This is a genomic window from Mycobacterium sp. 1165196.3, from assembly GCF_001673415.1.
In the GTDB taxonomy this organism is placed as follows: domain Bacteria; phylum Actinomycetota; class Actinomycetes; order Mycobacteriales; family Mycobacteriaceae; genus Mycobacterium; species Mycobacterium europaeum_A.
On record NZ_LZLU01000166.1, the window covers coordinates 1 to 53,231 of the forward strand.

At 65.5% G+C, this 53,231-nt stretch carries 26 protein-coding genes and 1 pseudogene; 10 read left to right on the forward strand and 17 right to left on the reverse strand.

The window, feature by feature from the left end; translation table 11 throughout:
* The 4 genes from A5659_RS17530 to A5659_RS17545 all read right to left on the reverse strand — a co-directional run.
* Positions 1-1,510: condensation domain-containing protein (locus tag A5659_RS17530; RefSeq protein ID WP_156749255.1), on the reverse strand; the 1,510-nt coding region annotated here is incomplete at its 3' end.
* Positions 1,511-2,132: 622 nt separating this feature from the next.
* Positions 2,133-9,782 carry a non-ribosomal peptide synthetase gene (locus A5659_RS17535; protein WP_067182891.1) on the reverse strand — a complete coding sequence of 2,550 codons (7,650 nt, stop codon included), beginning with the start codon at positions 9,780-9,782 and terminating at the stop codon, positions 2,133-2,135.
* Positions 9,779-20,029 (reverse strand): non-ribosomal peptide synthetase, encoded by a 10,251-nt coding sequence (locus A5659_RS17540; protein WP_067182944.1) that lies wholly within the window; start codon positions 20,027-20,029, stop codon positions 9,779-9,781. Before A5659_RS17540 ends, A5659_RS17535 begins: the two co-directional genes overlap by 4 nt.
* A gap of 44 nt (positions 20,030-20,073) precedes the next feature.
* A complete protein-coding gene (locus A5659_RS17545; protein WP_067182895.1) occupies positions 20,074-20,304 on the reverse strand; it encodes an MbtH family protein in 231 nt (76 codons plus the stop codon).
* A gap of 858 nt (positions 20,305-21,162) precedes the next feature.
* Between A5659_RS17545 and A5659_RS17550 the strand changes: the two genes are divergently transcribed.
* The 8 genes from A5659_RS17550 to A5659_RS17585 all read left to right on the forward strand — a co-directional run bounded on the left by A5659_RS17550 (position 21,163) and on the right by A5659_RS17585 (position 32,978).
* The gene (locus A5659_RS17550; RefSeq protein ID WP_067182947.1) at positions 21,163-21,582 is read left to right on the forward strand and encodes an MmpS family protein; all 420 of its coding nucleotides are present in this window, start codon (positions 21,163-21,165) and stop codon (positions 21,580-21,582) included.
* Positions 21,579-24,470: an RND family transporter gene (locus tag A5659_RS17555; RefSeq protein WP_067182898.1), complete on the forward strand. Its 2,892-nt coding sequence runs from the start codon at positions 21,579-21,581 to the stop codon at positions 24,468-24,470. The genes A5659_RS17550 and A5659_RS17555 overlap by 4 nt, the downstream gene beginning before the upstream one ends.
* 89 nt (positions 24,471-24,559) lie before the next feature.
* Entirely contained in the window at positions 24,560-27,463 is a 2,904-nt protein-coding gene (locus A5659_RS17560; protein WP_067182902.1) for an RND family transporter, read from the forward strand.
* A 105-nt stretch (positions 27,464-27,568) separates the two neighbouring features.
* Complete coding sequence (locus tag A5659_RS17565) at positions 27,569-28,519, forward strand: daunorubicin/doxorubicin resistance ABC transporter ATP-binding protein DrrA (protein WP_067182905.1); 951 nt, start codon at positions 27,569-27,571, stop codon at positions 28,517-28,519.
* The gene (locus A5659_RS17570) at positions 28,516-29,259 is read left to right on the forward strand and encodes an ABC transporter permease (protein ID WP_067182909.1); all 744 of its coding nucleotides are present in this window, start codon (positions 28,516-28,518) and stop codon (positions 29,257-29,259) included. The genes A5659_RS17565 and A5659_RS17570 overlap by 4 nt, the downstream gene beginning before the upstream one ends.
* Positions 29,256-30,047: an ABC transporter permease gene (locus tag A5659_RS17575; protein WP_082976096.1), complete on the forward strand. Its 792-nt coding sequence runs from the start codon at positions 29,256-29,258 to the stop codon at positions 30,045-30,047. Before A5659_RS17570 ends, A5659_RS17575 begins: the two co-directional genes overlap by 4 nt.
* Positions 30,048-30,161: 114 nt before the next feature.
* Positions 30,162-31,430 carry a glycosyltransferase gene (locus tag A5659_RS17580; protein WP_067182912.1) on the forward strand — a complete coding sequence of 423 codons (1,269 nt, stop codon included), beginning with the start codon at positions 30,162-30,164 and terminating at the stop codon, positions 31,428-31,430.
* A 324-nt stretch (positions 31,431-31,754) separates the two neighbouring features.
* A complete protein-coding gene (locus A5659_RS17585) occupies positions 31,755-32,978 on the forward strand; it encodes a class I SAM-dependent methyltransferase (protein WP_197498056.1) in 1,224 nt (407 codons plus the stop codon).
* 104 nt (positions 32,979-33,082) lie between these two features.
* Here A5659_RS17585 and A5659_RS17590 read toward each other — a convergent pair whose 3' ends face one another.
* From A5659_RS17590 to mutA, 13 genes and pseudogenes are all read right to left on the reverse strand, one after another.
* Positions 33,083-34,360: a glycosyltransferase gene (locus tag A5659_RS17590; RefSeq protein ID WP_082976097.1), complete on the reverse strand. Its 1,278-nt coding sequence runs from the start codon at positions 34,358-34,360 to the stop codon at positions 33,083-33,085.
* 58 nt (positions 34,361-34,418) lie between these two features.
* On the reverse strand, positions 34,419-34,550 hold the full coding sequence (locus A5659_RS28840; RefSeq protein WP_255364648.1) for a hypothetical protein: 132 nt from the start codon (positions 34,548-34,550) through the stop codon (positions 34,419-34,421).
* Positions 34,551-34,629: 79 nt separating this feature from the next.
* Positions 34,630-35,772, reverse strand: coding sequence for an acyltransferase (locus A5659_RS17595; RefSeq protein ID WP_231997860.1), 1,143 nt, complete (start codon positions 35,770-35,772; stop codon positions 34,630-34,632).
* Between the two features lie 436 nt (positions 35,773-36,208).
* A complete protein-coding gene (locus A5659_RS17600) occupies positions 36,209-37,477 on the reverse strand; it encodes a glycosyltransferase (RefSeq protein ID WP_067182919.1) in 1,269 nt (422 codons plus the stop codon).
* A 48-nt stretch (positions 37,478-37,525) separates the two neighbouring features.
* Complete coding sequence (locus tag A5659_RS17605) at positions 37,526-38,587, reverse strand: NAD(P)-dependent oxidoreductase (protein WP_067182923.1); 1,062 nt, start codon at positions 38,585-38,587, stop codon at positions 37,526-37,528.
* 233 nt (positions 38,588-38,820) lie between these two features.
* Entirely contained in the window at positions 38,821-39,951 is a 1,131-nt protein-coding gene (locus A5659_RS17610; protein ID WP_067182963.1) for an acyltransferase, read from the reverse strand.
* Between the two features lie 237 nt (positions 39,952-40,188).
* Positions 40,189-41,292, reverse strand: a complete 1,104-nt coding sequence (locus tag A5659_RS17615; RefSeq protein WP_369829382.1) for a class I SAM-dependent methyltransferase — start codon at positions 41,290-41,292, stop codon at positions 40,189-40,191.
* A gap of 372 nt (positions 41,293-41,664) precedes the next feature.
* The gene (locus A5659_RS17620; RefSeq protein ID WP_082976098.1) at positions 41,665-42,693 is read right to left on the reverse strand and encodes a sulfotransferase; all 1,029 of its coding nucleotides are present in this window, start codon (positions 42,691-42,693) and stop codon (positions 41,665-41,667) included.
* A 423-nt stretch (positions 42,694-43,116) separates the two neighbouring features.
* Positions 43,117-44,031: a sulfotransferase family protein gene (locus tag A5659_RS17625; protein WP_067182967.1), complete on the reverse strand. Its 915-nt coding sequence runs from the start codon at positions 44,029-44,031 to the stop codon at positions 43,117-43,119.
* 285 nt (positions 44,032-44,316) lie between these two features.
* Positions 44,317-45,603 (reverse strand): serine hydrolase domain-containing protein, encoded by a 1,287-nt coding sequence (locus tag A5659_RS17630; protein WP_067137660.1) that lies wholly within the window; start codon positions 45,601-45,603, stop codon positions 44,317-44,319.
* A gap of 52 nt (positions 45,604-45,655) precedes the next feature.
* Positions 45,656-46,635, reverse strand: a pseudogene (gene meaB / locus A5659_RS17635) (methylmalonyl Co-A mutase-associated GTPase MeaB).
* Positions 46,636-46,730: 95 nt separating this feature from the next.
* The gene (gene scpA, locus A5659_RS17640) at positions 46,731-48,995 is read right to left on the reverse strand and encodes a methylmalonyl-CoA mutase (protein WP_067182937.1); all 2,265 of its coding nucleotides are present in this window, start codon (positions 48,993-48,995) and stop codon (positions 46,731-46,733) included.
* Between the two features lie 5 nt (positions 48,996-49,000).
* Positions 49,001-50,878, reverse strand: a complete 1,878-nt coding sequence (gene mutA / locus A5659_RS17645) for a methylmalonyl-CoA mutase small subunit (RefSeq protein ID WP_067182940.1) — start codon at positions 50,876-50,878, stop codon at positions 49,001-49,003.
* A 180-nt stretch (positions 50,879-51,058) separates the two neighbouring features.
* Between mutA and A5659_RS17650 the strand changes: the two genes are divergently transcribed.
* Positions 51,059-51,826, forward strand: a complete 768-nt coding sequence (locus tag A5659_RS17650) for a TVP38/TMEM64 family protein (RefSeq protein ID WP_066865902.1) — start codon at positions 51,059-51,061, stop codon at positions 51,824-51,826.
* Between the two features lie 65 nt (positions 51,827-51,891).
* Positions 51,892-52,866: an endopeptidase gene (locus A5659_RS17655; protein WP_067182971.1), complete on the forward strand. Its 975-nt coding sequence runs from the start codon at positions 51,892-51,894 to the stop codon at positions 52,864-52,866.
* The last annotated feature ends 365 nt before the right edge of the window (positions 52,867-53,231 follow it).

The window sequence follows — 53,231 nt, forward strand, 5'->3', positions numbered from 1 at the left end:
GGCCCGCGCCGGACTCGACCAGCAGATGCGCTAACCGATTGGCCGCCTCGTCAAGCTCCCGATAGGACATGGACCGGTCCTCGAACGTCACCGCCACCGCGTCCGGAGTCCGCGCCACCTGCCCGCCGAACAACTCCACCACCGACGCCGGCACCACCGCACGACCCAACGCCGACGCATTGCCCCACGCGGCCAGCCGGGCGTGCGCGTTCTCGTCGATCACATCCAGCGCCAGCAGCGGCCGGGTCGGGTCAGCCGTCATCGCAACCAGTAGCCGCTGCAGTAGCGCGGCAAGGTCGGGGGCGTCGAGGCCAGACCAGGGCGCCCACCTGCCCGCGGTGCTGAGGAAGAGTTGGTCGCCGTCACTGGTGAAGATGAGGCCGAAGCCGTCCGCCTGACCGGAATTCGTGTAGGAGGCCGAGGCCGTGACACCGCCGAAGGGCAACGTGAATGCCGACGGGATGAAGTTGACGCTGACCCGCTCCGGCGACTTCGTCAGGCCGCGGACCTTGCGCTCGAGCGCGTGCACCGGGAATCGCTGGTGCGCTACCGCCTCGTCGATGCGCGCCTCGACGTGTTTGCAGAACTCGGCGACCGTCGATGCCGGCGCGGCGGTGATCACCAGCGGCACAACGCCGGCAACCATTCCGGGAAGCGTCTTCAGCTCCGGGCGCACGCGGCGGCTGACCGGGAAATCGAGCACCACCTCCGGACCGTCGGGGCACCAGCCGCGGACCAACAGGGCGCAGGCCGCGGTGATGACCGACGTCTGGGATACGCCCCACACGTCGGAGAACCGGTGCACCCGGCGCACCACCCCGGGGTCCAGCGCCACCGGAGCCGACGGCCACGGATTACGCTCCCCCGCGCCGTCGGAAACGCGGTGCTGCCCGTCGCGTTCGGGCGGCAGGTTCGCCAGCCAGTAGGCCTCGTCATCCCGGTACTCGGCGGATGCCTCGTAGCGAGATTCGCAGTCGACCAGCTCGCGCAGTGAGCCGAAGACGGCCGTCGGGATGGGTCCGGCGGACACGATCGCGGAGTAGATGGAGGCGATCCGATGGCCGACCAGCCCGACGCCGGTCCCGTCGATCACGATGTGGTGGCAGCAGGCGAACAAGAAGTACTCGTCGCGCCGGGTCTGAAAGAGAACGAACTTGAACAGCGGCCCGGTGAGCGGCATGGGCGTTCGCTGGATGGCCAGCGCTCTGCGCCGGGCTTCTTCGACGGGCTCGGGCAGGTCGCTCAGGTTGTCGAACGTCAGCTCGACGTTCGGGTTGTCGATCGGGCGCTGGACGACGTCGCCGTCGACCTCGACGAAGGCGACCCTGGTCGGTTCCGCTTCGTGCACGGCTTGCCGGATCGCCCACTGCAAGGCGTCGCGCTGGACCGTGCCGTTGATCCGCACGAACAGTCCCAGCTGCCACTCCGTGTCGGAGTGACCCGTCTGCTGCGCAAGCCATAGGTCTAGCTGTCCGCGAGTGAGCGGAAGCGTTCGGCCGTCAAGCTCCATCCATCTCCCCAACCACAGGGCGTTCCTTTCAACCCCCCGGTTGAGTGGGGCCGCTCGGGCGGGCGTTCGGGCCGTAGCCCGGTGCGCTGCTGCTCGAGGTAGCCCCGGCACTCGGCGCGGTCTACTTCGCGGCGCTTCACCCGGCGATCGGGCGTAGCGTCGGCAAAGACCGACCGCAACCTCGGTTGCCGCTCGTCGTTGGCCGGGACGACTGGGCCGGGAAGCGTCGCCGCCACAACACGGTTGACGCTCCCCACTCCGATGACGCCGTAGTCAACATGAGTGCAACAGTTTGGAAGGCTAATAGACGACCACCCCGTTGGTCCAGGGTTATCCAAACTTGATGTCCTGTGAATCCCCCAAAAGGATGGTTTTAACTCAGCCTTCAGGCCTTGATACATACCTCAAGTACTGGTTAAGATGCTCTCAGCACCATACGGTATGGCATGTTTTTGGGGGGGTTTCGGCGTTGGTCGCCACGCACTGCGGCATAGACCGTTATCGCCGCGTTATAGGCGATCAGGTCCCCGCCGCCGGTACCCGACCATCAAAACGAATCGCGCATGACGCAAAAGCGGCGTGGCCCGGAAGGACCACGCCGCTTTCGGACTCCCCGGAGGGATTACAGCAAACCGAGCAGCTGCAGATCGGTGACGTACTTGACGATCACCGGCGCGCTCACATGCGGGATGTCGTTGTCGGAGCCGACCTTCGCTTCCTGCACGGCGGCGCGGAAGCGATCCGTCGGCGCGAAGGCGCCCCGGGCCGGTTCGGCGGGTTGCAGGTTCTTCGGGTCGCGCAGCAGCAACATCAACATCTGCAGCACCGAGTTCTGCCGCTGCCGCTCCGGCAGACCCCGCAGGCCGGTCTCGAAGCGTTGCAGCCACTCGCCGAAGTCGTCGACGCGTTCGATCGGGTAGCCCGCTTCGATCAGCCAATCGACGTATTGGTCGAGGCCGATGCCGTCGTCGTGCGGGTTCATCACGTGGTACGTCTCGAACCCGTCCATCACCTGGGCGCCCAGCTTGGCGATCGCCTCGGCGACGAACTCGACGGGCAGGCCGTCGAAGTGCGCGCTCTGCCGGTTGCCATCGGCGTCGAGCTGATAGAACGACTTGGGCGCGACGCCGGTGGCCACGACGCTCAGGATCATCCGGGTGAAGATGTCCGCGACGTTGAGCTGGCCGGCGTAACTGGTGTCGGCCAGGATCATGTCGGAGCGGAACACCGAGACCGGCAGCCCGCACAGGTCGTGCGCCTCGCGCAACAGGACCTCGCCCGCCCACTTGCTGTTGCCGTACCCGTTGGCGTAGCCGCCGTCGATGACGCGGGTGGCGCTGATGACCCGGATGTCGGCGTCCTCGGTGAACGCCGCCGGGTCGATCTGGCGGCCCACGTCTGAAGTCGACACATATGCGTACGGCTTCTTCTTGGTGGTGAGCGCCAACCGGATCAGCTCCGCGGTGCCCCCGACGTTGGGGGTGAACAGCTCGTTGTAGGGCAGGACGCCGTTGACGACGGCCGCCGAGTCGACGATCAGGTCGACGGTGTCGGCCAGCCGCTGCCAGGTCGCCTCGTCCAGGCCGAGGTTGGCCTGGCCCTTGTCGCCGGCGACGACCTGCAGGTGCTCCTCGGCCAGTTCCTGGAAGTGCGCCAGCAGTTCCGGGTCGCCGCTGTTGAAGGTCTTCTCCAACCGGGCCCACGCGTCCTCGTCGGACTTGGCCCGCACCAGGCAGATCAGCTTGCCGCCCACGACTTCCAGCTGCTCGAGCCATTCGAGCACCAGGTAGCGGCCCAGGAACCCGGTGGCACCGGTCAGCAGGACCGTCCGGACCTCGGCGCTCGGCCCGGGCAGCGTCGGCGCGGTCGACAGCGTCGTCGCGTCGATGAACTTGTCCAGGGTGAGGTCGCGGGCGTGCACCTCCTTGGCGTCGGCGCCGTGCACCGCCGCAAAGCCGGGTCCGGCGGCGCCCTCGGTGTCGGCCCCACTGGTGATCCGCTGGCTCAGGCTGCGGACCGTTTGCGAGTCGAACAGGGTGCGCACCGACAGCGCGCCGTCGACGGCGGTGTTGATCTCGGCGATCACCCGCATCGCGGACAGCGAGTCCCCGCCCAGCTCGAAGAAGGAGTCCTCGACCGACACCCGGTCCATGCCGAGGACGCGGGCGAAGACGTCGGCGACGATCTCTTCGGTGGGGTCGCCCGGCGCGACGTACTCGCCGCCGCGCTTCTGGTACTCCGGTGCGGGCAGGGCGCGCCTGTCCAGCTTGCCGTTGACCGTCAGCGGCAGCGCGTCCAACACCACCACCGCGGCCGGCACCATGTAGGCGGGCAGCCGGTCGGCCAGCTGGACGCGGATGCCGACCGGGTCGGCGGTTCCGGTGATGTAGCCGACCAGGCGCTTGTCGCCGGGGCGGTCCTCGCGGGCGATCACCGCGGCCTGCTCGACGCCGTCGAGCGCGGCCAGGGCGGCCTGCACCTCACCGAGCTCGATGCGGTAGCCGCGCAGCTTGACCTGCTCGTCGGCGCGGCCCAGGTACTCGAGCTGACCGTCGCGGCCCCAGCGGACCAGGTCGCCGGTGCGATACATCCGCGAACCCGGGCTGCCGAACGGGCAGGCGACGAAGCGCCCCGCCGTCAGGCCGGGCCGGCGTGAATACCCGGTCGCCACACCGTGACCGGCGATGTACAGCTCGCCGACGACACCCTCGGGTGCCGGGCGCAGCCACCGGTCCAGCACGAACAGCGCGGCGCGCGGCACCGGCGAACCGATGGGCGCCGATCCCGTGCCGCTCCTCAGCGGCGCGCTCATGGCTGCGTAGACCGTGGCCTCCGTCGGGCCGTAGGCGTTGATCATCACCCGTCCCGGCGCCCACCGGTCGACGACCTCGACCGGGCAGGCCTCACCGGCAACCACCAGCGCCGTCGACTCCAGGCCCTCGGGCGAGAGCATGCCGACCGCCGACGGGGTCTGGCTCAGCACGGTGACCTGTTCGGCGACCAACAGCGCGTGCAGCTCGTCGGGCGCGGCCGCGACCGACTCGGGCACCACCACCAGGCGGCCGCCGTGCAGCAGCGCGCCCCAGATCTCGTGCACTGAGACGTCGAAGACCAGTGAGTGCCACTGCGCCCACACCCCCGCCTCCGGCAGGTCGGCGTGCAGCGTCTCCACCAACTGCGCGACGTTCGCGTGCGTGACGGCCACACCCTTGGGGACACCGGTGGTTCCCGAGGTGTAGATGACGTAGGCGATGTTGTCCGACGACGGCATCGGCAGCGCCGTGCCGGGCTGGTTGGCCAGCGCCGGGTCGTCGACGTCGATGACCGTCGGGCTGCAGCCGTCCAGCCGCTCCCGCAGCGCCGAGGTGGTGACCACGGCGACCGGCTCGGCGTCGGTGAGCAGGAATTCGATCCGGGCGGCCGGCAGCGCCGGGTCGATCGGCAGGTACGCCGCCCCGGTCTTGAGCACCGCAAGGATGGCGACGATCGCGTCGGCGGACCGCGAGAACAACAGCGCGACCCGCTCGCCCGGCCCGGCGCCCTCTTCGGTCAGCAGGTGCGCCATCCGGTTGGCGGCCTCGTCGAGCTCCCGGTACGTCATCGTGCTGCCGTCGAAGGTCAGCGCCGGCGCGTCCGGGGTGCTGGCCACCTGGGCGGCGAACATCGCGGGGATCGACTTGGCGGTCGGCGGCTGGCTCAGCACCCCGCGGTTGCCGCGCTCGTCGAGCCAGGCGTGCTCGTGCTCGTCCACGACGTCCAGCGACATCAGCCGTCGGGTCGGATCGGCCGTCATCTCGGACAGCACCCGCTGGAACCTCTCGGTCAGCTTCTCGATGCCGGCCGCGTCGAACACGTCGGTGTCGAACTCGACGCGCAGGCCGAGTTCCCGGCCCGGCAGCGCCATCACTGACAGCGGGTAGTGGTTGTACTCGCGGTTGGTGACATCCGTGATGGCCAGCTCGTGGAAGCCCAACGGCACGCTGGTGTCGATCGGATAGTTCTCGTACAGGAACAAGGTGTCGAACAGCGCGTCGTGACCGGTCACGTGGTGGATGTCGCTCAGCGCCAGGTGCTCGTGTTCGAGGGTGTCGTTGTGGTGTTGCTGCAACTGGTCCAGCACGTCGGCGACGGTGGTCTCCGCGGTGATGCTGGCCCGCACCGGCACGGTGTTGATCAGCAGACCCACCATGGACTCGGCGCCGATCAGGTCGGCCGGCCGGCCCGACACCGCGGTGCCGAACGCGACGTCATGCTGGCCGGTCAGCCGCATCAGCAGCTGCGCCCACGCGGCCTGCAGCACGGTGTTGACGGTGGTGTGGCAGGTGCGGGCCAGCTCGCCCAGGGCGCGCGTGGTCTCCGCGGACAGCCGGTAGGACTCGACGGCCCGCCGGCCCAGCCGCATCCGGCCGGCCGGTCCCACCAGGGTGGGGGTGTCGAATCCGTCGAGCACCTGCCGCCACGCGGCTTGCGCGGCCGTGCGATCCTGGCTGGCCAGCCAGGTCAGGTAGCTGCGGTAGGTGGCCGGCGCGGGCAGCTGGTCCCCGTAGTAGTTGGCGAGGATCTCGCGCAGCAGGATGGGCAGCGACCAGCCGTCCATGACGATGTGGTGGTTGGTCAGCACGAACCGGTACCGGTTGTCCGCGGTGCGGATCAGCGCGGCGCGGAATGCCGGCCGGTTGGCCAGATCGCTGACCGCGGCACGTTCGGCGGCGCACAGCTCCTCGACCCGCTGCTCGGGGTCCAGATCCTCGGCGCCCAGCTGGATGTACCGCCAGGCCATGACCGGGTCGGCCGGGATGACCTGGACGGGCTCGCCGAACTGCGGGCAGAACCGGGCCGCCAGGTTGGGGTGGCGGTTGACCACGGTGTGCACCGCGTCGTGCAGGCGGTGCGAGTCCAGCTCGCCGGTCACGGTGATGCCGAGCTGCACCGCGTAGACGTCGTCGCCCGGGTCCTGCGCGAAGCTGGCGTGGAACAGCAGGCCCTGTTGCAGCGGGGTCAGCGGCAGGATGTCGGCGACCTGGTGCTGCTTGCTCAGCTCGTCGATCTGGCGCTGGTTCAGGCGCGCGGGTGCGATGTCGGACGGGGTCAACCCGCCGCCGCCGCCCTGCACGTGGGCGCAGATCCCGGTGAGGGCCTCGAACCACAGCTGGCTGAGCCGGCTGATCTGCTCGCGGTCCATCGCCGAGGCCGCCCACGTCCAGTTGGCGTGCAGGTGCGGGCCTTCCTCGGTGTCCATGGTGCCGGCGTTGAGGTCGACGGTGTGCATCAGCGGCATCGCGACCGCCGCGGCCGCGCCGCTCAGCGACAGGCTGTCCGGGCTCAGCCGCCACAACTCGCCGGGCAGGTCGGCGGCCGCGCCGAGCCGTCCCAGGTAGTTGAAGCCGATCACCGGGTCGGTTCCACCCAGGTCGATGTCGGGGTTCAGGTAGCGCAGCAGGCCGTAGGTCAGCCCGTCGGGCAGGGCACGCAGCTGCTCCTTGGTGGCCTTGACCGCCGCGCCCAGCGCGTGGTCGCCGGCGACCACGTTCGACCAGTCCAGGCCGTCGACCGTCAACGACACCGGGTATTTGGTGGTGAACCAGCCGACGGTGCGGGACAGGTCGACGTGCGGGCCCAGCTCTTCCTGGCGGCCGTGGCCCTCGACGTCGATGCCGATCGGCGTGCTCTTACCCAGGAACTGCGTCCAGGCCATCCCGAACGCGATCAACAGGATGTCCTGCACGCCGGCGTGGAACGCCGCGGGCACCTCACCCAGCAGCAGCCGGGTGGTCTCGACGTCCAGCGACACCGAGAGCTGCTCGGCGGTCTGGTAGGTGTCCTCCTCGGGGCGCACCGCGGGCAGCACGGCCGGGGTGGCGACGACCTCGCGCCAGGCGTCGGCCTGCTCGACCACCTCGGGGCTCAACGCGTGCTCGGCAAGCAGCGAGGACCAGCGGGCGAACGAGGTGCCGCCGGCGGGCAGCGCCACCGGCTGGCCGCTGTGGTGCTGCGCCCAGGCGATGTTGAGGTCTTCGATCAGGGTCCGCCACGACACGCCGTCGACGGCCACGTGGTGGATGATCAACGCCAATTGGCTTGTCTCGCTTGCCCAGACGGCGCTCACCATGATTCCGGCGCCCGGGTTCAGTCGGGACCGGGCCGCCACCAGCGTGGTATCGGACAGCTCGTCGACGGTCTGCAGGCAGTCGCCGGCCTGCACGGTGCCCGGTTCGGGCGCGTGCAGCGACCAGCCGCCCTCGCCGTCGTCCTCGACGCGCAGCCGCAGCATGGGGTGCCGGTCCAGCAGGGCCTGCAGCACGACGACGACGACGTCGGAGGTGACGCCCGCGGGAGCGGCCAGCACCATGGTCTGGTTGAAGTCGTCGATCGGGCCTTGCACGGTTTGCAGCCAGTGCATGATCGGGGTGGCCAGCACCGGCCCGATCCCCTCGTCGACCACGTCGTCCTGGTCGGCGCCGTCGGTGGCCACGCGGGCCAGCCGGGCGACGGTCTGTTCGACGAACACGTCGCGCGGGCGGCACATCACGCCGGCCGCGCGGGCGCGGGCCACCACCTGCATCGACAGGATGCTGTCGCCGCCCAGATCGAAGAACGAGTCGTCCACACCGACCCGCTCCACACCCAGCACCTGGGCGTAGATGCCGGCCAGGATCTCCTCGGTGTGGTTGCTGGGGGCGCGGTACTGGCCGCCGCGCTTGTGGTACTCGGGCGCGGGCAGGGCGCGCTTGTCCAGCTTGCCATTGACCGTCAGCGGCAGGCTTTCCAGCACGACGACCGCGGCCGGGACCATGTAGGCCGGCAGCCGCTTGCCCAGCTGGGTGCGCAGTTCGGTCGGGTCGGCGGTCCCGGTGATGTAACCCACCAGGCGCTTGTCGCCGGGGCGGTCCTCGCGGGCGATCACCGCCGCCTGGTCCACGCCGTCCAGCGCGGCCAGCGCCGACTGGATCTCGCCGAGCTCGATGCGGTAGCCGCGGATCTTGACCTGCTCGTCGGCGCGACCAAGGTACTGCAACTGGCCGTCGGCGCCCCAGCGGACCAGGTCACCGGTGCGGTACATCCGCGCGCCCGGCCCGCCGAACGGGCAGGCCACAAAGCGCGAGGCCGTCAATCCGGACCGGCGGGCGTAGCCGGTGGCGACGCCGCGGCCGGCCACATACAGCTCACCGACCACGCCTTCCGGCGCCGGCCGCAGCCACTTGTCCAGCACGAACAACGCCGCGCCGGGAACCGGCGAGCCGATCGGCGGGGCCCCGGAGTCGCCCGCCAACGGCGTGCTCATCGCGGCGTACACGGTGGCCTCGGTCGGGCCGTAGGCGTTGATCATCACCCGTCCCGGCGCCCACCGGTCGACCACCTCGGCCGGGCAGGCCTCACCGGCCACCACCAGGGCGGTGTCGTCCAGGCCCTCCGGCGAGAGCATGCCCACCGCCGACGGGGTCTGGCTCAGGACGTTGACCTTCTCGGCGACCAGCAGGGCGTGCAGCTCATCGGGTGAGCCGGCGACGGACTCGGGCACCACCACGAGGCGGCCGCCGTGCAGCAGCGCACCCCAGATCTCCCAGACGGAGACGTCGAAGACCAGCGAGTGCCACTGCGACCAGACCTTCCCCGGCCCGGTCGGCAGATCGGCGTGCAACGTCCGCAGGAACTCGGTCACGTTGCGGTGGGTGACCGCGACGCCCTTGGGGGTTCCCGTGGTGCCCGAGGTGTAGATCATGTACGCGATGTCCTCGGGCGCCGGCCCGGGCAGCTCGCTGCTGGGCTGGCCGTCCGCCGCGGCTTCGTCGACGTCGATGACGGGCAGGTCGAATCCGTCCAGCCGGGTGCGCAGGCCGGCCGTGGTCACCACCGCGATCGGTGTGGCGTCGCCGAGCATGAATTCCATGCGCGCGGACGGCAGCGCCGGGTCGATGGGGAGGTAGGCGGCCCCGGTCTTGAGCACCGCGAGAATCGCGATGATTGCCTCGGCCGAACGCGAGAACAGCAACGCGACGCACTCACCTGGGCGCGCGCCCTGCTCGGCCAGCAGGTGCGCCAGGCGGTTGGCGGCCTCATCGAGCTCGCGATAGGTCAGCGAGCGATCGCCGAACGTCAGCGCCACGGCCTGAGGGTCACGCGCCACCTGCGTCGCGAACACCTCGGGGATCGATTTCGGAGATTTGACCGGCTTGGTCAGGACGGCGCGGTTACCCCACTCATCGAGTCGGTCGTGCTCGCCGCCATCCAGCAGATCGATCGACAACAATCGCCGTCCCGCACCGACGGTCATGACTGCTCCTCCAAGTCCACGGTCATGGCTTCCAGCACCCGCCGAAATCGCTCAACTAGCTTCTCGGTCCTCGCCTCGCCAAACACGTCCGTATCGAACTCGACGCGAAGACCTATTTCGTGGCCTGGCACAGCTTGCACCGAAAGCGGGTAGTGGTTGTATTCCCGATTCGTGAATCCACTAATAGTTAACTCGTCCACGGCCGATAGCGCGGCAGTATCGATGGGATAGTTCTCGTACACGAACATTGTGTCGAAAATTTGGTCGTGTCCCGTTACACGATGGATTTCATTCAGTGCTAAATGCTGGTGGTCCAGGGTGTTGGTGTAGGCGCGTTGCAGCTGGTCAAGCAGGTCGGCGATGGTGGTTTCGGCGCCGATCGTGGCCCGCACCGGAACGGTGTTGATCAAAAGGCCCACCATCGCGTCGGATCCGGCCAATTCCGTCGGTCGACCCGAAACCGCTGTGCCGAACACCACATCGTGCTGCCCGGTAAGCCACATCAGCAGCTGCGCCCACGCCGCCTGCAACACCGTGCTGACCGTCGTGCGGCACGAACGGGCCAATTCGCCCAGCAAACGACTGGTCTCCGCGGACACTGCGAACTCGGCGACGCCGCGCGGGCCGAGCCCGGTGCGGCCCGACGGCCCCACCAGCGTGGGGGTCTCGAAGCCCTCGAGCACCTCGCGCCACGCGGCCTGCGCGGCGGCCCGATCCTGCTCCGAGAGCCAGGTGATGAAGCTGCGATACGGCACCGGCGCCGGTAGCCGCACCCCGAAGTAGCTGGCGAAGATCTCCTGCAGCAGGAGCGGCTTGGACCAGCCGTCGAGCACGATGTGGTGGTTGGTGAGCACGAATCGGTAGGTGTTCTCCGCGGTGCGGATCAGGGTGCCCCGGAACGGGGGCTGCCCGGCCAGATCGCAGACGGCGACGCGTTCGGCGGTGGACAACCGGTCCACCTGTGCTTCGACGTCGTCGCCGGCGTCCAGCTCGACGTACTGCCAGGCCAGCTCCGGGTCGGCCGAGAGAACCTGCACCGGCTCCCCGAAGTCCTCCAGGAAGCTGGCCACCACGTTGGGATGGCGCGTGATGACGGCGTGCACCGCCTGGCGCAGCCGCTCGGGGTCGATGGCACCGGTGACCGAGATGTCGAGCTGCACGGCATAGAGGTCTTCCGATTCTTCGCCACCCTGGGCGGTGCCGGTGTGGAACAACAGCCCCTGCTGCAACGGCGTCAGTGGCAACACGTCGGCGATCTGGTACCGCTGCTGCAGTTCGTCGAGGTCGCGCTGGCTCAGGCGGGCGGGCGCGACGTCGGACGGGGTCAACCCGCCGCCGCCGTTGCGCACGTGCGCGCAGATGCCGGCGAGTGCGTCGAACCACAGCTCGCTGAGCCGGCTGATCTGCTTCTCGTCCAGCGCAGAGAGCGCCCAGGTCCAGTTGGCCTGCAGGTGCGGGCCGTCCGCGGTGTCCATGGTGCCGGCGTTGAGCTCCACCGTGTGCGGCAACGGCAGCGCCACCGCGCCCGCCGCGCCGGCCATCGCGAAGCTGTCCGGGGCCAACTGCCACAGCTCGGCGGACAATTCGGCGGCGCCACCGCCGAGCCGACCCAGATAGTTGAAGCTGATGACGGGATCCGGATCATCCAGTGCCGCTTCGGGATTCAGATAGCGCAGCAACCCGTAGGTCAAGCCGTCCGGCAGAGCGCGCAGTTGTTCCTTGGCGTCCTTGACCAGCCCACCCAGCGCCGCGTCCCCGCCGACGACCTGGCCCCAGGACAGCCCACCGACCCGCAGCGACACCGGGTACTTCGCGGTGAACCAGCCGACCGTGCGCGACAGGTCCACCTGCGGGCCCAGTTCCTCGTTGCGTCCGTGACCCTCCACGTCGATGGCGATCGGCGCGCCGGTGCCCACGAACTGGGTCCAGGCCAGTCCGAACGCGATCAACAGGATGTCTTGCACACCGGCGTGGAACGCCGCGGGCACCTCGCTGAGCAGCAGCCGCGTGGTCTCGACGTCCAGCGACGCCGAGAACTGCCCGGCCGTCAGGTAGGTGTCCTCGGGCTGGGCCTGCGGCAACACCGCCGGCACGGCGGCCACCTGCCGCCACTCCTCCAGCCGCTCGACCACCTCGGGGCGCCGCGCGTACTCGTCCAGCAGCGACGACCACCGGGCGAACGAGGTCCCGCCCACCGGCAGGGCCACCGGCTGCCCGCTGTGGTGCTGCGCCCAGGCGATGTTGAGGTCCTCGATCAGGGTCCGCCACGACACGCCGTCCACCGCCAGGTGGTGGATGATCAACGCCAATTGGTTTGTCGCACTTGCCCATACGGCACGCACCAACACGCCGTCGGCCAGGTTCAGCCGCGACCGGGCGTCGACCAGCGCCGCCTCGGACAGCACATCGACCGACTCCACGCAGTCGCCGGCCTGGATCGAGCCCGCCTCGGGCACCTCGAGCGACCAGCCGCCGACGCCGTCGTCCTCGACGCGCAGCCGCAGCATCGCGTGCCGATCCAGCAGCGCCTGCACCACCACCGGCACGTCGTCGAAGGTGACCTCCGCGGGCGCCGCGAGCACCATGGTCTGGTTGAACTGCTCGACGGGGCCGTCCATGTCCTGAAGCCACCGCATGATCGGCGTGGCCACCACCGGCCCGAGCCCCTCGTCGACGACGTCGTCGTCACCGCTGGCCACCGTGGCGACCCGCGCCAACCGGGCCACCGTCTGCTCGACGAAGACGTCGCGCGGGCGGCACACCACCCCGGCCGCCCGGGCGCGGGCCACCACCTGCATCGACAGGATGCTGTCGCCGCCGAGGTCGAAGAAGGAGTCGTCGACGCCGACGCGTTCCACGCCGAGCACCTGGGCGTAGATGCCGGCCAGGATCTCCTCGATCGCGCTCACCGGGGCGCGGTAGCGGTCGGCGTCGGAATATTCCGGCGCTGGCAGCGCGCGGGTGTCCAGCTTGCCGTTGACCGTCAGGGGCAGCGCCTCGAGCACCACCACCGCCGAGGGCACCATGTAGCTCGGCAACCGCTCGCCGAGCTGGGCGCGGACCTCGGCCGGGTCGGCCGTGCCGGTGATGTAGCCCACCAGCCGCTTGTCGCCGGGGCGGTCCTCGCGGGCGATCACCGCCGCGTGCTCGACCCCGGACAGCGAGGCGAGGGCGGCCTGGATTTCGCCGAGCTCGATGCGGTAGCCGCGGATCTTGACCTGCTCGTCGGCGCGGCCCATGTATTGCAGCTGACCGTCAGCGCCCCACCGGACCAGGTCACCGGTGCGATACATCCGCGCGCCGGGTGCCCCATACGGGCAGGCGACGAAGCGGGTGGCCGACAGCCCCGGCCGCCCGACGTAGCCGGTGGCCAGCCCGCCGCCGGCGACGTACAGCTCACCGACCACACCGACGGGCACCTGACGCAGCCAGCCGTCCAGCACGAAGAAGGCGAGGTTGGCCAGCGGCACCCCGATGGGGCTGACGTTGCTGTCGACGTCCCCGTCGACGATCTCCCGGAACGAGGCGTGCACCGTCGTCTCGGTGATGCCATACATATTGATCATCCGGGGCAGGCCGGGATGGCGGTGCAGCCACGTCGACAACCGCTGCGGCTCGAGCGCCTCGCCACCGAAGACCACCGTCTGCAACTTCAGCTGCTCACCCAGCTCGGGCGCCAACGCATCGGCGCTCTGCAGCGCATAGAACGCCGACGGCGTCTGACTGAGCACACTCACCTGCTCGCGAACCAACAACGCGTGCAAGTCCTCAGCCGAGCGCACCACGGCATCCGGCACGATCACCAGACGCCCGCCATACAGCAAGGACCCGAAGACTTCCCACACCGAGAAGTCAAACGCCAGCGAGTGACACTGCGTCCACACCTGGCCCAACCCGAGCTGAGCATCCAGTGTCTCCAGCAACAACGTCACGTTGTGGTGCGGGATGGCCACACCCTTGGGGGTTCCGGTGGTTCCCGAGGTGTAGATGATGTAGGCGATGTTCTCCGGGGCCGGCACCGGCAGGGCCGTCGTGGGCTGGCTGCCCACGACGGGGTCGTCGATGTCGATGACCAGGCCGTCGAAGCCGTCCAGCTGTGGCCGCACCTCGGCGGTGGTCAGCGCGGCGATCGGCGCAGCATCACCGAGCACGAACTCCAACCGCGCCGCCGGCACGCTCGGGTCGATCGGCACATACGCCGCCCCGGTCTTCAGGACGGCGAAGATCGCCATCACCGCTTCAGCCGAGCGTGGGATCACCACCGCGACCCGCTGACCCGGCCCGGCGCCCCGCTCGGAAAGCAAGTGCGCCAACCGGTTTGCCGACTCTTCGACCTCGCGGTAGGTCCACGACCGCTCGCCGCAGGTGATCGCCACGGCGTCGGCGGCGCGGCCCACCTGGGCGGCGAACAACGCCGGAATGGACGCGGGTGCCCGCCGCCGCTGGGTCAGCATGGCCCGGTTGCCCCAGGCATCGAGCCGCTCGTGCTCGGCGGCGTCGAGCAGGTCGATCGACGAAAGCCGTTGCGCGGGATCGGCGGCCATCGAGGCCATCACCTGACGCAACCGGTCGATCAGTGTTTCGACGGCGGACGCATCGAACACCTCGGTGTCGTACTCGACGCGCAGGCTCAGCTCGTGCCCGGGCGTGGCCACCACGGAAAGCGGGTAGTGGTTGAACTCGCGGCTGCTGAACTCGGTGACCGCCAGCTCGTTGACGCCCAGCAGCGCACCGGCGTCGATCGGGTAGTTCTCGTAGAGGAACAGCGTGTCGAACAGTTGGTCGTGTCCGGTGACGCGATGAATCTCGTTGAGCGCCAAGTGTTCATGCTCGAGCGTTTCGGCGTGGGCGCGCTGCAGCTGCTCCAGCAGATCGGCGACGGTGGTCGCGGCGGCGATGTCGGCGCGCACCGGCACGGTGTTGATCAGCAAGCCGACCATGGCGTCCGCGCCGGCCAGTTCGGTGGGCCGGCCCGAGACCGCGGTGCCGAAGGCCACGTCGTGCTGGCCGGTCAGCCACGTCAACAGTTGCGCCCACGCGCCCTGCAGCACGGTGCTGACGGTGGTGCGGCTGGAGCGGGCCAGTTCGCTCAGCGCGCGGGTGGTGTCCGCCGAAACCGTGTAGGTGGCAACGGCGCGCCGGCCGATCTTGCCCGGCGGCGCCACCAGCGTGGGGGCTTCGAAGCCGGCGAGGGCTTCGCCCCAAGCCGCTTGGGCGCCAAGACGATCCTGCGCGGCCAGCCACATCAGGTAACTGCGGTACGACGGCGGCGCGGGCAGCCGCTCGCCGTAGTAGCCGGCGAACACTTCGCGCATCAGGACCGGCAGCGACCAGCCGTCGATGACGATGTGGTGAATGGTCAGCACGAACCGGTGCCGGTCGGGCGCGGTGCGGATCAACGCCGCCCGGAACGGGGACTCCCCGCCCAGATCGCAGACCGCGGTGCGCTCGGCCGCGGCCAGCTGCTCGACCTGCGCGTCGACATCGCCGCCGTCCAGCTCGATGTAGTTCCACGCCATCACCGGCTTGGCCGGGATGATCTGCACCGGCTCACCGAATTCGTCAATGAAGCGGGCCGCCAGGTTGGGGTGGCGGTTGACGACGGTCTGCACCGCCTCGCGAAGCCGTTGCGCGTCAAGGGAACCGCTTACGGTGATGGCGAGCTGCACCGCGTAGAGGTCTTCGAGTTCCTGCGCGAAGCTGGTGTGAAACAGCAACCCCTGCTGGACGGGGCTGAGCGGCAACACGTCGGCGATCTGGTGCGCACGGCAGAGCTCGTCGATCTGCTGCTGGTCCAGTCGGGCGGGGGCGATGTCGGACGGGGTCAACCCGCCACCACCGCCGCGCACGTGCGCGCAGATGCCGGTCAGCGCGTCAAACCACAACTGGCTCAACCGGTTTACCTGCTCGTCGGTCAGCGCCGACGGCGCCCACCTCCAGTTGGCGTGCAGGTTCGGGCCGGCCTCGGTGTCCATGGTGCCGGCGTTGAGTTCCACGGTGTGCGCCAACGGCATTGCCACCGCGGTGGCCACGGCCGCCGACGACAGGCTGTCCTCGCTGACCCGCCACAGGTCCTCGGAAAGGTCGGCTCCCGCGGCCAGCCGGCCCAGGTAGTTGAACCCGATCACCGGGTCTGCGCCCTGCAGGTCGACGTCGTCGTTCAGGTAGCGCAACAGTCCGTAGGTCAGGCCGTCGGGCAGGGCGCGCAGCTGCTCCTTGGCGTCCTTGATCACCGCACCGAGTGCGGCCTCACCGGCGACCACCTGCGACCACTTCAGGGGGCCGTTGATCTTCAGCGCCGCAGGGTATTTGGTGGTGAACCAGCCCACCGTGCGCGACAGGTCAACGCGTGAGGCCACCTCTTCGTGGCGGCCGTGCCCTTCGATGTCGATACCGATCGGCGCGGCCTCACCCAGGAATTCGGTGAACGCCAAGCCGAACGCGATCAACAGAATGTCTTGCACCCCAGCGTGAAACGCCGCGGGCACCTCCCCCAACAGCAGCCGGGTCGTGTCGACATCCAACGATGCCGACAACTGACCGGCCGTCGCGTAGGTGTCCCCCGGCCCGGCCGCAGGCAATGCCGCCGGCGTGGCTGCCACCTGCCGCCACGCGTCGGCCTGCGCGGCCACCGCCGGCGTCTGCGCGTAGTCGGCCAGCAGCGAAGACCAACGGGCGAAAGACGTTCCTGGCACCGGCAGTTCCACCGGTTGGCCGTTGTGATGCTGGGCCCAGGCGATGTTGAGGTCTTCGATCAGGGTCCGCCACGACACGCCGTCGACGGCAAGGTGGTGAATGACCAACGCCAATTGGTTTGTCGCGCTTGCCCATACCGCGCTCACCAGTATCCCGTCGGCGATGTTGAGCCGGCCGCGAGCCTCGACCAAGGCCGCGTCGGACAACGCGTCGACCGCACGCACGCAGTCGCCGGCCTGCACCGACCCCGCCTCGGGCGCCTCGAGGGACCAGCCGCCGGCGCCGTCGTCCTGCACGCGTAGCCGCAACATGGAATGGCGGTCGAGCAGCGCCTGCAGCACCGCCGTCACCTCGGCTTCGGTCACGCCGGCCGGTGCCGACAGCACCATGGTCTGGTTGAACTCGTCGATCGGGCCGTCGATGGTCTGCAGCCAGCGCATGATCGGGGTGGCCACCACGGGCCCGATCCCCTCGTCGACCGCGCCGAGCTCACCGTCGGCGGCGACCTCGGACACCCGCGCCAGGCGGGCGACCGTCTGCTCCACGAAAATGTCGCGCGGGCGGCAGATCACGCCGGCCGCGCGGGCCCGCGACACCACCTGCATCGACAGGATGCTGTCGCCGCCGAGGTCGAAGAAGGAGTCGTCGACGCCGACGCGTTCCACGCCCAGCACCTGGGCGTAGATGTCGGCCAGGATCTCCTCGATGGCGTCGGCCGGGGCGCGATATTCACTCGCGGCGTACTCGGGCGAGGGCAGGGCGCGTTTGTCGAGCTTGCCGTTGCCGGTCAGCGGCAGGGTGTCCAACACCATCACCGCGGTCGGGACCATGTAGGGCGGAAGCTTGTCGGCCAACTGGGCGCGCAGCGCGGCCGGGTCGGCGGTGCCGGTGATGTAACCGACCAGCCGCTTGTCGCCGGGGCGGTCCTCGCGGGCGATCACCGCGGCCTGGTCCACTCCGTCGAGGCCAGCCAACACGGCCTGGATCTCGCCGAGTTCGATGCGGTAGCCGCGGATCTTGACCTGCTCGTCGGCGCGGCCCAGGTACTGCAGCTGCCCGTCCGGACCCCAGCACACCAGGTCGCCGGTGCGGTACATCCGCGCGCCGGGACCGCCAAAGGGGTTGGCCACGAACCGCGTTGAGGTCAGCCCGGCCCGGCGCACATAGCCGTGTCCGACGCCGCGGCCCGCCAGGTACAGCTCGCCGACCACGCCGGCGGGCACCGGCTGCAGCCATTTGTCGAGCACGAACATCGCCGCGCCGGCTATCGGGGAGCCGATCGGCACCACCGAGGACCCGGCCGTCAACGGCTTGCTGATCGACGCGCACACCGTGGTCTCCGTCGGGCCGTACGCATCGAGCATCACGCGTCCGGGCGCCGCCCAGCGATCGACCACGTCGGTCGGGCAGGCCTCACCGGCCACCACCAAGGCGGTCGACTCCAGGTCGTCGGCCGGCAGCATCGCCACGGCCGACGGGGTCTGGGTCAGCACGCTGACTTTCTCCGCGACCAGCAGCGCGTGCAGATCCGCCGGGGAGGACGCCACCGATTCGGGGACGATCAGCAGCCGCCTGCCCCGCAGCAGCGCGCCGAAGATCTCCCAGACCGAGAAGTCGAAGGCCGCCGAGTGGCATTGGGTCCACACGTTGCCCTTGGGCAGGCCGGCGTCGAGCGACTCGATCAGCCAGGTGACGTTGAGATGAGGAATGGCAACGCCTTTGGGGGTTCCGGTGGTTCCGGAGGTGTAGATGATGTACGCGGTGTTCTCCGGCGCCGGCAGCGGCAGCGCGGTGCCGGGCTGGCTGTCGACGGCCGGGTCGTGGACGTCGACGACCAGGACGTCGTGGTCGTCGAGCCGCGAGCGCAGGTCGGCGGTGGTGATCACCGCGCGGGGTCCCGCGTCGGCGAGCACGAAATCCATCCGGGACGACGCGTGTGCGGGGTCGATCGGCACGTAGGCCGCACCGGTCTTGAGCACCGCCAGCATCGAAACGATGGCGTCGGCGCAGCGGGGAAATAGCACCGCCACGCGGTCACCCGGGCCCAGCCCGCGATCGGCGAGCAGGTGCGCCAGTCGGTTTGAGGCTTCGTCGAGCTCGGCGTAAGTCAGCGAGCGGTCGCCGAAGGTCACCGCCACCGCCTCGGGCGTGTTTTGCACGTGCTCGGCGAACGCCTTGGGGATCGACACGGGCGCGGACGCCGGGTCGTGCAGTGCCGGCCGGTTGCTCCACTGGTCGATAAGGGCGGGCTCGTCGGGGGTCAGCAGATCGATCGACGACAGCGGCCGGTCCGGGTCGGCGGTCATCTCCTCGAGGATCTGCTGCAGCCGGCCCGCCAGGTCGGCCACGCCGAAGCTCGCGAACGGTTGGCCCGGGCCCGCGGTGCTGAGAAATAACTGGTCACCCGCGCCTAGGAAGAACAAACCGAAGTGCCCGACCGGACCATGGTTCGTGTACGACGCGGTCGCTGGAGCGCCGGCGAGATCCAGCGTGAGCCGGGACGGAATGAAGTTGATGCCGACCCGGCTCGGCGCCTGCCGTCCCCCGTCACCCTCCAGGGTGTGCACCGGGAAGCGTTGATGGCGTAGAAGTTCGCGGATTCGCGTGTCGACGTGCTTGCAGAAATCGGCGACGGAAGACTGCGGCTCCGTCGTCAGGACCAGCGGCACCACGCCGGCGAGCATCGCGGGAAGCGTTTTCGATTCAGGAACGACCCGCCGGCTGACCGGAAAGTCGAGCGCCACTTCCGAACCGCTACCCGACCACCCGCGCACCAGCAGCGCGCACGCGGCGGTGGTGACCGAGAACCGGCGGATGGCCAGCTTCTTGGACAACTCTTTGATCCGGTTGGCAACGGAGGGGTCCAGCTGTACCGACGCGGACGGCGAGTAATGATCCTGCTCCCCCGCGGCGGCGGGCAGCCGATCGACCGGGCCGCTCTCGGGCGGCAAATGCTCACGCCAGTAGGCCTTGTCTTCCGCGTAGTCGTCGGAGGCTTCGTAGCTTGACTCAAGGTCGACCAAGTCTTGCACCGAACCGAAGTAGGCGTCGGGGATCGGTTTGCCGGCCACCATCGCCGAATAGATGGTTGCTACCCGGCGGCAAACCAGTGCCATGCCCAAACCGTCGATGGCGATGTGGTGGCAGCAACCAAATAAGTAAAATTCCTCGTGCTCTGTTTGAAAGAGCACGAATTTGAACAGCTGACCGTTCAGCGCCATCGGCGTGCGCTGGATGCAGGAAGCCCTCTCGCGGGCTTCCTGTACCGGGTCGGGCGCTCCCCTCAGGTCGTCGAGCGTCAGCTCGACCTGCGGGTAGTCGACCGGTTTCTGTACAACCTGCCCGTCGACCTCGAAGAACGAGACCCTGCCCGGCTCGGCCTCGGCGACGGCCTGGGAGATCGCTCGTTCGAGTGCATCGTGCTGCACGGTGCCCTCGATTTTGACCAGGAGACCGAGCTGCCATTGCGTGCCGACGAAACCGGCTTCCTGAGACAGCCAGATGTCCAGCTGTCCGCGTGTTAGCGGAAGTACGCGGTCCTCATGTTCCATCGACTCCCCCAAGTCTCCGCCCATCCGCCCCGTACCCCGGCGGGTTACTGGTCAAAACCCCGTCCCGTTGCGAGCTTGTCCCGCAGGCTCTTCGGCCGAATGTCGGGCCAATGCTGTTCGATGTACTCCAGACACGCTGCTCGGTCCGCTTCCCCGTGAACCACCCGCCAGCCATCCGGAACATCGGCGAATGCCGGCCACAAGCTGTGCTGCTCCTCGTCGTTCACCAACACGAAAAAGCTGCCGTTGTCGTCGTCGAATGGGTTGATGCTCACAGTTCTCCAGGATGCAAGTGGACATGAGTGGAACAGGTCCAAACCATAGTGGAGCCGCAAGGCGCTCGCCCTGGGTTTGGACAAAGTTCCTGGTGTGGCCTAGAAGGTTGCTGAAGCTATCCAGTGTTCGGTGTGCGGCGGGCCCCGATGCCCGCATATTCGCTGCACTGACCTGTACCAATGGCGTTTGATGAGAGATATCGCTACTGGGACAGGCACGTCCTTCAGGCCGATGAAGTTATCGTGCTTATCGCGCACACAGCTTAGCCGAAGTCGTGGTGACCGGGAAAATCACCACGAGGCGAACGAGCCCGGCTCCGGCGAGGAACCTTGAACCATCTGGGCCAGTGACACGTACGGTGTGTTGTGCTTAGGTGGCGGTGCGACGTTGCGCGAGTCCTCGGGCGGATTCGTGATCAGGAGATGTCGTTACTCAGCCGTTTAGGCATTACGATCCCGCATCGCGTTGACAAAGCACTGATACGGAAGCGACTGCCGTGGTTTACTCATCAAGACCTGGTCGCGCTCCCCGAGGGCGGGACCCGCAAGAGGTGACGGAAAAACAACTGATCGGCGGGCCTGGCATTCGGAGCGCCGTCACCCGGCGCGATTGCGGCCGATGTGTAGTTGCATGGTCGGGGGCGAACACCGCGCGGGCGCGACGGCGCGGCTAGAGGGGGTGCAGTGGTCGAATCGGAGGTACGGGCCCGGCCCGACAACACCATCGCGGAAGGACGAGACATTAGCCAACGCGGTTTCCTGGGCTTTGGTCGTCGATCGTCAAAAGAATCCGAGCAGCCAAGCGGCCCGTCCAAGACCCGGCCGAAGACGAAAAGGGGCCCCGGGCTCTTCGGTTTCCTGGGCCGACTGTGGATCCCGCTCGTCATCGTGGCCGTCGTCGTCGCCGGAGGCATGACCGTCTCGCGGTTGCACGGTGTCTTCGGCTCCGAGAAGCGCCCGAGCTACGCCGAATCCCGGCAACAGGACACCAAACCGTTCAATCCCAAGCACGTGAAGTACGAGGTCTTCGGCCCCGCCGGCTCGATGGCCGACATCAGCTACTTTGACGCCAACGGCGAGCCGAACCACATCAACGGTGTCGAGCTGCCGTGGACGTTCGACATCTCGACGACGCTGCCATCGATCGTGGGAAATGTGGTCGCGCAGGGCAACAGCGATAGTCTCGGCTGCCGCATCGTGGTCGACGGTGTCGTCAAAGCCGAGAGGATCTCGCACGAATTGAATGCCTTCACCTACTGCGTGTTGACGGCAACATGAGCGCGCCCCCATTGGAGACCCAGCCGGCCAAGCGGCCGCGTATCGCGCGATTCATCCATCGCTTGTCGGTTCCTATCATCTTGGGCTGGCTTGCAATCGCCGTCCTGATCAGCATCGGTGTCCCGTCGCTGGAGCAGGTCGAGGCGGAGAACGCCGTATCGCTGAGCCCGTTGGGCGCACCGTCCTTCAAGGCCATGGAGCGGCTTGGCCAGGATTTCCACGAGACCAACTCAGGCGCGTTGGCGATGATCCTGCTGGAGGGCCAGCAGCAACTCGGCGACGACGCGCACAAGTATTACGACCGCTTGGTCAAGCTTTTGGAAGACGATCACGCGCATGTGCAGCACGTCCAGAACTTCTGGGGCGATCCGCTGACCCGCGGCGCGGCGCAGAGCCAGGACGGCAAGGCCGCATACGTACAGGTGAACCTGAGCGGTAACCAGGGCGCGGCCGCAGGTGACGCGTCAGTGGCGGCCGTTCGAAAGATCGTGCAGGAGGCTTCGCCCCCACCGGGTTTAAAGGTCTACGTGACGGGGCCGGCACCCATCGTCGCCGACATGAATATCGCCGGCCAGCAAAGCATCATGCTGGTTACCCTGGTCAGTCTGGCCGTGATTTTCTTGACATTGCTGCTTGTCTATCGGTCGATCGTCACGGTCATTCTGCTGTTGCTAATCGTCGGCCTTGAATTGCAGATCGCGCGGGGAATGGTCGCGCTGCTCGGCCATCTCGGGTTGGTCGGCCTTACCACTTTTGCCGTCAACCTGCTGGTCGCCGCCGTCATCGCGACGGGTACCGACTATGGCATTTTCTTCGTCGGCCGATATCAAGAGGCGCGGCACGCAGGCGAAAGCCGGGAAGAAGCCTTTTACACCACCTTCAACAGTGTGGCCAAGGTGGTGCTGGCATCGGGCCTGACGATCGCCGGCGCGGTGCTCTGCCTCAGTTTCACCCGACTCCCATTTTTCCAGCCGCTCGGCATTCCCTGCGCCGTCGGCATTTCCATCGCGGTCCTGGTCGCGATAACGCTGGGGCCGGCCCTTCTGGCCGCCGGAGCCCGGTTTGGTCTCTTCGACCCACGGCGTGCGCTCTCGACCCGCAGGTGGCGACGGATCGGTACGGCCATCGTGCGGTGGCCGGCGCCCATCCTCATCGCCTCGTTGGCCGTCTCGCTGATTGGGCTGTTGACGCTGCCGAATTACAAGCCCAGCTATGACGACCAGAAATTCATTCCGGACCGCATTCCCGCCAACGTGGGGTACGCGGCCGCGGCCCGGCACTTCCCCGGCCAGCGCATGTCGATGCCCGAGATTCTGTTGATCGAGACCGATCATGATTTGCGCAATCCGACGGACATGCTGGTGATCAACAAGCTCGCCAAGGGCGTTCTGGCGGTTCCCGGAATTGCGACCGTTCAGACGGTAACGCGCCCCGAGGGAGTGCCGCTGCAGCACACCACGATTCCGTGGATCATCAGCATGGGCCAGGCGAGCCAGCTGCAGAACATGGCTTTTCAAAAAGATCGCATGGACGACATGCTGACCCAGGCCAATGAGCTGGGGAAGATGATCGGCATCATGCAGCACATGCTGGACCTGATGCGCGAGCTCGTCGCCACGACGCACCACATGGTCAAGACAACCCACGAAATGCAGGACATCACATCCGAATTGCGAGATCGTGTCTCGGATTTCGAGGACTTCTGGCGCCCGATCCGCAGTTATTTCTATTGGGAAAAGCACTGCTACGACATTCCCATCTGCTTTTCACTGAGGTCCATTTTCGATGCCATCGACGGCGTCGACGAGATCAACGACAAACTGGGCGACCTGGTCAAGAACCTCGACCAACTGGACGCCCTGCTCCCCGAGCTGGTCATGCAGATCCCGCCCATGATCGAAACCATGTCCAGCATGCGCGGCATGATGCTGACGATGCACAGCACGATGTCCGGCGTCATGGGCCAAATGGATTCGAGTTCCAAGGATCCGAGCGCCATGGGGCAGGCGTTCGACGCCTCCAAGAATGACGATTCCTTCTACCTTCCACCGGGAATCATCAACGGCTCGGACTCCTTCAAGCGGGTCGAGAAGGTGTTCATGTCGCCGGACGGTAAGGATGTCCGTCTTCTGATCTCCCAGCGGGGCGACCCGTCGACACCCGAAGGCCTCAACCGGGTCGAACAGATCAAGACGGCGGCCGAGGAATCGCTCAAGGGCACTCCCCTGGAAAACGCCAAAATCTATTTGACCGGTACCGCGGCAATTACCAAAGATCTGGTCGACGGATCCATGTTCGACCTCTTGATCGCCGGCGTATCCGCCATCTGCCTCATCTTCATCATCATGCTGATCATGACGCGAAGTTTCATTGCCGCAATGGTGATCGTCGGCACGGTTCTGCTTTCACTCGGCGCGTCCTTCGGGTTGTCCGTGCTGGTTTGGCAGTACTTGCTGCACATGCAGCTGCACTGGAGTGTGCTGTCCACCTCCGTGATCGTGCTGCTGGCGGTGGGGTCTGACTACAACTTGCTGTTGGTCTCTCGAATGAAGGAGGAACTGGCCGCCGGAATCCACACGGGCATCATCCGCGCCATGGCCGGTACCGGAAAGGTCGTGACGAATGCCGGCTTGGTGTTCGCCTTCACTATGGCCTCCATGGCGGTCAGCGAACTGCGCAGCATCGGCCAGGTGGGCACGACGATCGGCATCGGCCTGATATTCGACACGTTGATCGTGCGAGCATTCATGACGCCGTCCGTCGCCGCATTGCTGGGACGCTGGTTCTGGTGGCCACAGTTGGTTCGCCCCCGCCCGGCCAGCACGATGCTGCGACACACCGGTCCCCGTCCGTTGGTGCGTTCACTGCTCCTGAAGCAGCCGCAATAAGTGGGGGCTTTCCACTTCAGGATGGGAACAGCAACCGTGGGGAAGACTGTGACACCGGGCTCTAGCGTCGTCGACCTGTCGAGGGCGTTATGACCACGCATCCGCCCCAACCTTCGCGCTTCGCGCGGACCATTCGCCACCTTGCGGTGTTCATCATCATCGGGTGGGTGGCGCTGACCCTGCTGGTGACGTTCGGCGTGCCACGGCTCGAGATTGTCGGCCAACAGCATTCGGTGCCACTCGCCCCCCAGGACGCGCCGGCGGTGCAGGCCATGCAACGCATGGGCCGGGACTTCAAGGAATCCGACTCGGACAGCTTCGCGATGCTGGTCTTGGAGGGACAGCAGCCGCTTGGAGATCAGGCGCATGCCTACTACGACAAACTGGTTGCTGAATTAAAAAGCGACACAAAGCATATCGAGCATGTGCAGGACCTCTGGGGCGATCGCCTCACCGCGGCGGGCGCGCAGAGCCCGGACGGGAAGGCTGTCTATGTGCAGTTGAATCTGGCGGGCAACCAAGGCACGACCCTGGGCCAGGAATCCGTGGCCTCGGTCCGCGATGCCATCGCACGCACGCCACCGCCTGCCGGGGTCAAGGCCTATGTCACCGGTCCCTCGGCGCTGTTCTCCGATATGCAGCTCGCCGGTGACCGATCCATTCTCAAAATGACGATGATCGGCGCCCTGATCATCTTCGTCGTGCTGCTCCTGGTCTACCGCTCGATCACGACCGTCGTATTGCTGTTGATCACCGTCGGGATCGAGGTCTTCGCAGCTCGCGGTGTCATCGCCTTTATCGCTAACAACAATTGGATGCCGCTTTCCACGTTTGCCGTCAATCTGCTGGTGGCCCTGGCGATGGCCGCCGGCACGGACTACGCGATCTTCTTCTTCGGCCGCTATCAGGAGGCGCGCCAGGCCGGCGAAGACCGGCAGACGGCGTATTTCACCACCTATCGCAGCGTCGCCCCCGTCGTCCTGGGTTCCGGTCTGACGATCGCCGGGGCGATGTTGTGCCTGAGCTTCACTCGCATGCCCATCTTCCAGACCATGGGCATGCCCTGCTCCGTGGGCATGCTCATCTCGGTGGTGATCGCCCTAACGCTGGTGCCGGCGGTGCTGACCGTCGGAAGTGGCTTCGGGTTGTTCGATCCAACGCGGGCGATCGGATTCGGCCGGTGGCGGCGGATCGGCACGGCGATCGTCCGCTGGCCCGCGCCCATCCTGTGCGCGACGATCGCTGTCGCACTGGTGGGCCTGGTGACCTTGCCCGGCTACCAGACGAGCTACAACAACCGGCTCTACATGCCCGACAACGTTCCCGCGAATGTCGGTTACGCGGCCGCCGACCGCCATTTCAACCAGTCGCGCATGATGCCCGAAATTTTGATGATCGAATCCGATCACGACATGCGGAACTCGGCAGACTTTCTGTTGCTGCATCGACTTGCGAAAGCGATCTTCGCAGTGCACGGGATCTCTCGCGTGCAGGGCATCACGCGGCCCGAGGGAACGCCGATCCAGCACACCTCGATTCCGTTCCTGCTCAGCATGCAGCAGGCGACGATGGGTGAGGACATGAAGTACATGCGGGCGCGCATGGACGACATGCTGGTCCAAGCGGACATGATGGCCAAACAGATCGCGATCATGAAGCATCTTTATGAACTGCAGAAGCGCCTCACTGATATCACCCACGATTCGATACAGAAGACCAAAGAAATGACCGTTATTCTTTGGGAGTTGCGTGACAAGATGTCGGATTTCGAGGATTTCTTCAGGCCGCTACGCAGCTATTTTTACTGGGAAAAGCACTGCTACGACATTCCTATCTGCTTTTCGTTGCGTCAGATTTTCGAACTTTTTGACGGCGTCGATACCCTCAGCGACAAGATGGTCGATCTTTTAAAGGATCTCGACCATATGGATCGACTGATGCCACAGCTGCTCGAGCAGTATCCGCCGATGATCGCGATGTCCGAGGACATGCGCAACATGATGCTGACGAACCACAGCACCATGTCCGGGATCCTTGGCCAGATGGACAGTAGCGACCAGGACGCCACCGCCATGGGGCAGGCTTTCGACGACGCCAAGAATGACGACTCGTTTTATTTGCCGCCCGAGATTTTCGACAATGCGGACTTCAAGCGCGCGATGGCCCAATTCCTGTCGCCTGACGGGAAGGCCGCCCGCTTCATCATTTCGCACCGAGGCGATCCCGCGACTTCGGAAAGCGTGAACCGCATCGACAAGATCAGGCTGGCGGCCGAGGAGGCGCTCAAGAACACGCCGCTGGAAAACTCGAAGATTTACATCGCGGGTACGGCGTCGACGTTCAAGGACTTCCGCGACGGCTCCACTTACGACCTCTTCATTGCGGGCATTGGTGCACTGTGTCTGATTTTCATCATCATGCTGATTCTTACCCGAAGTTTCATTGCTGCCCTGGTGATCGTGGGCACGGTGACGCTTTCGTTGGGCGCGTCGTTCGGGATTTCGGTGCTGATCTGGCAGTACATCTTCGGCATCAAGTTGTACTGGATGGTGCTACCGATGTCTGTGATCGTGTTGTTGGCGGTCGGTTCGGACTACAACCTGCTGCTGGTATCCCGAATGAAAGAGGAATTAGCGGGCGGCATCAATACGGGCATCATTCGCGCGATGGGCGGTACCGGCAAGGTCGTGACGAATGCGGGTCTGGTGTTCGCCTTCACGATGGCGTCGATGGTGGTCAGCGACCTGCGCATCATCGGTCAGGTCGGTACCACGATCGGCTTGGGCCTGATGTTCGACACATTGATCGTGCGCTCGTTCATGACGCCTACCATCGCCGCGCTGCTCGGGCGATGGTTCTGGTGGCCGCAACTAGTTCGCCCACGGCCGGCCAGCTTGCTGCTTCGTTCCGTGGGAACGCGTCCGTCGGTCCGCGCCCTGCTCCACCACGACGATGAACCCATCACGGCTCCGATTCCCAAGGCGTCTGTATAGGTCGACCGTCGCATTTCACCCACGTCGGCAGCGCGTTCGCTCGAGAGTTTTCCGTCCTACTCATACGGCCAACAGGGGGGTACCGACCATGAAATACTCCGTACTGTGAGCTCACTGGCGATCGAGGTCGAAGGCCTCACAAAGACATTCGGGCGAGAAGAAGCGCCCGCGCTCGCAGGGGTTAGCTTTTCAGTGCCGACCGGCACGGTATGCGGTCTACTAGGCCACAACGGAGCCGGCAAGACGACCACCGTCAATATCTTGTCAACGCTCATCCGCCCGACCTCAGGCCGCGCGACCGTTGCCGGATACGACATCGGCGGCCAATCCGCTCAGGTACGCGCCAGCATCGCGGTGGTCGGCCAGTTCAGCGGGACCGACCTCCTGCTCACCGGGCGGGAGAATCTGGTGCTGTTCGGCAGGCTGCGAGGCCTGCGTCGAGCGCAGGCAAAGGCCCGTGCCGACGAGCTGATCGAACAGTTCGACCTTGTCGGCGCGGCCGATCGGCAATTGGCGACATATTCCGGAGGCATGCGGCGGCGCGTCGATCTTGCCACTGCCCTGGTGGTGTTGCCCAAAGTGCTCTTCCTCGACGAACCGACCACTGGGCTGGACCCCCGCGGACGACGCGACATGTGGGCCCTCGTCAAACGGTTGGCCTTGCAAGGTGTCACCATTCTGCTGACCACGCAGTACCTGGAAGAGGCCGACGTATTAAGCGATTCGATCGTCGTCATCGACCACGGACGCGAAATCGCCAGCGGCACCGCCGAAGAGCTGAAGCAGAGGGTCGGTATCAGCTATTGCCAAGTGACCCCGGCCGACCCGAACGACCTGCCTCGCATTGCGGAGGGTCTGGGCGGGCTCGATGGAATCGATATCGACGCCGAGACAAACTCGCTGTCGGTGGTCGCGTCCGACGGGGTGGCCACCCTGGTCGAGGTCTTTCGCCGCGTCGACGCACTCGGCGTTGAACTCGCTGACATCTCGCTGCGCAAACCGTCATTGGACGAAGCCTTCCTGCACCTCACCGAACGGACCGCCGCCCAACCATGAGTGCCCTGGTCGCCCTAACCGAGCGTTCGCTCATGTCAGGGGCACGCGACGGGGAGATGGTCTTCGAAATCGCCTCACCGATTGCATATTTGGGGGGGTTTACCGTTGCACTGCAGGGCCTGATCGACACCGACGGAGTGAGCTACTCGCACTATCTTCTGCCCGCGGTGGTCGTCCAGACCATGGTGTTCGTCGGCCTGCTCACCGCGGACCGCGCGGCGCGTGACCACCTGAGTCGGCTTGGCGAGCGATTGGCGACACTGCCGGTCACCGCCATAACCCCTGTCAGTGCTCGCATGTTGGCCGCACTCATCCGGGCCGTACTCGCGCTCGCGGTGGCGATGCTCGCCGGTTATGCGTTCGGATTCCGGATGACCGGCGGACCGGGCTACGCGGCGGCTTTCCTTCTCATGGCGCTGTTCCTGTGTCTGGCTGTGGGGATGGGCGCCGACGCCCTAGGGTCAAGCACGAACAGCATCCAAGGTGCCAGCCACCTGTTGTTCGTCCCTCAGTTGCTGCTCTTCTTTCTGTCGACGGGAATCGCCCCTGAAAAAACCTTTCCCGGGTGGTTGCGCCCATACGTCCGCAACCAGCCGGTATCTCAGGTTGCCGAGACACTGCGTGGCCTGGCCGCCGGACATGTCCTCGCAAGCAATTTGGTCGCCAGCTTGGCGTGGTGTGCGGGAATGGTGCTGGTCTTCGGCGCAATCACGCTGCGCATGCAAAGGCGGGGCAAATGACACCGCAACAAAGGATCCAAGGAAGCCTGCTGACCCAGAGCTGGCTGCAGGCCAGTCGACTCCTCATCCGGTGGCGTCGCGACGGGGCGGTAATGCTGGGATCGCTGATGCTTCCTATTTTCCTTCTGGTCGTCTATGAGGCCGTGTTGGGCGAGCAGGTCCGCAAGGTTACCGGCGCCGACGGCGTTTACGGCCTCGTCCCGCTGTGCGCGGTGCTGTCCGGGTTCCTGGGTTGCCTGAGCGGTTCTGTCGGCATCACGATGGACCGCCAGTCGGGGCTGCTCAGTCGGATGTGGGTGCTGCCGGTGCATCGGGCGAGCGCCCTGGCCGGGTGTCTGACCGCGGAGGCCGTACGCGCGCTTTTCGGGACGGTCTTGATCACTGCTCTCGGCGTGGCATTGGGGCTACGCTTCACGCACGGCTGGGCGACAGCGCTGATTTACATTCTGGTGCCGTCCGCGGCAGTGGTCGGGTTCATGGCGCTCGTGATGGCCGTGGCGATCCGCACCAATGGCCGCGTCCTCATGACATGGGTCGTGGGTGCGACTCTCGCCTTGGCATTCGTCAATCCCGGGACCACACCGATTTCGCTGTTTCCGGGTTGGCTTCGGCCGTTCGTTCGTGTCCAACCAATGTCGCCGCCCATCGAGACGATGCGGGCACTGGCCCACGGCGGCCCACTCATATGGCCGTTGGCCATGACCTTGGCCTGGGCCGTCACGCTGCTGGCGGTGTTTATTCCGATAGCCGTGCGCGGCTATCGTTCCGCAGCCGAGCACAGCGCATAAAGAGTTTTCTCTACAACTATCGGTCGCGAGGCCTTCGACTTCGAAAAAGTAAAGCGACAACTGACCGCTATAGTGACGCCGCTGCCGTATGGCACTCGAAAGGTTTGAACTGTAATGAAATTCGCCCTCGCATGCTATGGAACCCGTGGCGATGTCGAGCCTTCTGCGGCTGTCGGCCGTGAGCTGTTGCGCAGGGGCCACCAAGTCCGCATGGCGGTGCCGCCCGAACTTATCGGTTTTGTTGAGACGGCCGGCCTCGAGGCGATCTCGTATGGGCCCGTACTCCAGGACTTTCTCGACGAGGAGTTTCTCCGCAACTTCTGGAAGGGTTTCGCCCGCAACCCCGTCAAGTTGCTGCGCGACCTGTGGAGGCCGATCATCCGGTACTGGGAGGAGACTAGCGCGACGCTCGTGTCAGTGGCGGATGGGGCAGACCTACTATCCTCGGGTCTCAATTTTGAGCAGCCCGCCGCCAACGTCGCGGAGTATTACGACATCCCGTTCACAACGCTGCATGACTTCCCAATGCGGCCAAATGGTCAGCTCCTGCCCAGACTGCCTTCACCACTTGTCCGCAACGTGGGAAAGTTGACCGAATGGCTATTTTGGCGCTCATCGAAGAATGTGGAAAACGAGCAGCGCCGGCAATTGGGCCTACCGCCGGCAACGGTTTCCTCGCCGCAGCGAATGATCGAGCGCGGGTCGATAGAGATTCAGGCCTACGACGACGTGTGCTTTCCCGGCCTGGCAGACGAATGGGCACGATGGAAAGCACAGCGCCCCTTCGTTGGCACGCTGACAATGGGATTGACCACGGACACCGATGACGAAGTCGCGTCGTGGATTGCGGCGGGAACGCCGCCGATATTCTTTGCTCCCGGCAGCATACCGGTCGAATCCCCCACCGCCACAGTCGAAATGGTCAGCGCGGCCTGCGCCCAGGTAGGCGAGCGCGCGTTGGTGTGCTCCTTTGGGACTGACTTCAGCGAAGCTCCGCAGTTCGACAACGTCAAGGTCGCGGGCACCGTCAACTTCGGTGCCGTTTTCCCCGCCTGCCGTGCCGCCGTCCACCACGGCGGCTCGGGAACAACAGCCGCCGTCCTACGCGCTGGACTCCCGGCGCTGATCCTGTGGAGTTCGGGTCAACAGAGGTACTGGGCAGCTCAGGTCGAACGGTTGAAGGTGGGCACTGCACGGCATTTTTCGGCTGCCACCACCCGCGAATCCCTAATATCCGACCTTCGACGCATCCTCGCCCCTGAGTACGTCGCCCGCGCGCAAGCCCTTGCGACTCGGATGACAACCCCCGGCGAAAGCGTCGCCAAAGCCGCCGACATCCTGGAAGGCGCTGTCCGCCGGAGGCAATCGTCGAAACCGCGCTGATGTCGCGGGCGTCGACTCACCCCCGGTGGTCCACCGTTCGCACCCCGCCGTGACGTCGCCAAATGACTCGGGATGGGCGGCGCGCGTGATGTCTCCGACCAGTTCGAGGTGCTTCCTCCTGACGGGATTCGGTGCGGCAAGAGCGGCCTCGCCGCAGTGGTACCGTTACGTCGGATCGGGCGGGGTTGCGGATCGCGTTTCGCGACCGGTCGCCCCCGCGGGTACCAGGCCTGGGAACTTCCCGAAACGCATCTGAGGTCCTCAACAGACGTCTAGGCTTTTCACCGACCTGCTGGCAAGCGAGATACGAGATAGGGGATACTTTTGACCGAGTACAGTTGCCGTTTGTGCGGCGGTGTTCTTCGTGAGGTCGTCGACCTCGGTCGCCAGCCAGTTTCGAATGCTTTCGTCCGCCCCGAGGAAACTGCCACGGTCCCATTCTTCCGTCTTGCCATGGGGCTTTGTTCGTCGTGCACGATGGTGCAGCAGCTAGAAGAAGTTCCGGCGAAGCAGATGTATCGCGCGGACTACCCCTACCGCGCTTCTGGATCCCAACGGATCCGCCGGCATTTCGAGGACGTAGCGCGGCGCCTTGCTGAAACACTCCCGGGTGGTGACCAGGGATTCGTCGTCGAAATCGGTAGCAATGACGGTGTCATGCTCAAGACACTCAGCCAGGCTGGCGTGCGACACCTAGGGGTCGACCCCGCAGCAGGGGCTGGGGACGTGGCGCGCTCGCTTGGGATCAACATACGCACCGACTTCTTCAATGCGGAGACGGCCGAAGAGATTCGCGCCGAGCAGGGTGCGGCGGACATCATTTTTTCGGCGAACACCTTCACTCACATCTCCTACCTTGACTCCATTCTTCGTGGGGTGGATTCGCTACTTGCGCCAGATGGACTATTCATCTTCGAAGACCGCTATCTCGGTGACATTCTGAAATTCAACTACTTCGACCAGATGTACGACGAGCACATCTACCTTTTCTCGATCCGTTCGGTGCAGGCGATGGCCGCTCGGTTCGGCTTCGAGCTGGTCGATGCCGAGCACCTGTCCCAGCATGGTGGCTCCATCCGTTACACCGTGGCCCGCGCGGGCACCCGACAAACATCCGACGCGGTCGGGGAATTCCTGGAACAGGAAAAGGCGCAAGGCCTAGCCGAAGAGGCGACCTTCGTCCGTTTCTCCGAGAACATCGCTCGCATCAAGTCGGACCTTGTTTCACTCCTCCATGACCTGCACTCGGACGGTAAACGCGTCATTGGATACGGTGCGACGTCAAGGAGCGCTACGGTGCTGAACTATTGCGAAATCGGCCCGGATCTGCTTCCCGCAGTATGTGATTCGACTCCGGAGAAACAGGGACGCCTGACGCCCGGCTCGAAAATTCCAGTGCTTCCGCCGGAGGCGTTTTCCCAGCCTTACCCCGACTACGCATTGCTGTTCGCCTGGAACCACGCCGAAGAGATCATGGCGAAGGAGAGTCTGTTCAAAGACAAAGGCGGACAGTGGATCCTATACGTGCCGCAGGTACACCTAGCTTGATTATTATGCGGCGCAGGACATCTGAGAGCTTTTAGCAGGGCAACGACACTCAGTTCGCCGCAGCGTTGCGCGGTTGCAGCGCTCGACCATCCGGCTTCGGTCTATCAGGCGAACGACTTCGAGCGAGCGAAGTCTTCGATGAGCTCCACTGCCTTGGCGAGGCTATCGCTGGCTTTGGACATCCGCCCCGCGAGTTCGCGGGCGTTGCTGGCGTATTCGGGGGTCAAGATCTGGTGCAAGTCGGCCACCAGCGTTTCCCGGGTCGTAGACGAAAACGACCGGCAGGTGCCCACCTTGAGGCGTTTGACCTGTGCCCCCCAGTACGGCTGATCCCCCGCCGTCCACAGGATCAACGCGGGAACCCCGGCGCGCAGCACCGCGCCCGTGGTGCCCGAGCCTCCGTGGTAGACAACGGCGCGACACGCGGGAAAGACTCTCGCGTAGTTTGCCGCCTTGACGACCTTGACATGATCGGAATGACGGGCATCCGCATAATCGGCCCATCCGGAGCAAATCAACGCCCGATGACCCAACTGCGCGCACGCCTCGCTGATCATCGCGACGGTGTCGCCCGGTGATTTCGCGACCGGCATGCTGCCAAAACCGAAGCAGATGGGCGCAGTTCCCGCAGCAATCCACCCAGCGATCTCATCGTCGGCGTCTGTGGTCAACCCCATCGTGAGCGGACCGATAAAGGGCCGCTGACCAGCGAAGTTGACCCATTCAGCGGCTAGCCCTGGGAAGCAAATTTCGTCGTACGCTTGGATTTCCAGCGATCCTCGTTCGGCGATCCGTCGCGGCCCGGGACGTGCAGTCTTCGGCAAGCCCAGTTCACGACATTGCGCATCCTCGGCCTTCTTGCTCATACGCCAGAGCCACCAGTCGTACAGCCGCATAGCGGGCCGGCCCAGCCACGGTGGGGCTCCCGGCACAACCTGGCCGTAGGACCGTATCGGGAAGTAATGCATCGCCACCAACGGAATGTCGTAATGTTCCGCAACGTTGAGCGCGAGCTCCTGATAAACCAAGCCGGTGAATAAGAGGTCCGCCCCCTCCGTCACCGATGTCAATGCCTCGCTCATCTCCGGCCAGTGCCGTAACCAGGGCGCCCAGAGTTCACGAAGCAACTGGAGTGGCTTCCAGATCGTCCAGAAGCTGCGGCGGAGATTCATTCGGAAGTCGCGAAGGAAATCGTCGCTTAAGATCTCGCGTGCGTCGGGTCCGTAGGCAACGGCAGCAATACCGGCCTCTTCGGCGAATCCAACCAGGTTGCGCGGAACGGCCGCACGCACGTCGTGCCCTCTAGACTGCAGTGCGCGGGCGATGGCGATACACGGTTCGATATCCCCGCGCGTTCCATAACTTGCCAGCACAATCCTCACCAAATCAGAGCCCCTCCCCCTTTTCGGCGTCGATGGTTTGGACGTCGACCATTATTGCCTATGGCGTGGATAAGGGCAGGACATCGAGCAACTTCGAATCATCGAGCCCTACCAGGGCTTTTTGTGCGTCGATCTGCACGATCGCCGGCGCAATGGGCGGCACCACTGCTGGCGCGATCGGCGCTTTCATAGGCGAAGCGCCGTTTGGCCATCGACGGTTCTCTCACCTGAGGCCGCCGGCCGTGGCCGCCCAGGTGCACCCGATCGGGTCAGCTGGTGCTTGACTGGCGGCGCTTCCCCAACTCCGAGCCAGTGCCCGCCCTGCGCTTCAGGCTTGATTTGAAGGCCAGCGCGCGCTTCTCAATGAGAAACCAACTCAAGGCAGCAAACGGCAAAGTGGCGAAGGTCGCGACGATCGCGAAAGCGATCGGGTTCAAGCCGCCAAGCCCACAGATGACAAGCAGCTGTTGGACCGGCCACGCGTAGATATAGGCGCCGTAGGAAAGGTCGGTGCGCAAGTTGAAGCGCTTGTGCTGGATAAGGGAACCCGAAACAATGACAACGTAAGCGAGCGGAATGGCCGCGATAACTCGGTAGTTCGGCAGCAAACCGGCCACCAGGACGATGACGACACCAACACCGACGAGTGACCACTGCGCGGGAATCGCGTCTTGGAACTGATACAGCAACGCGCCGGCGGCGAACATAAGAGCGAACCGCGAAACCATCTGGGGCAGAGTCGCCCCCAGTTCCGCACGGGTTGGAAAGGAGAACAGCAGCGACCCGCAAAGCGCCAGCGTGATGGCCACAGGAGAAACCCAACGGTTGGCGGCGAGACGAACAAGGCCAAGACCCGCAACGACGATGTAGCACATCACCTCGAACAGAAGGGTATAGAGGGGACCATCCCACACACCCGACCACGGCACGCCCCGCGGCGTGCCCTCGATCCCAAGGTAGAAGACGTTTAGCACTCCGTTGTTGAGGACGTATTCGATTGGTCCGGCGGACATTAGCAGGCGCCGCGCCGAATCGCCCTGAATGGTGACGGCCACCGGGGCAATCACGAAGGCGACGACTAACAGGCAGGCCCACAGTCCCGGGAAGATGCGAAGACCGCGCGCGAGAAAGTATTGTTTAAGGCGCGGAGTACGCAGCCAACTCCCCGTGATAAGGAATCCTGAAAGCGCAAAGAACCCATCGACCCACACCTGATTGAGAAGCTGGGCCGCCGGCCCATATGCCATGTCGCGTCCGGTCAGCGGCCAAGAGTGGTAAAGGATGACGCCTGTGGCCAACGCCAAGCGCCACGCGTTCAGCGCATTCGTCTGGGGACTGAATACCTGCCCAAGTTTCGGGCTCCCAGTCCATTGCCGCTTCAGCCAGCGGTCGGGGAAGGCGGTCGTGTCAATCAATGGAAGCTCCCCCTCCCTCGACAACACTCCTGAGCGTCGGGCATGGCGACCGTGGCGAAGCTGACGCTGCCATCCACCAAATCAGAAGTGGCACAATCGATACCGTGAGGTACCGATATGACTGTCCAGTCACGGCCAAACGCGAAAGGCGTTGGTTGCGAGCTTGATCCACCGTTCGCCGATCACTGTGACCGCGTCAAGGTTCCTCCCATGAAGCTCGTCGCAGCACTCGCGACCGACCAGGCGGATTCACGCGATTGGTCAACTGAGAGAAGCGATCAGCTTCAGTCGATTACCTCGAACGTCCCCACTAAATCTTCGAGAAGATGACGTTTCCATCGTAGCAGCCGCATGGGGCCTGCTTAGCGCATCCACACCCCATGGTCGGCCCTCGGCCTAGGCCAAGGGCCCAAGGCGAGGGCGCGCTTGCCGATTAGGCCAAACGCCTCAAGCTGGCGAAATTCTCGGCAAGATCTGCGGCCTTGGTAACGCTTTCGGCAGGCTTGGTCATCCGACCGGCAAGCTCGCGGGCGCGGATTGCGTACTCGGGGGCCAAGATCCGGCGCAGATCGGCGACGAGCGACTTCTGGGTGGTGCCCGATAGGCGTCGATGCGTGCCTACCTTGAGGCGCTTGAGCTGAGCTCCCCAGATGATCTGGTTGCCGTCCACCGAAAGGATCAGCGTGGGGATCCCGGCGCGCAGGCTGGCGGCCGTGGTGCCGGAGCCGCCATGGTGCACGGCGGCACGGCATATCGGGAAAATCGACGCGTAATTCACGGCGCCGACCACCTTGACATGGTCGAAGTGTGGGACGTCATCGAAGTCGCTCCAGCCGGCGCAAATCAACGCTCTCTCACCCAACTCCGCGCAGGCCCCACTGATCATCTCGATCGTCTTGGCCGGGGATTCCACCGGCATACTGCCGAAGCCGAAGAAGATCGGCGGTGTCCCCGCGGCAATCCACGATGCGACTTCCTCGTCGGCGCTCGTCGCCAATTCCATCGTCAGGGTGCCAACGAAAGGCCGCTCGTCCTTCCATTTCGCCCATTCTTCTGCCAGCCCCGGGAAGACAACCTCGTCGTATGCCTGAATTTCCAGCGATCCCCGTTCGGCAATCCGTCGCGGTGACGGAGATGTTGCCTTCGGCAGGCCGAGTTCACGGCGTTGCGCATCTTCGACCTTCTTGATCAGACGCCAACAGAGCCAATCGAACACCTTCACCGCGACGCGAGCGGCCGGTGCCGGCAAGATCGCCACGACCTGGCCATTGGGACGCATCGGGACGTGGTGCAGCGTGGCCAACGGAAGGTCGTAGTATTCCGCCACATTGGCTGCGATCTCCTGATAGCTCTGTCCGGCGAACACCAAGTCGGCGCCCTCTGCCAATGACTTCAAGGTCGTGTTCATCTGCACCCACGACTGGTCACTGGCCTCCCACAGTTCACGCCACCACCGCCGTTGATCCCGGATCCTCCAGAAAGTGCTGAAGATGGACGTGAACAAATTCCGGAACACACCCAGCCAGGTCTGCGTATCCATCCCGTAGGGCACAGCGCTAAGCCCAGCCGATTCCGCAAAGGCAACGAGATCGGGGGGAACTGCGATGCACACGTCGTGCCCTCTGCGCTGCAGTTCCCGGCCAACCACGACAGAAGGCTCGATGTCACCCCGTGTTCCGTAGCTTGCCAGCACAAATCTCATTGCGGATCCCAGACTTTCACTTGTTGTACCAGGCACCGACCGCTTTCGCTATGTCGAGGCTTCGGCCTGCTGACCGATCCACTCAAGCAGAGCATGCAAACCGTCGTCGAGTGCCCACTTCGGGCGCCAGCCAAGTTCGTTCTTGGCCGCTTCGATGTTGCAACTCGCCGCGCGTACGTCGCCATCGCGGAATTTCGGCACCAGGATCGGCTCAGGCGCTCCAAACGCGCCAGCGATCTTTCGAGCGAGCTCATGAATCGTTATGGCGGTGCCCGAGCCGACGTCCAAGCAGCGTGGCTTGGTCGCGGGCTGCTGCACCGCGGTGAATACCGCATCGATGACGTCGTCGATGTAGACGAGATCGCGGATGATCCGGCCGTCCTCGTAGACCTCCGACGGGCGCTGTTCGCGCGACAAGCGGGCGAAGAACGGGACTACCCCGGTATACGGGTTGGTCAGCGACTGACCGGGCCCGTATGCGTTCTGCAAACGCAGCACGGTGAAATTGGTGTCGTGCGCGGATGCCCAGGCGGCCACCAGGTGCTCCTGGGCCAGCTTGGTCGCGCCGTAGATGTTTGTCGGCCGCGGTTCCGTCACGCCCGCGCGGCTGGGTAGCGGCGACACGGGTCCACCGGTCGGTCCTTGCGGATCCCAGATACCCGCCACCAGTTGTGCATGACTACGCGGAGCCGGATAAAAGATCTGGCCGTCGGATTGCCAGGGGCCCTCCCCGTAGACGGCCCTTGACGAGGCCAAGACGAAGTGTTCGGGCACGAGTTCAGCGCGGCCCAGAGCATCAAGGAGTTGGGTGGTACCCACCACATTGACCGCGCCGTGACGCGTCGACTGGGAGAGCGACTGTGCCGTTCCCGTCTCGGCCGCCAGATGGACGATCTGGGAGGGGCGGAACAAGCGCAGCACCGCATCCCAGTCGGGTGCGTGCGTGACATCGCCGGTGAACAGCCGTACCGACGGAGGCAGATTCATTACACCGCCTCCGGCATGCACTTGTGGGAGCAAGATGTCCATCACAGCGACGTCGTAACCGGCCTCGACGAGGCGGTGCGAAAGCGCCGACCCGATAAATCCTGCCCCACCACTGATGAGCACGGATGTTCCCAAGAGTCAACGCCTCCCATTCGGATAGTGCACAAGTTGGTCTCCCGCTGCACCGTGAGGCACGCGGTCGGGGTCGATCATATCGGTGACTCCGGTAGCCCCAGCCGGATTGCCGATTTAGGCCAGCCCGTAATTGTGTTCGGCACGAATGGGACGCCCAGGACGACTTTCGAACGGCTCCGGTCCGACATCGTGGCATTCGCGCCACGGCCGTGCGACGAGTTTCACGAGGCTTCCGCAGCCGGTTGTGGGTCGAGGGGGACGGCGCCCGTCTGCTTGCCCCTGCCTTGGAGGCGCGATTTCAACGACATCGCGCGTTTCTCGACGAGAAACCAACTCAGTGCGGCCAGCGGCACGGTGGCCAGGGCCGCAACCACAGCAAATACGAACGGATTCAAGAACGCAAGCCCACAGATGACCAGCAATTGCTGGACCGGCCAAGCGTAGATGTACGTGCCATAGGACAGATCGTTACGCAATCTTAGGCGTGCGTTTTTGACCAGAGCACCGGAAACGACGACGGCGTACGCCAGAGGTATGGCTGCGATTACCCGATAATTGGGCACCAGCATTCCCGCCGCTACCACGAGTGCCGCGCTGAGAGCGACGAGCGACCAGCGGGCCGGAATTCTGTCCTGATACTGACGCAAGAGCGCTCCGGCAGCGAAGACCAGAGCAAAGCGCGCCACCATCTGCGGAAGGGTCTCGAGGGTGTTGACCGGGTAAGACACCAGCGCCGCGACGGCTAGTGCCAGCACGAACACGACGGGTGTCGGCCACCGGCGTTTGAGCAGTCCAGCCAGACCGGCGAGCGCAACAGCGACGTAACACATCAGCTCGAAAATGAGCGTCCACAAAGGGCCATCCCAGACACCCGGCCACGGAACTCCACGTGGCGTTCCCGCGATGCCGGCGTGGTAGACGTTCAGGACCGCGTTGTTCAACACGTACTCGATCGGCGCCGTAGAACCCAGCAACTTCCCCGCCGAGCCGCCCTGGATCGCCACTCCGATGGGCGCGATGACAAAAGCCACAATTACCAGGCACACCCATAACCCTGGAAAAATTCGAAGAGCTCGGGCGGCAACGTATTCTCGCAGCTTAGGGTTACGGATCCAACTCGAAGTGATGAGGAATCCCGAGACGACAAAAAACCCGTCGACCCACACCTGACTGAGAAGCTGGTCATATGGCGGGTGCTCTTTGCGGCCTGTGAGCGGCCACGAATGTTGCAGAATCACCCCGGTAGCCAAAATCAACCGCCACGCATTGAGTGCGTTTGCCCGGAAATCAAATACATCGACAATCTTAGGGCCGCCCGGCCATCTCTGCTTTTGGCCGTGATCCGAATTAATATTGTCGTCGAAGTTTTCGCGATTCGTATTCACCTACGGCAATTCCTGCCTCTAAAGTTGCGCTGATTTGCCCCGTCCGGGCGCAATAGATTCGGACGTGTACCAACGGAGACGGTGACCTTCACCGTGGTTTGCGACCACGCCTTCCGCACCCCGCTGGCAGGGACTAGACCCGGGCACCGCATCACTGTACTGGACAAGGGTTTCCAAAGCATCGACACGAATCGGAACGGGACGTCAGCCTACCCAGCCCGGCTCGAGCTTACCCAGGCCGGTGATCTCGAGACTGACCGACTTGCGTGAGCCAACAGCACCGAGCATGAAAAGCATGTCGCCCACGTGGGCACCCAGCCAGAATCGCCAGAACGGCGCACGGAAGAATTTCCAGACGTGGCTACCCTCGCCTATCAGCCAGTATGCTGGAATCGCAACTAGGTAGTAGAGCATGCGCTTCCAGCGCGAGATAGTCATCCCGATATTCATTTCCATCGTCTCGAGCCCCCAGGCGCGGTAATTCCATTCCAAGTCATAGCGGCGTTGGAATTCATAGAAGGCTCGCATTTCGCCGTTCGTGATGAGGTATTCGTCGAACACAAGTATCGACCCTACAACGAAGTGGTCCTTGCAGATCTCTAACGCATGCACGCAACTTTCATATGTATCCAGGTCCATGTGAAAAAGCCGAATCGGCGCAGCTGGCCGACCGGCCAAAAATGGAGCCAGCGTGTCATAGGTGCTTCCCTTTATGAATTCGACTTTGCGCCCCAGCGCATCTGGCACGCCATGGGTGAAGCTTACCCCGGTGTCTCGCATAAAACGCTGGCCGAACGGATCCGAGACGGCGAAAGTGCCGCGCTTTACCACCTGACCCTCGACCTGCCAGTCCTCGACCAAACCCGAAAATGTATCGAAACCGTACACCTTTCGATTACATGTATCGGATATGAGGCGAGTCGACCAGCCAAGCCAGACGCCGAGGTCAAGCACCAGTTCGTCAGAATTCTCCACACACGGTTCCGGTAGCTGCGCCGCCTCCCACAAAACCGTGTGACCCGGAATCCTTCGTCGTCGCAAATCCGACAGTGTGCGGTTTATGAATGAACGATAGGACTCGTCATAAATCCTGATGTCGCGGGCATATAAGTGAGGGATGTATTGGTCTTTGGCCGGATAAACCAGGCGTGCGATCACGAGCAGAAGTAGCAGCCCGCCCATCCCGAGCAGAAACAGTGGCTGCAGGAAACAAGCGATGGCCACGATAAGCGCAACGGATAGGACTATCGCCTTCCAAAGACGATGCACAGTCGTCCGATCCGCCGGACGATCGTCCGCCCGCGTCACGGCCCACCTGTCGATCACGCCCACCCGTTCACCTCCGATGCCTCCGTTAGAGTAAGGCGAATTCCCCTCCGCAACGAAGAAATCACCCGATTGCCCTGAATCGACGGCTGTCAGCTCACACCGGATCCTGCCTTACCCTGGGCACGGCGTTAGCCAGTGCCCTTAAGTCAGCGTCGGCTGCCCCATCAGGGGCGCGGCGAAGGGATCCGGTCAGACGTTGTTGTTCGACACGAAGGTGTGGCGCCTCGCGCTCGACGGCCGATCACCCGCGCGAGGGATGGGGCGAGCGTCAGACCTTCACACACCTGCTTCGGCGAGTCGCATCATGCCTTGTCTCCGGGCGGTCTGAGGATTATGAATCGAACGGCTCGCCTACGCCCATGTACCCTTCCGGCGATGGGCGATTGCGGCCAATTCCATCATCGGCTTGGCGATGGACGGCCGTAAGAACCGGGACAGCATGCTCTCGGATACGTCACGGGAATCATCGAAGGCCTGCCGGAAATCTCGTTCGCCGGCGCGATACTGCTCAAAAACGCGGTCCAAGGCGCAACCGTCCACCGGCTCGTCCGACGCTGCCGCGCACAACGCTTTATAGGCCACGGAGACCCAGTCTGTACCAAATAGATCGGTCACCGGGCCGCAGTATCGCTGGCGCCGAAGATTAGGTGAGAGGAACCCTTCGATTTCGTCGTCGTTTGCAGTGTTCAGTTCAATCGCGAGCGCCGCGGAGATCCGCCTCATTTCTCTTTGCCAGTCATCGACGAGGTTGGCGTAGTCGATGAAAACACGCCGCATGCCCCGTGTATGTCGTTCGGCGAGAAGATTATTCTTCAGCCACAACGCACTACCTAGAGTCGGCGAGACACGCCACGTCGCCATGGACGAAATCACCTCTTGAGGGTGGCGCACCGCAATCACTGCCGCAACGTCAAAGGCAGCCAGACGCGCCGCCTCGAACCACAGGTCGGATAACAACGTGATCCTAGGCTCTTTGATCAACACGAGCGGAGCAGCCGGCAACGAGGTCAGGTACGCCACAATCTTTGCGATGTGGGCCGCCTTATCTTTGCCGTTGACCGCGTCTTCCTCCTGCAAACGCAATGTTGGGTCGCACCAGTGGCTTCCGTGGCGGCGCAGGATCGTCTCGTTCAGCACGATTGCTTCGCGCGGCTCCCAGTAACCACGCGGATTGCCCGCGTCGGCGCCGCACATGCCGGCCGGAAGCGTGCCGCCACACAAGTTGAGAACGCGCGTGAGCGCCGACGTTCCAGAGCGTGGCGTCCCTAACACGAATAGGACGACTGCGCGGCCTCTGCCGACCGACCACGAATCAGTTTTCACAAACTCAGCGGAGTTCGCCGCGCCGCCAACGGATTTGGTCGTCAAGCCAAATCTCATCGGGAACCTTTCAGTTACGTGCGTCTGAGGATTTGAGTCTGGTTAGCAGCCATGACTTTCCGATTTGACGCGGAGTAGGGCTGCTAGCAATTACCCCGAAGTCAACGCAATCGCGCACACTCTGGGGTTACAGGTCTAAATCTCAGCCTGTGCAAGATCCTCGGTGAAAGCACAGCACTGCTGGCATGCTCTCGGTACGGAGCCAGGCTCGATATGACCGGCAACCCCTATCCCCCAGTGAGAACGATCGGTTCATTACGCCCGCTAAGGACTATAGCTCGACCGGTAGCGCGGGAACACCGTTTTTACGAATCCGTTTCGCTTCCTTGACCTTTGGACAGCCGAGTTAACATATCCAGGTGATTCACGTGTAGGAGGTATAGGAGATTGCAACGCCGAAGCCGCTGGAGCGAAAACCCCGGCCTATGCCCAAGCTCCCCTGCGCCGGTGCAACATCGCCGCCACCTGCAGGACACGAGTCACGATGAACGGCCTGAATACCCGTCGTAACAGGCTGTTTGTGTGGTCGTGGAAGTCAGTGAAGGCCTTCCGGAAATCACGCTCGCTCGCACGATAAGAGTCGAATACCCGATCGAGGGTTGATACGTCCAACAGGCCGTCCTGGGACGCCCCCAGCAGCGCTTCATAGACCGCGGAGATCCAGTCCGCGCCGAAAAGGTCGGCCACCGGACCGCAGTATCGCTGGCGACGCAGGTCCGACGTGAGGAAGTCCTCGATCGCTCCCTCTTGAGCGGTGTCCAAATCGATCTCGAGTGTCGTGGCAATCCGCTTTACCTCCTTGTACCAGTCGCCGAGGAGGTTGGAGTATTCGACAAACACCCGAGGAACGCCGCGCGTGTGTTGCTCCGCCAACAGATTGTATTTGAGCCATAAGGCGTTCGAGAGTTCCGGCGAAGTCCGAACGTACTTCGCCGCCGAAGCGGCGACCTCTTGCGGGTGACGCACCGCAATCACGGCAGCCACATTGAATCCGGCCACGCGAGCCGCGTCGAACCAGAGACTGGAGAGCGCCGCGATCCGTGGTTCCTTGATAACCACCACCGGCGCGGCGGGCAACGTACCGAGATACGCTGCGATCTTCGCAATACAGGCAGCCTTTTCCTCCGCGTCGAACGCACGCTCCTCTTGTAAGCGCAGCGTCGGGTCATACCAGTTGCTGCCGTGCCGGCGCAGGATAGTTTCGTTGAGCATGATGGCTGCGCGCGGCTCCCAATAGCCACGCGGATTGTTCCGATCGGCGCCGCACATTCCTGCCGGGAGCGTGCTGCCGCATAGGGACAGGACGCGGGTGAGCGCCGACGTTCCCGACCGCGCCATGCCGAGCACGAACAGCGCGACAGGAGGTGTAGCACTTCCCGAGAGGACCGCATCGTCGGCGATGCTGACGGTATTGCTATTGATGTGGTTCGATTGGCTCGTCCGCGGAGGGGTCATCGCGTGCCCGCACCTTTCAATTCGGCTGGCAGCCCCCGGGATCACGGATATTATGCATCAGTTTGCACTTTTTCGCGCACGTTCTTTCACAGCGCCCGCACTGGTCTCGTGGCTCGATGCGCTGCGCGAGCGATGTGCAGCAAGGCCTGCGCTCGGCGTCGTTGGGCGTCAGCCGGCGACGGCACCCGGCTCGGCGAACGGCGCACCGAACTCGGTGACCGGGCGGAAGCCGTGCTTGCGCACCTTTTCCGCGGCCCGGCGGATCAATGCATAGATCCCGACGAACGCCGCGTGATCGGTCATCACCAGAGGTGTCAGCAGCCGGTTGTGCACCAGCGAGAACGCCACCCCCGAGGCGGGGTCGGCCCATCCGAGCGAGCCACCCATCCCGACGTGACCGAAGCCGGGCATCACACTGCCGATCGGCAAACTGTGATATCCCAAGTGGAAAGCTAACGGCACGTACAGGTTTCGGTCCGGCCGCAGGCTCCGCTCCCCGGTCAGGCCGGCGACCAGCTGACGGGACAGGAAGCGGATGCCGTCCACCTCGCCGCCATTGGCGATGGCGCCATACATCCGGGCCAGCCCGCGCGCCGTGGCTACGCCGTTGGCCGCCGGGATCTCCGCGTCCAGCAAGGGGGTGTCGCCCTGAACGGCGGCGATCAGACCCTTGAAGTACATCGACCGGTACGCCCCGGACATCTCGTTGGCCACCTTGCGCGTCACGTAGCTGACGACGGGGTTCCCGATCACGTTTTGCGGGCAGATGATCTCGGCGACCCGCGTCGGCGCCTGGGCCGGCGGCCGGCCGAGGTGCAGCCCGTCGGTGCCCAACGGCTCGGCGAGCTCCTCGCGGATCAGCGTGGCCATGCCCTTGCCGGTCACGGCCCGGCCCAGGCCGGACATCAGCCAGCCGAAGGTCAGCGCGTGATACGCCGATTTGCCCAGCAGCCGTCCGGGCGCCGCCGCGGCCAGCTTCTCCTCCATCACGACGTGATCGAGCAGTTCTTCCTGGGTGGCGCCGCGCAGGCCGGACAGGCCGGCCTGGTGTCGCATCACCTGGCGCACGGTCATGTCGGCCTTGCCGTTGGCCGCGAACTGGGGCCAGTACTCGGCAACGGGCGCGTCGTAGTCGATCAGCCCCCGGTCGGCGAGCCGGTGGATGACGGTGGCGGCCATCCCCTTGGTCGCCGAGAAAACCATCGGGGCGGTGTTCTCCGTCCACGGCCGCTGCCCGGCCCGGTCGGCCCACCCCGTCCAGACGTCCACGACGGGCTGGCCGTCGACATAGACGGCCAGCGCCCCGCCACCGAACCGGCGCGCGGGGAACATGCTGGCGAAACTACGAACGACGCAACCGAAGTGTGAGTCCGCCGCGCCGGACACACGATGACCTGCGTCAAGGTCATCGTGGACACGGACCGCGCGGCGATCGACTCGGGTATCCACCGTCACAACTTTGAATTTACTTCCATTACACAACCGGTAGGAGCGAAATCTAGATTATTTACCTATCCGTTAGCCCGACGCGGCCGTCAATATTTGCTGGGCGGCCAGCGCGGGAGTCAGTTCCCCCGCCTTGACCTTTCGCTCCACGTCGGCGCGGATCTTGCGCACCGCCGGGCTGGACAACAGCCGGTCCAGCACCGTGTCGCGCACCATCTGCCAGGTCCAGTCGACCAGCTGCTCCCGGCGGCGCGCCTCGAACTCCCCCGCCTCGCTGAGCACCTGGCGATGCCGTTCGATGGTGTCCCACAGTTCCTCGAGGCCGGTCCCCTCGGCCGCGCTCATCGTGAGAACGGGCGGCCGCCAGAGCGTTTCACGCGGGTGGATCAGCCTGATCGCCCCGGACAGCTCGCGCGCCGCCGACCGGGCCTCGGCGAGGTGATCGCCGTCGGCCTTGTTCACCACGACGATGTCGGCCAGCTCCAGCACACCCTTCTTGATGCCCTGCAGCTGGTCGCCCCCACGCGCCAGGGTCAGCAGCACGAAGGTGTCGACCATGTTGGCCACCGTCACCTCGGACTGACCGACCCCGACGGTCTCGATCAGGATCACGTCGTAGCCGGCGGCCTCGAGCAGCACCGCCGTTTCGCGGGTGGCCTTGGCCACCCCACCCAGGGTGCCCGAGGTGGGCGAGGGCCGAATGTATGCATCCGGATGCATTGCCAGGCGCGCCATCCGGGTCTTGTCGCCCAGGATCGAGCCGCCGGTCCGCGTCGATGACGGATCGACGGCCAGCACCGCCACCCGGTGGCCCAGCTCGATCAGGTGCATGCCGAGCGCCTCGATGCTGGTGGACTTGCCCACCCCGGGGATCCCGGTAATGCCGACGCGATAGGCGTTGCCCGAGTCCGGCGTCAGCTCCAGCAGCAGCTGCTGCGCCTTTTCGCGGTGGTCGGCGCGGGTGGACTCCAGCAGCGTGATGGCCCGCGGCAAGGCCGCGCGGTCGCCGTTGCGGACCGCCTCGGCCAGCTCCGAGCTCATTTCCAGTTCTCCTGGCCCGCGAGCGTAAGCACACTGCGGATTCGGCCGGGATTTTTCGCGGCGTGCTTACGCTCGCGGAAGAGATCGTCAGCCATTTAGCCGATGTCGTAACCCAGCCGCTCGGCGAGCTTGTGCAGCAAGCCGATTGCGGCGTCGGCGATCACCGTCCCGGGCGGGAAGATGGCGGCGGCCCCGGCCTCGTAGAGCTCGTCGAAGTCACCCGGCGGGATGACGCCGCCCACCACGATCATGATGTCGGGCCGCCCCACCTCGGCCATCGCCTCGCGCAGCGCCGGCACCAGCGTCAGGTGACCGGCCGCCAGCGAGGACACCCCGACCACGTGCACGTCGTTGTCGGCGGCCTGGCGGGCCACCTCCTCGGGCGTGGAGAACAAAGATCCGACGTCGACGTCGAATCCGATGTCCGCGAACGCCGTCGCGATCACCTTCTGGCCGCGGTCGTGGCCGTCCTGGCCCATCTTGGCCACCAGGATCCTGGGGCGGCGACCGTCGGCTTCCGCGAACTTCTCGACGAGTTCGGTCGCGGTTGCCATGTTCGTGGCCTTTCCAGCTTCGTCGCGGTAGACCCCGGCGATAGTACGGATCTCCGCCTGGTGGCGGCCATACACCTTCTCCAGCGCGTCGGAGATCTCGCCGACGGTGGCCTTGTGCCGGGCCGCGTCGATGGCCAGCGCCAGCAGGTTGTTGCCCAACCCGTCTCGGTCCCCCTTACCGGCTGCGCCGGAATGGGCGGCCGCGGCGCGCGACAGTTCCGCGAGCGCCGCGTCGACGGCCCTCTGGTCCCGATTCGCCCGCAGCTCTTGCAATTTGGCCAGTTGCTCGGCCCGCACCCGGCTGTTCTCGACCTTGAGGACCTCGACCTCCTGATCCTCTTCGACCTGGTACTTGTTGACCCCGATCACCGGCTGGATGCCGGAGTCGATGCGGGCCTGGGTGCGCGCGGCCGCCTCCTCGATGCGCAGCTTGGGGATGCCGTCGCTGATGGCCTGGGCCATGCCGCCGTGCTCGGTGACCTCGGCGATGTGGGCGCGGGCCTTCTGCGCGAGTTGATGCGTCAGCCATTCGACGTAGTACGAGCCCGCCCACGGGTCGATGGGCCGCGTGGTGCCCGACTCCTGCTGCAGCACCAGCTGGGTGTTGCGGGCGATGCGCGCCGAGAAGTCGGTGGGCAGCGCCAGCGCCTCGTCGAGCGCGTTGGTGTGCAGCGACTGGGTGTGACCCTGCGTGGCGGCCATCGCCTCGATGCAGGTGCGGGCGACGTTGTTGAAGGCGTCCTGCGCGGTCAGCGACCAGCCGGAGGTCTGCGAATGTGTGCGCAGCGACAGCGATTTGGCGTTCTTCGGGTTGAACTGGGACACCAGCTCGCTCCACAACAGCCGGCCCGCCCGCAGCTTGGCGACCTCCATGAAGAAGTTCATCCCGATGCCCCAGAAGAAGGACAGCCGGGGCGCGAACTTGTCGATGTCCAGCTCGGCGTCCAGGCCGGCCTTGATGTAGTCGACCCCGTCGGCCAGCGTGTAGGCCAGCTCCAAATCGGCTGTGGCACCGGCCTCCTGGATGTGGTAGCCGGAGATCGAGATGGAGTTGAACTTCGGCATCTTCGCGCTGGTGTAGGCGAAGATGTCGGAGATGATGCGCATCGACGGCTTGGGCGGATAGATGTAGGTGTTGCGCACCATGAACTCTTTGAGGATGTCGTTCTGGATGGTGCCGGCCAGCTTCTCCGGCGGCACCCCCTGCTCCTCGGCGGCCACCACATACAGCGCCAGGATCGGCAGCACCGCGCCGTTCATGGTCATCGACACCGACACCGTCGACAGGTCGATGCCGTCGAACAGCTGGCGCATGTCGAGGATGGAATCGATTGCCACACCGGCCATTCCGACGTCACCCTGCACGCGCGGATGGTCGGAGTCGTACCCGCGGTGGGTGGCCAGGTCGAAGGCCACCGACAAGCCCTTCTGGCCGGCGGCCAGGTTGCGCCGGTAGAACGCGTTGGACTCCGCGGCGGTGGAGAAGCCGGCATACTGCCGAATCGTCCACGGCTGGTTGACATACATCGTCGGATAGGGCCCGCGCACGAACGGCGGCTCGCCCGGAAAACTGTGCAGCGGATACCCGTCGGCCTCCACGGCGGCGCGGTCGGCGCCGATGTAGACCGGTTTGACGTCGATGTCTTCCGGTGTCTGCCATTGCAGTTGGTCGGGTGTGTACAGATGCGCGGCCGCCGCCGCGGCCACGTGTTCTTTCACGGCGGCTTCGGTCGCCGCTGCGATCGCCCGCTCGCTGTGCAGCGGCACGTCGGCGAAGCTGCCGACAGCAGGTGCAGTGGTCGTCATCGTAACTACGCCCCCAGCCTTGTGAGCAGATCCGACAGAGTTTGCACCGCATTGATTTTCGCGGTCAGGAATTGGTCCGGTTGGTGCTCGGCGTCGGCCACGGCCTTGTCGGGCCCGGCCAGATAGACGCGCGCGATGCCGGCGTCCCGCGCCGCCCGCACGACGCCCGAGGCCTCGGCCTGGTAGCGCTTGTCGGTGCCGCAGATGACCGCCACCGTCGGCGACCCGGCATCGGTCACCGCCGAGCCGACACCGTCGGCGTCGACCGTTCCCGGGTTGATCGCCTCGATACCGCCGGAAGCCAGCAGGTTCGAGGCGAACGTCGCGCGGATGTTGTTCTCGGCCAGCGGACCCAGCGGCAGCAACAGCACCTGCGGGCGCGATCCGGTGCGGGCCAGGTACGCGTCCGAGCGATCCCGCAACGCCTCGAACTCCGCCGCGTAACGCACCAGCTTCCCGGCGGCGAGCGGCGAATACGTCGAATCGCTTTGCGGCAAAGGCGGTTCGGTGAGGTTGGGGAATTCGTTGACGCCGGTGATGGCCGTCCGGCGGTGCGCGATGTCGTCGCTGCGGCGAGCGGCGACCTCGGCGATCTGACCGGCGATGAAATCGCGGGCTTGCGTGAATCCGCCGTGGGCCTCGATGGCCTGGAAATGCTCCCAGGCCTGCTCGGCCAGGCGGCGGGTGAGGTCCTCTACGAACCAGGAGCCACCGGCCGGGTCCAGCACCCGGCCCACATGTGACTCTTCGAGCAGCAGCAGCTGCGTGTTGCGCGCGATGCGGCGGGCGAAACTCGTTGCCACGTCCGGGAATCCGCCGTCGATGGCCACATCGAACGGGAACACCAGCAGGGAGTCGGCGCCACCGACGCCGGCACCGAAGGCGGCCAGGGTGCAGCGCAGCATGTTCACCCACGGGTCGCGCTGGGTCATCATCGGCAGCGACGTCTCGGCGTGGACGACCGCCGCGCCGGCGTCCGGCTCGCCGACGACTTCGGCGACGCGCGCCCACAGGTTGCGGGCGGCGCGGAACTTGGCGATCGTGATGAACTGGTCGTCGTCGGCGGCGAATCGGAAGCTGAGCTGCCGCAACGCCTGGCCGATCGTCAGCCCCGATTCGGTGAGCACCCGTAGGTAACTCACCGCGGCCGCCACACTCGCGGCGACCTCCCACGTCGCGTTCGCGCCGAGGTTGTGAAAGGCGGGTCCGTCGACGGTGATCGCGCGCACCCCGGTGTGATCGGCGGCCCGCTTGGCCACCGCGACCACGTCCTCGATCTTCGGCGCGGGCCGCTCGCTGAGCGCCGCGCTCAGCGGGTCACCGCCCAGGTCGATCGACAGGGTGGCGCGCTGGTCGGGTTCGACCGCGTCCGCCAGCGCCAGCGCCACGTCGCCGGCCGCCACGTAGTCGGCGCCGGCCTCGAGGATCAGCGGCGCCATGCTCAGGTAGACGCCCTCGAGCGCCTCGCCCAGCTGGTCTGGCGCCACGCCCGACTCCCCGATCCGCAGCACCACGGCGCCGGCCCCGTTGCCGAGCGCGTCGAGCACCGCGGAGTTGACGTCCTTTGCCGCCACACCGGGCACCGGCGTCGCGGGGAACGCCTCGGCGACCTTCCAGCCGGACTTGACGTCGCGCAGCGCGTCGCCGCCGCGCACAAAGGGCCACTCGCCCGGCAGCGGCGGTTCCGGCAATTCGTCGAGCGCGGTGTAGAGCGCGCGGATCGCGATCCCGTCATACGTCGGGGTTTCCAGCAGCCGCTCGGGCGCGTCCCCCAACTGCTCGGGGTCCTTCCGGGTGCTTTTAGCCAGCACACCGGCGACCGCACTGCGCCAACGCCCGCGAACCTGTTCTAGGTCGGCGAGCTCGGGTACATCAATGGACACCGATTGCTCCCTTTTCCCAGCATTTGGGGCTACAACTCTGGGGATACCACTAGCTACTGAGGCTAATTGATGACCGCTCGTCGCTAAAAACCGCCAGGTGCGGCGCGCGGTCACGATTGCCGATGAAACACCAGCGTCGGGCAACGCCTTATTCACCCGCGCCCCGTACCCTAGGAAGCCGTGACGGGTTCCGCCACCAGCAAAATCACCGAAACGCTGCGCGATCTCGGCTGCGCCATCGGCGTCGCCGCGCGAAGCGTGTCCCGGTCGCGGATCGCCTGGACAGTGGTGGGCATCACAGCGCTGGTGGTGCTGGCGGCGTGGCTTCCGCTGCCCTCGCCGGTGCAGATGCGCGACTGGGCGCAGTCCGTCGGACCGTGGTTCCCCCTGGCGTTCTTGATCGCCCACATCGTCGTGACGGTGGTGCCCGTTCCGCGCACCGCGTTCACCCTGGCCGCCGGACTGCTGTTCGGACCACTGCTCGGCGTCGCCATCGCGGTGGTCGCCAGCACCGCGAGCGCGATGATCGCGCTGCTGCTGGTGCGCGCGGCCGGCTGGCGGCTGAACCGGCTGGCGCGTTACCGATCGATCGAAACGGTGGAAGAGCGCCTGCGGCAACGGGGCTGGCTGGCCATCTTGTCGCTGCGGCTGATTCCCGCGGTGCCGTTCTCGGCGCTCAACTACGCCGCGGGCGCGTCGAGCGTGCGGGTGCTGCCCTACGCGGTGGCGACCCTGGCCGGGTTGCTGCCCGGCACCACCGCCGTGGTCGTCTTGGGCGATGCGCTCGCCGGTCACATCAGCGCGCTGCTGTATCTGGTGTCGGCGATCACCAGCGCGCTGGGACTGGCCGGGCTGATCGTCGAGATCCGCCACTTCCGTCGGCACCACCGCCGTGCGCGCCGTCCGCTCGACGAGGAAGCCTCCCCCGAGCCGGCCGCCGTCAGCTGATCACCAACTTCGGTAAGACCGCCGCGCGGTGCGGCAAAGATCGATCTAATGGAGTGGTGTACGCGATGGAGGTCGCGAGCTGGGGGACGCCATACTCGCCGGCTCGTACTGTCGCGTTGCCCCTGAGCGCCCTGGTGTTGGCGGTACTCGCCATGCTGGGGTTCCTACCCGGTCCGGGCGAGCTGCGTAGCAAGCCGAAGAGGAGCCTGCTCGCCAGCTTGCGCGTGCACCCCCGCCGCGCCAGGATCCATACCTCATTGCTCACCCTCGCGGCGGTGTGCAGCGTCACCGCCCTGGTGTCGGCCGTCTGCCTGTACCCCAGGGCCAGCACGCCGGCGCAGCAGCCGGCGCCGCCGCCGCCCGTCCTGGCACCGATCGATCTGCCCGCCGCCAGTGCGGTGGGCCCCGGGGCGGGAATCTACGTCGCCTACGCCGACGGCTCGGGTGGAATGGGTTGCACCGCAGGCTTTCTGGTGCACACCAGCGGCGGCGCGGCCGGGATTCTGACCGCCGGGCATTGCAACCGCCCCGGGCAACCCAGCAGGGTGACGATGAACCTGGGCGGCGTCCTGCCCTACGCGACGGTGGGCACCTTCCGCAAGACGGTCAACGAGGGGGTGCACAACGAGCAGCACGACATCGGCCTGATCGCGCTGGACGGCGACAACATTCCCCAGTCCTCGGCGATCGCCTCGTCGTTGGCGGTCACCGGCGTGGCCACCAACCTGCAGATCGGCCAGCAGTTGTGCAAATTCGGCATGGGCTCCGGTGCCGACGCCTGCGGGCAGATCGTGGAGATCACCGGCAGCAAGGTCGTATTCCTGGCGAGCGGTCAGTGCGGCGATTCGGGCGGCCCGGTGTATCACTACGAAAAGGACGGCACCGTCAGCGCCGTCGGCATCCTCATCCGCGGCGGCGACCCCTACACCCCCAAAGCCGGGTGCGCGGCCCGGGCCAAGTTCTCCGTCGCCGAATTGGTGCGGCCCTGGCTGGACACCTGGCATCTGACGGCGGTGACCGCGCCGGCTTCCCCGCGCTGACGGGCGCTGGCTAGCGCCCCGGGGCGCTGCATTCCCTTCATCTTCAGGTCCGCTTCAGGCTGACTTCCTACCGTCGCCTCATCGCCTCCGGCTCGCCGGCGCGGGGGCACGGTGACCGGTAAACGCGGTGCGAGCAGACCGATTTCGCGCCGACCGGGTGCAGGAACACGTCGACAGAGAGGATGGATGGACCCAGTGAAGATCAGAGAACTCATCGCCGGTTCGTTGCTCGCGGGCGCCCTTGGGGTCGCCGCGGCGGGTTTCGGCGCGGCCGTGGCGAGTGCGGATCCGCCCCCGCCGCCGCCAGGCCCGGGGCAACCGTGGGGGCCGGGGCCCGGTGGACCGGGCGGGCCGGGTGCGCCGGG

Coding starts and splice junctions, on each gene's coding strand:
- A5659_RS17535 (WP_067182891.1), bottom strand. CDS start 9,782: ATGACCGTCGGTGCGGGACGGCGATTGTTGTCGATCGATCTGCTGGAT.
- A5659_RS17540 (WP_067182944.1), bottom strand. CDS start 20,029: ATGGAACATGAGGACCGCGTACTTCCGCTAACACGCGGACAGCTGGAC.
- A5659_RS17555 (WP_067182898.1), top strand. CDS start 21,579: ATGAGCGCGCCCCCATTGGAGACCCAGCCGGCCAAGCGGCCGCGTATC.
- A5659_RS17560 (WP_067182902.1), top strand. CDS start 24,560: ATGACCACGCATCCGCCCCAACCTTCGCGCTTCGCGCGGACCATTCGC.
- A5659_RS17570 (WP_067182909.1), top strand. CDS start 28,516: ATGAGTGCCCTGGTCGCCCTAACCGAGCGTTCGCTCATGTCAGGGGCA.
- A5659_RS17575 (WP_082976096.1), top strand. CDS start 29,256: ATGACACCGCAACAAAGGATCCAAGGAAGCCTGCTGACCCAGAGCTGG.
- A5659_RS17580 (WP_067182912.1), top strand. CDS start 30,162: ATGAAATTCGCCCTCGCATGCTATGGAACCCGTGGCGATGTCGAGCCT.
- A5659_RS28840 (WP_255364648.1), bottom strand. CDS start 34,550: ATGAAAGCGCCGATCGCGCCAGCAGTGGTGCCGCCCATTGCGCCGGCG.
- A5659_RS17600 (WP_067182919.1), bottom strand. CDS start 37,477: ATGAGATTTGTGCTGGCAAGCTACGGAACACGGGGTGACATCGAGCCT.
- A5659_RS17620 (WP_082976098.1), bottom strand. CDS start 42,693: ATGAGATTTGGCTTGACGACCAAATCCGTTGGCGGCGCGGCGAACTCC.
- A5659_RS17625 (WP_067182967.1), bottom strand. CDS start 44,031: ATGGCGCGGTCGGGAACGTCGGCGCTCACCCGCGTCCTGTCCCTATGC.
- scpA (WP_067182937.1), bottom strand. CDS start 48,995: ATGACGACCACTGCACCTGCTGTCGGCAGCTTCGCCGACGTGCCGCTG.
- A5659_RS17655 (WP_067182971.1), top strand. CDS start 51,892: ATGGAGGTCGCGAGCTGGGGGACGCCATACTCGCCGGCTCGTACTGTC.